The 57,671-nt window shown below is 42.9% G+C and carries 40 protein-coding genes (2 of these 40 cut by a window edge); 12 read left to right on the top strand and 28 right to left on the bottom strand.

The window, feature by feature from the left end; genetic code table 11:
• Positions 1-320, top strand: the final stretch of a protein-coding gene (locus tag AC1DV1_RS17585) for a sterol desaturase family protein (protein ID WP_477361525.1). The gene continues 370 nt to the left of window position 1, outside the view; the window shows 320 of its 690 coding nt (coding positions 371-690); its start codon lies beyond the left edge, outside the window; the stop codon is at positions 318-320.
• A 105-nt stretch (positions 321-425) separates the two neighbouring features.
• On the opposite strand, the gene AC1DV1_RS17580 is transcribed toward AC1DV1_RS17585, so the two are convergent.
• A complete protein-coding gene (locus AC1DV1_RS17580; RefSeq protein WP_477361523.1) occupies positions 426-3,746 on the bottom strand; it encodes a TonB-dependent receptor in 3,321 nt (1,106 codons plus the stop codon).
• Between the two features lie 368 nt (positions 3,747-4,114).
• On the opposite strand from AC1DV1_RS17580, the gene lpdA reads away from it, so the two are divergent.
• Both lpdA and AC1DV1_RS17570 read left to right on the top strand, forming a co-directional pair.
• Positions 4,115-5,506, top strand: a complete 1,392-nt coding sequence (lpdA, locus tag AC1DV1_RS17575) for a dihydrolipoyl dehydrogenase (RefSeq protein WP_477361521.1) — start codon at positions 4,115-4,117, stop codon at positions 5,504-5,506.
• A 188-nt stretch (positions 5,507-5,694) separates the two neighbouring features.
• Positions 5,695-6,534, top strand: coding sequence for an MBL fold metallo-hydrolase (locus tag AC1DV1_RS17570; protein WP_477361519.1), 840 nt, complete (start codon positions 5,695-5,697; stop codon positions 6,532-6,534).
• A 123-nt stretch (positions 6,535-6,657) separates the two neighbouring features.
• On the opposite strand, the gene AC1DV1_RS17565 is transcribed toward AC1DV1_RS17570, so the two are convergent.
• Positions 6,658-8,499, bottom strand: coding sequence for an ABC transporter ATP-binding protein (locus AC1DV1_RS17565; RefSeq protein ID WP_477361517.1), 1,842 nt, complete (start codon positions 8,497-8,499; stop codon positions 6,658-6,660).
• Positions 8,500-8,598: 99 nt separating this feature from the next.
• Positions 8,599-9,084, bottom strand: a complete 486-nt coding sequence (locus AC1DV1_RS17560; protein ID WP_477361515.1) for a hypothetical protein — start codon at positions 9,082-9,084, stop codon at positions 8,599-8,601.
• 77 nt (positions 9,085-9,161) lie between these two features.
• Between AC1DV1_RS17560 and AC1DV1_RS17555 the strand changes: the two genes are divergently transcribed.
• Positions 9,162-9,806 (top strand): HAD family hydrolase, encoded by a 645-nt coding sequence (locus tag AC1DV1_RS17555; RefSeq protein WP_477361513.1) that lies wholly within the window; start codon positions 9,162-9,164, stop codon positions 9,804-9,806.
• Here AC1DV1_RS17555 and accC read toward each other — a convergent pair whose 3' ends face one another.
• The 8 genes from accC to AC1DV1_RS17515 all read right to left on the bottom strand — a co-directional run bounded on the left by accC (position 9,807) and on the right by AC1DV1_RS17515 (position 18,613).
• On the bottom strand, positions 9,807-11,288 hold the full coding sequence (gene accC / locus AC1DV1_RS17550) for an acetyl-CoA carboxylase biotin carboxylase subunit (protein ID WP_477361511.1): 1,482 nt from the start codon (positions 11,286-11,288) through the stop codon (positions 9,807-9,809).
• A 238-nt stretch (positions 11,289-11,526) separates the two neighbouring features.
• Complete coding sequence (locus tag AC1DV1_RS17545; protein ID WP_477361509.1) at positions 11,527-11,751, bottom strand: hypothetical protein; 225 nt, start codon at positions 11,749-11,751, stop codon at positions 11,527-11,529.
• Between the two features lie 177 nt (positions 11,752-11,928).
• A complete protein-coding gene (locus AC1DV1_RS17540; RefSeq protein ID WP_477361507.1) occupies positions 11,929-12,465 on the bottom strand; it encodes a c-type cytochrome in 537 nt (178 codons plus the stop codon).
• 270 nt (positions 12,466-12,735) lie between these two features.
• Positions 12,736-13,566, bottom strand: a complete 831-nt coding sequence (locus AC1DV1_RS17535) for an SDR family NAD(P)-dependent oxidoreductase (protein ID WP_477361505.1) — start codon at positions 13,564-13,566, stop codon at positions 12,736-12,738.
• Between the two features lie 104 nt (positions 13,567-13,670).
• A complete protein-coding gene (locus tag AC1DV1_RS17530; protein WP_477361503.1) occupies positions 13,671-14,672 on the bottom strand; it encodes a Hint domain-containing protein in 1,002 nt (333 codons plus the stop codon).
• Between the two features lie 122 nt (positions 14,673-14,794).
• Positions 14,795-15,964, bottom strand: coding sequence for a pyridoxal phosphate-dependent aminotransferase (locus AC1DV1_RS17525; protein WP_477361501.1), 1,170 nt, complete (start codon positions 15,962-15,964; stop codon positions 14,795-14,797).
• A gap of 189 nt (positions 15,965-16,153) precedes the next feature.
• Positions 16,154-17,737, bottom strand: a complete 1,584-nt coding sequence (locus AC1DV1_RS17520) for a flavin monoamine oxidase family protein (RefSeq protein ID WP_477361499.1) — start codon at positions 17,735-17,737, stop codon at positions 16,154-16,156.
• Positions 17,738-17,938: 201 nt separating this feature from the next.
• The gene (locus AC1DV1_RS17515; protein WP_477361497.1) at positions 17,939-18,613 is read right to left on the bottom strand and encodes a hypothetical protein; all 675 of its coding nucleotides are present in this window, start codon (positions 18,611-18,613) and stop codon (positions 17,939-17,941) included.
• A gap of 73 nt (positions 18,614-18,686) precedes the next feature.
• On the opposite strand from AC1DV1_RS17515, the gene AC1DV1_RS17510 reads away from it, so the two are divergent.
• Positions 18,687-19,700, top strand: a complete 1,014-nt coding sequence (locus tag AC1DV1_RS17510) for a threonine aldolase family protein (RefSeq protein WP_477361495.1) — start codon at positions 18,687-18,689, stop codon at positions 19,698-19,700.
• A 79-nt stretch (positions 19,701-19,779) separates the two neighbouring features.
• On the opposite strand, the gene AC1DV1_RS17505 is transcribed toward AC1DV1_RS17510, so the two are convergent.
• On the bottom strand, positions 19,780-20,802 hold the full coding sequence (locus AC1DV1_RS17505; protein WP_477361493.1) for an aldo/keto reductase: 1,023 nt from the start codon (positions 20,800-20,802) through the stop codon (positions 19,780-19,782).
• 157 nt (positions 20,803-20,959) lie between these two features.
• Positions 20,960-23,302 carry a beta-galactosidase gene (locus AC1DV1_RS17500; RefSeq protein WP_477361491.1) on the bottom strand — a complete coding sequence of 781 codons (2,343 nt, stop codon included), beginning with the start codon at positions 23,300-23,302 and terminating at the stop codon, positions 20,960-20,962.
• A gap of 352 nt (positions 23,303-23,654) precedes the next feature.
• Between AC1DV1_RS17500 and AC1DV1_RS17495 the strand changes: the two genes are divergently transcribed.
• From AC1DV1_RS17495 to AC1DV1_RS17485, 3 genes are read left to right on the top strand one after another with little or no spacing between them, the layout of a single operon-like run.
• Positions 23,655-25,787, top strand: coding sequence for an alpha-N-acetylglucosaminidase (locus AC1DV1_RS17495; RefSeq protein WP_477361489.1), 2,133 nt, complete (start codon positions 23,655-23,657; stop codon positions 25,785-25,787).
• A 39-nt stretch (positions 25,788-25,826) separates the two neighbouring features.
• Complete coding sequence (locus AC1DV1_RS17490) at positions 25,827-27,197, top strand: alpha-L-fucosidase (RefSeq protein ID WP_477361487.1); 1,371 nt, start codon at positions 25,827-25,829, stop codon at positions 27,195-27,197.
• Between the two features lie 37 nt (positions 27,198-27,234).
• Positions 27,235-28,659 carry an alpha-L-fucosidase gene (locus tag AC1DV1_RS17485; RefSeq protein WP_477361485.1) on the top strand — a complete coding sequence of 475 codons (1,425 nt, stop codon included), beginning with the start codon at positions 27,235-27,237 and terminating at the stop codon, positions 28,657-28,659.
• Between the two features lie 282 nt (positions 28,660-28,941).
• On the opposite strand, the gene AC1DV1_RS17480 is transcribed toward AC1DV1_RS17485, so the two are convergent.
• The 7 genes from AC1DV1_RS17480 to AC1DV1_RS17450 form a co-directional block, all read right to left on the bottom strand.
• On the bottom strand, positions 28,942-29,973 hold the full coding sequence (locus AC1DV1_RS17480; protein WP_477361483.1) for a LacI family DNA-binding transcriptional regulator: 1,032 nt from the start codon (positions 29,971-29,973) through the stop codon (positions 28,942-28,944).
• Between the two features lie 144 nt (positions 29,974-30,117).
• Complete coding sequence (locus AC1DV1_RS17475) at positions 30,118-31,635, bottom strand: right-handed parallel beta-helix repeat-containing protein (RefSeq protein ID WP_477361481.1); 1,518 nt, start codon at positions 31,633-31,635, stop codon at positions 30,118-30,120.
• Between the two features lie 25 nt (positions 31,636-31,660).
• The gene (locus tag AC1DV1_RS17470) at positions 31,661-33,211 is read right to left on the bottom strand and encodes a right-handed parallel beta-helix repeat-containing protein (RefSeq protein WP_477361479.1); all 1,551 of its coding nucleotides are present in this window, start codon (positions 33,209-33,211) and stop codon (positions 31,661-31,663) included.
• 243 nt (positions 33,212-33,454) lie between these two features.
• Complete coding sequence (locus AC1DV1_RS17465) at positions 33,455-34,768, bottom strand: IPT/TIG domain-containing protein (RefSeq protein WP_477361477.1); 1,314 nt, start codon at positions 34,766-34,768, stop codon at positions 33,455-33,457.
• A 94-nt stretch (positions 34,769-34,862) separates the two neighbouring features.
• Positions 34,863-36,698 carry a RagB/SusD family nutrient uptake outer membrane protein gene (locus AC1DV1_RS17460; RefSeq protein ID WP_477361475.1) on the bottom strand — a complete coding sequence of 612 codons (1,836 nt, stop codon included), beginning with the start codon at positions 36,696-36,698 and terminating at the stop codon, positions 34,863-34,865.
• 46 nt (positions 36,699-36,744) lie between these two features.
• Positions 36,745-40,095, bottom strand: a complete 3,351-nt coding sequence (locus tag AC1DV1_RS17455) for a TonB-dependent receptor (protein WP_477361473.1) — start codon at positions 40,093-40,095, stop codon at positions 36,745-36,747.
• A gap of 196 nt (positions 40,096-40,291) precedes the next feature.
• Positions 40,292-41,473, bottom strand: a complete 1,182-nt coding sequence (locus AC1DV1_RS17450; RefSeq protein ID WP_477361471.1) for a FecR family protein — start codon at positions 41,471-41,473, stop codon at positions 40,292-40,294.
• Positions 41,474-41,684: 211 nt separating this feature from the next.
• Here AC1DV1_RS17450 and AC1DV1_RS17445 point away from each other — a divergent pair, with 211 nt between their 5' ends.
• Positions 41,685-42,725, top strand: coding sequence for a Fic family protein (locus AC1DV1_RS17445; RefSeq protein ID WP_477361469.1), 1,041 nt, complete (start codon positions 41,685-41,687; stop codon positions 42,723-42,725).
• Between the two features lie 137 nt (positions 42,726-42,862).
• Here the strand turns inward: AC1DV1_RS17445 and AC1DV1_RS17440 are convergent, their stop codons facing one another.
• The 7 genes from AC1DV1_RS17440 to AC1DV1_RS17410 all read right to left on the bottom strand — a co-directional run bounded on the left by AC1DV1_RS17440 (position 42,863) and on the right by AC1DV1_RS17410 (position 53,371).
• Positions 42,863-43,450, bottom strand: coding sequence for an RNA polymerase sigma-70 factor (locus AC1DV1_RS17440; protein WP_477361467.1), 588 nt, complete (start codon positions 43,448-43,450; stop codon positions 42,863-42,865).
• 300 nt (positions 43,451-43,750) lie between these two features.
• A complete protein-coding gene (locus AC1DV1_RS17435; protein WP_477361465.1) occupies positions 43,751-45,499 on the bottom strand; it encodes a DUF4091 domain-containing protein in 1,749 nt (582 codons plus the stop codon).
• The gene (locus tag AC1DV1_RS17430) at positions 45,462-46,190 is read right to left on the bottom strand and encodes a carbohydrate-binding family 9-like protein (protein ID WP_477361463.1); all 729 of its coding nucleotides are present in this window, start codon (positions 46,188-46,190) and stop codon (positions 45,462-45,464) included. Before AC1DV1_RS17430 ends, AC1DV1_RS17435 begins: the two co-directional genes overlap by 38 nt.
• Complete coding sequence (locus AC1DV1_RS17425; protein WP_477361461.1) at positions 46,187-47,314, bottom strand: phosphotransferase enzyme family protein; 1,128 nt, start codon at positions 47,312-47,314, stop codon at positions 46,187-46,189. The genes AC1DV1_RS17430 and AC1DV1_RS17425 overlap by 4 nt, the downstream gene beginning before the upstream one ends.
• Positions 47,315-47,883: 569 nt before the next feature.
• On the bottom strand, positions 47,884-48,969 hold the full coding sequence (locus AC1DV1_RS17420; protein ID WP_477361459.1) for a substrate-binding domain-containing protein: 1,086 nt from the start codon (positions 48,967-48,969) through the stop codon (positions 47,884-47,886).
• A gap of 499 nt (positions 48,970-49,468) precedes the next feature.
• Positions 49,469-51,232, bottom strand: a complete 1,764-nt coding sequence (locus AC1DV1_RS17415) for an SGNH/GDSL hydrolase family protein (RefSeq protein WP_477361457.1) — start codon at positions 51,230-51,232, stop codon at positions 49,469-49,471.
• 123 nt (positions 51,233-51,355) lie between these two features.
• Positions 51,356-53,371 (bottom strand): alpha-amylase family protein, encoded by a 2,016-nt coding sequence (locus AC1DV1_RS17410; RefSeq protein WP_477361455.1) that lies wholly within the window; start codon positions 53,369-53,371, stop codon positions 51,356-51,358.
• Positions 53,372-53,812: 441 nt separating this feature from the next.
• Here AC1DV1_RS17410 and AC1DV1_RS17405 point away from each other — a divergent pair, with 441 nt between their 5' ends.
• Entirely contained in the window at positions 53,813-55,447 is a 1,635-nt protein-coding gene (locus tag AC1DV1_RS17405) for an ABC-F family ATP-binding cassette domain-containing protein (protein WP_477361453.1), read from the top strand.
• A gap of 443 nt (positions 55,448-55,890) precedes the next feature.
• Positions 55,891-56,253, top strand: coding sequence for a BlaI/MecI/CopY family transcriptional regulator (locus tag AC1DV1_RS17400; RefSeq protein WP_477361451.1), 363 nt, complete (start codon positions 55,891-55,893; stop codon positions 56,251-56,253).
• A gap of 79 nt (positions 56,254-56,332) precedes the next feature.
• Here AC1DV1_RS17400 and AC1DV1_RS17395 read toward each other — a convergent pair whose 3' ends face one another.
• Entirely contained in the window at positions 56,333-56,626 is a 294-nt protein-coding gene (locus AC1DV1_RS17395) for a hypothetical protein (protein WP_477361449.1), read from the bottom strand.
• Between AC1DV1_RS17395 and AC1DV1_RS17390 the strand changes: the two genes are divergently transcribed.
• On the top strand, positions 56,625-57,671 hold the 5' portion of the coding sequence (locus tag AC1DV1_RS17390; protein ID WP_477361447.1) for a M56 family metallopeptidase. 843 nt of this gene lie beyond the right edge of the window; 1,047 of the gene's 1,890 nt are visible here — the first part of the coding sequence; its start codon is at positions 56,625-56,627; the stop codon falls past the right edge of the window. The genes AC1DV1_RS17395 and AC1DV1_RS17390 overlap by 2 nt on opposite strands.

Below are 57,671 nucleotides of genomic sequence, written 5' to 3'. Positions count from 1 at the left end.
ATTATGCCGATCCTATCCCTATTGATCTTTTTGTACTGCACCCGATAGAAACCGTTGGCTTTGGATCATTATGGCTTATCATAATCGCGGTGTTTAATTTTAATTTTTATGCGGTTATAATTTACCTCACCGTAAATGTGTTTTTTGGCATCATGGGGCATCTGGGTATCGAGCCTGTTCCGGCCCAAATCAGGAAAGCAGTTCCATTCAGGTACCTGGGCACATCATCTTTCCATTATGATCATCATTTAAACATTCATTATAATTATGGCTTTTACACTACTATTTGGGATAAGCTTTTCAAAACTTATAAAAATTAGCCAGAAATTAATCGCGTTATATCTATCGTTCACGAATTTTAAAGTCTATAAAACAGAAAACCCGGCCAAAATTGGCCGGGTTTTCTGTTTTATAGTTAGGTGATATTAGTTAAATATATAACGTAAACCTAACTGAGCCTGCCAGCGTGAAGCCTGGCTGATATCGGCTTTGTATGATGATTGCAATGGCACTAAGTTAGTTGCATCAAGGTACGGGAATGAATATGTAGCTTGTTTTTGACCTGCTGCATTGGTCACAGTACCTATGTATTTGGTAACAGTTGATGAACCATTGCTGAAACCGGTAAATGAGTTTTGATATACACCCCAGTTACGGTTAAGTAAGTTACCAATGTTGATGATATCTAAAGATATTTCAATAGTGTTTTTCACTTTACCCGCAGTTACAAAGAAATCCTGTGCAATGTGTAAATCGGCTCTTTTAAAGGTTGGCAATATAGCACCGTTCCTTTGAGCATATTCACCTCTGTGTTTGCTCAGGTATGGATCCTGGTTAATGAAGTTATTTAACTGGCTCCAAAGCTGATCTGCTGTACGTAAATCTTTAGCGTCATTTGGCACCAGGATAATGTCACCTTTGTTTTTAGGGATAAACATCAAATCGTTGGTAGCACCATCACCGTTTGGATCGCCCGAGGTAATGTATGATACGGCACCGTTGTTAGCGGCCTCAAATACTAAACCAATGGTTGTTGCAGCATGTTTAAAGTACTCATGTTTGTATGAGAATGAAGCAATTACCCTGTTTGGCTGTACATATGAACTGTTTGAAAGGTTATCAGCATTTGGATTACCTGCTACATAACGTGTGCTCCAGATAGTTGACGCGGTTGAACCACCATCGTTAACATCTTTTGAACCTGTATGGGTGTAAGCTACGTTAGCATATAAACCGTTGCTGAAGCTTTTTTGTAACTGGGCAGTAACAAAGTATGAATAACCTTTACTGGTGTTGGTCATGTAATACAAACCTGTAATAGCTGGGTTTGCAGCAGTTGCAGCAGCAGCGGCAGGAGTTGTATTTTTTGAATCGTAACGAATTTGGCCTTCAGGACCGGCTAATGTTGAATAACCATCAGATAGTACCAGGTTTTGGTGGTAAATAGCGTTAACATCTTTGGTATATGAACCTTCTATTGTAGCAATGATTCCACCTGGCAATCTTTGATCGATAGCTAAGTTAGACCTCCAGATTTTAGGATACTTCAATTTCGGGTTGGCTACATCTAACTCGTATGATGTGTTTGCAACTCCAGCACCGGCAGCCGGGCGGTAAGCATCAACATTAGGGTTAAATATCAAACGTGGATCGTTTGGAGTAGCGCTTTTGTTTACAGTATATGAACCAAATAATACACCATTGTTTGATGCCTGGTTAGATACCCATACAAATGGAACTGTACCGGCAAACAAGCCTGTACCACCACGTAGTTGTGTAGTACCATCGCCAAACACATCGTAGTTAAAGCCTAAACGTGGTGATAATTGCACCCTGTTTTTAGGTAATACCGATGGATCAACATGCGTACCGCCCTGGAATGTTAAAGGAGGTACATTTGCATTTTGCTGCAATGTTGTTGGGAATACGTCATAATCAGCACGTAAACCGTAAGTTACCCTTAAGTTATCAGTAACATGCCATTTATCCTGTATGTACGCGCTATAAATAGAAGCGTTGATTTTAGCATAAGGGAATGAACCATCTGGCAATGCAGAGTTACGTGTTGAATACTGAGTAGCCGGTAAGCCATTCAGGAAATCGTAAGCCGAGTTGTAAGTATATAAGCCATTATAGTTTGGCGCAAAACCGTTGGTGTAACGTTGTGCCTGGCCTGTGATACCCACAGTAACTTCGTGTTTACCTGCGTAATATGTTAAATCATCAGAAAACTGAAGAATGTTTGTACTTAGTAAGTTACCTGCGGTAAACAACTCATAACCAAAACTGGTTGTAACAGCCGACGCGGTAGTTTCTTTACCAGTAGATGGATCAAAAACGCCGTTGCCGATATCAACCATTGGTATCTTAGCGCCGCCCAATGATGCACGGTAATCGCGCAGGGCAGAGTAACCTGCAGTTAACCTGTTTGAGAACGAATTGCTGATACGGGTATCCAACTCGATAATACCGATGTTAAAGTTATTGTTGATACGGTAACCTGAACCATAGAAAGGTAGTGTTGTAACACCTGGCGCACGGGTAGTATTGCTGATACCTGTGATACCTGAGTTACTTGCAGGTTGGTCTTTGTATGATTTCAAATAAAAATATTTAGCACTTAAAGTGTTATTTTTATTGATATTCCAATCCAACTTAACGGTGATCTTATCGCTGTGTGTAGTATAGCTGTAGCCCTGGTAAGCACCCGGATTGTAGTTATATGGTGGCGCATTAAGGTATGCTGCAATAGCGTTCAATGTCGCGGCATCAGCTTGTGATACAGTAGCACCACTTACACCTGGGGTAGCAGCAACGTATGCAGTAGCCGGATTGCTGATGCGTTCCTGCTCGCCTGATAAAAAGAAGAATAATTTGTTTTTGATGATTGGACCGCCAATGCTTAAACCATCCTGGTGATAGTTAAAAGGCGTTTTGGCAATGTCGGTTACACCTGCATGGTAACCGGTAAGGCCGGTGCTGCGGATATAATCATAAACAGTACCTTTAAATTCGTTGGTACCCGATTTTACTACGGTGTTAACACCTGCACCTGTAAAGTTACCCTGGCGAACGTCATAAGGTGCAATATCAACCTGAATCTGGTCAATCGCATCTAACGAAATTGGTTGTGAGCTTGTTTGGCCACCCAAAGTACCTGATAAACCAAATGAGTTGTTAAACAACGCACCATCAACAGTGATGTTGTTGTAGCCGCTGCTACGGCCGCCAAAGCTTAAACCGTTTGCAGATGGAGTCAATTTAGTGAAGTCAGATAATGAACGGTTAATGGTAGGCAAGCTTTCAATTTGCTGGCGGCTGATAGTTTCGCGGGCGCCGGTACGTGAAGAGTTAATTACTTTACTTCCCGAGGCTGTTATTTTTACTTCGCCCAAAGTAGCTGTATTATCCTCAAGTGCGGCAGAAAGCTTTTGATCCTGGCCGATAGACAAGGTAATGTTATCCTGCTGATAAGTTTTGTAACCAATAAAGCTTACTTTAAAGGTGTACGGACCGCCAACCCTTAAATTGGGGATGTTAAACCGGCCGTCTGAACGGCTAACGGTTGCATACACTGTACCGGTTGGCACGTGTGTAATAGTTACCGTTGCACCCGGGATGGCACCTTTAGCATCGGTAACGATACCGTTAATGCTGGCGGTGGTAACCCCCTGGGCAGCCGCATTCCTGTTAATAAGGAATGTAAAACCGGTTAATAATAATAAAAGAAGTAAATGCTTCCTCATAAATTGCTTTTTTAATTATACTTTGAGTTAATTGGCAGCAAAGATAACTAATCCCCTCATTGTCAATGTTAAGTTTATGTTAACAATCTTTATATATTTTTCAACATAATGTCATAAAATCACGTAAAATGCATAGTAAAAAGGTAGATTTAATGTAATATTTGTAATTATTTTGTTACTTTATCCTACACAAACATTAGGCTGTAAAAATAATTTTTTATCGCCCTGGTAAAATGTTCGGTTTTCTCATTTCGCCCCTTTTTACTTAGCTTTGCGCCTTTAAAATGTAGCCTCCTGCGTTTATCACACATCCGGCTATAAATCCGTTCAAAACAAAAATTTAGTTATCAAAGTATATCATTAAAAATATGGACTACGATTTAATTGTTATAGGGTCGGGCCCGGGTGGCTACGTAGCAGCTATCCGCGCTTCTCAGCTCGGTTTAAAAACTGCCATTATCGAAAAAGAATCATTAGGCGGCATTTGCCTTAACTGGGGCTGTATCCCAACTAAAGCCTTATTAAAAAGCGCCCAGGTTTTTGAATACCTTAATCACTCGCAGGATTATGGTATCAAAATAAACGGCACAGGCGAAGTTGATTTTGGCGCGGTTATAAAACGCAGCCGCGGCGTAGCCGATGGCATGAGCAAAGGCGTACAGTTTTTAATGAAAAAAAACAAAATCGAAGTAATAAACGGTTTTGGTAAATTAAAATCAAAGGGTGTTATTGAAGTAAAATTAAATGATGGCAGCACTAAACAAATTACAGCCACCAGCATCATTCTTGCAACAGGTGGCCGCAGCCGCGAGTTACCAAATATAAAACAGGATGGCGTTAAAGTTATAGGTTACCGCCAGGCCATGATATTGCCAAAACAGCCAAAATCAATGGTTGTAGTAGGGTCGGGCGCTATCGGTATCGAGTTTGCTTATTTTTACAACTCAATAGGCACCAAAGTTACCGTTGTTGAGTATTTAGATAATATTGTACCGCTCGAGGACGAAGAAATTTCAAGAAACTTACAACGCATACTTAAAAAACAAGGCATCAACATCCTTACCAGCGCAAATGTGGAATCTGTTGACAGCACAGGCGAACTTTGCAAGGTAAACGTAAAAACGGCTACCGGTACCGAAGTTATCGAAGCCGAGATCGTTTTATCAGCTGTAGGTATATCTACCAACATTGAAGGCATCGGCCTGGAAGAAGTTGGTGTTAAAACCGAACGTGGCAAAGTATTGGTTGATGATTATTACAAAACGAATATTGAGGGCGTTTACGCCATTGGCGATATTGTAAAAGGCCAGGCCCTTGCCCACGTTGCATCTGCCGAAGGTATTATTTGCGTTGAAAAAATTGCCGGTCAAAACCCACATCCTTTAGATTATAACAACATTCCGGGTTGTACTTATTGCTCGCCCGAAGTTGCATCAGTAGGTTATACCGAAAAAGCAGCTAAAGAGGCAGGTTACGAAATTAAAGTTGGTAAATTCCCATTCTCGGCATCGGGTAAGGCAAGTGCTGCCGGCGCTAAAGATGGTTTCGTAAAACTGATATTTGATGCCAAATACGGCGAATTCCTGGGCGCGCACATGCTGGGCCTAAACGTTACCGAAATGATTGCCGAAGTAGTTACAGCCCGCAAGCTGGAAGCTACCGGTCATGAAATCATCAAGTCGGTTCACCCGCACCCAACCATGAGCGAAGCCGTAATGGAAGCTGCTGCTGCCGCTTATGACGAAGTAATACACTTGTAAGTCAAAAGTAAAATTCAAAAGTCAAAAATGCTTGTCCTTAGGGCATGGCGTATAAAAGTTAAAAGGTCGATAGTCATAAACTGTCGGCCTTTTAATTTTTTCTTTAATATTACGTCAGAAAGGCTTTTTTGATTTTTGAATTTCAATCTTGCTAATCGATTTTTGAATTTTGAATTTTGACTTACACTATGAAACTACACACCATCGATACCGGCTTTTTTAAATTAGATGGGGGCGCCATGTTTGGGGTGGTACCAAAAACCATTTGGAACAAAACCAACCCCGCCGATAGCAATAACCTATGCACCTGGGCTATGCGTTGCCTGTTGGTTGAAGATGGCAGCCGTTTAATATTGGTAGATACCGGTATTGGCAATAAGCAGGACGAAAAGTTTTTAAGCCACTATTATTTACACGGGGATGCTGCACTGGATGGTTCGCTTGCTGCGCTTGGTTTTCACCGCAATGATATTACTGATGTATTTTTAACCCACCTGCATTTTGACCACGTAGGCGGTGCAGTGGTGCGCAACGGCGAAAAGCTGCTACCCACCTTCAGAAACGCAACATACTGGAGTAACCCAAAACATTGGGATTGGGCAATAAACCCTAATGACCGGGAAAAGGCCTCTTTTTTAAAAGAAAATATATTACCTATACAGGAAAGCGGCCAGCTGAAATTTATAGATGCACAAGATGGGATCAACTTTGCCGATGGTTTTGATATCCGTTTTGTATCCGGCCATACCGAAGCGATGATGTTGCCCCTTATTAGCTACAAAGGCAAAAAAATACTTTACATGGCCGATCTGCTGCCATCGGTAGGCCACCTGCCGCTGCCCTACGTAATGGCATACGACATGTTCCCGCTCACCACACTTAAAGAGAAAAAAATATTCCTTACAGAGTCCCTGGAGCAGGATTACGTGCTTTACTTTGAGCACGACCCGATAAACGAGTGCTGCACACTGCAGCAAACAGAAAAAGGCGTCAGGGTAAAGGATACATTTAAATTGAGTGAGCTGTAACCATTCGTTCCTCTAAATAACACTTCTTTGGGTATACCCACTTAACGCCTCATTTAACATAATGCTACTCAGAACTCAGAACTCAGAACTCAGAACTCAGAACGCACAACGCACAACTCACAACTACCTATACCCCGCCGCCTGCAAGTCAAATAACTCGGCATAGCGGCCGCCTTTCAGAAGCAGCTCTTCGTGGCTGCCAATTTCAACAAGTTCGCCTTTTTCCAGTACCAGTATTCTATCGGCCATCCGCACGGTGCTAAACCTGTGCGAGATGAGTAGTACCGCCGACCGTCCTTTAGTAAGTTCGGCAAAACGTTCAAAAACATTGAATTCTGCGCGGGCGTCAAGGGCTGATGTTGGCTCGTCCAATATCAACAGCTGCGCATCGCGCATGTAGGCGCGGGCAAGGGCAACCTTTTGCCATTCGCCGCCCGACAGTTCAACGCCATCGGCAAAGCGCTTACCCAGCTGTTGGTCATACGCGCCGGGCAATTTGGCAGCCAATACATCGGCCAGGCTTTGGCGGGCCGAGTGTTCTATCAGTGGCCGGTTATCCTGTTCGCTTATTTTGCCAACGGCAATGTTTTGTGCAAAGCTCATTTGGTATCGCAAATAATCCTGGAAGATAATACCTACGTTAAGCCTCAAATCGGCCAGGTCATATTCTCGCAGGTCGATGCCATCTAATAATATGCGTCCCTCGGTTGGGTCATACAACCGGGACAGCAATTTAACCAGGGTGGTTTTGCCGGCCCCGTTCTCTCCTACCAGCGCCAGCTTTTCGCCGGGGTAAAGGGTAAAACTAAGATGCCTGTTGGCCCATTTGTCGGAGTTGAGGTACCTGAACCCAACATCCTCAAAAGTAAAGCCCTGTTGTATAGTTCCAGGGAATGGCAGGCCACTTACCGAAAGTTTAATTTTAGGTTCGATCTCAAAAAATTCAAAAAAATCGCGCAGGTAAATAGCACCTTGCGATACGGCTGTAAAGCGGGTGAGTATGCCCTCAAGCAAAGTCCTTAGCTGCCTGAACGAGCCTGCAAGAAAAGCCAATTCGCCTATAGTTACACTGCCTTTTACCGCGCGTACAATGATCACCACATAAGCCCCGTAGTAACCAAGGCTGCCCAGCATGGCAAAAAACGTACCCCATAAGGATCGGTTGATGGCCAGCCGTTTATTATCAGCATAAAATTTATTCGAAAGCTGCTTAAACCGGTTAATGATAAACCCCGAAAGATCAAAAATCTTCACCTCCTTAGCGGTCTCGTCGCTTGCGCCCAGGTAACGGATATAATCCAGTTCGCGCCGCTCGGGCGTTTGGCCGCGGGTAAGGGCGTAGCTTCGATCGTTAAAGTACGATTCGCCTAAAAAAGCCGGGATTATCGCTATCAGCAACAATATAATAAGCCATGGGTTAAAAGTCATGAGCCCCACGGCCAAAAAGCCCATGGTAATTAAATCCTGCACCTGGCTCATTACCTGCGACAGTAATATGGTACGGCCAACGGTTTGCTGCCGTGCACGCTCCAGCTTATCATAAAACACCGCATCTTCAAACTGGTCAAGATCAAGCGTGGCGGCATGCGCCATAATTTTTACAGATGTATGGTTGCTAAATAAATCGCCAAGCAGGCTATCCATCAGGGTAATGGCGCGGCTTAGCGCATCTGTTAATATCGCCAAGGCAAACTCAATGCCCACCAGTTCCCAAAGCTGGGCCATATCTTTTACCTGGCTGTGGCTTATGGTAACTACCTTATCAATAATAAGCTTGCCAACATACAGCAAGCCAAGCGGCATGGCCGACCGGGCAATGCGCAAAAGCGCGTTAACTACAGTCATCCAGCGGTTGGTTTGCCATACCAGGCTAAAAAAGGCAGGCAGGTTGCGCAACGCGTCAAAACGTTCTTTTAAGGTTATTTTGTTGTCGATGGTGTTTTTGGGCGGGCGGTTGGTATTCAATATAAAATCTTTCTTTGTTTAATGTATTTAAACAAATTTACTCAATTGGTAAGGGATTAGCATACAGCGCCGGTATTTGTGAGGGGTGGATGACAATAGCTACATTTTATGTAACAGTTTAAGCCGTTGTATCAATTTATAGGATGATACAGCCCTTTTTATTTTCATTTGCGTTTGCAGGCACTCCAATATAATGGATAAAATAAAAATGACTAAAGCTGAACTGAGGACTATCAGCGCGGCATAATGCGGAACATTATTGTCGGCCAACATGGTATTGGCAATAATACCGCCGGTAATCAGTATCAAAACAGCGGCAGAACGGTTACTTAAAGCAAACCGGCAAACGCAGTTGCCTTCCTTAGTCACGGTATTAAAAATCAGCTTAGGCATAAACCTATCAAACCGCGACATTAAACGGGTATAATTGATGTTGTTTTTAACTATCTGCTTCGCAAAAAATTGATTAGCCGTCTTGGGTTGAAACCCAACCAGACTTTGCCGTTCTTCAGAAAACTTAGCTAACGCAGCTTCCAGTATAGCTTTATCTTCTGCATTAAATGTAACTTTTTTAAAATAGACCATCTTTTTATAATCTAAATATAAAATAAATCGGCGCCATCTGCCACACAGAAAAATAAACCTCTATTTTTGCCGCCATCATGAGCACTTCACTACAAAACAAATTCGACAGTATAATTTTTGATTTGGATGGCACCCTTTGGGATAGCACCGCAAACGTGGCGCTGGCCTGGCAACACGCCATTAACCAGGTTGATTATTTGAACAAAGACATGACTGTTGACCGTGTAAGATCAATTACCGGCATGACCTATGATGCCATATTTGATAAGCTATTCCCCACCCTGAGCGATGAACAGCGTAAGGAAGTGCAAGCCCTGTGTGCTGTAAGCGAACTGGAAATATTGCATAAAAAAGGTGGCGAGCTTTACCCCAAGCTGGAAGAGACACTGAAATACCTGGGCACAAAATACAAGCTATACATTGTGAGTAACTGCCAAAGTGGATATATTGAGGTATTCCTGGATTTAAATAACATGCACCCTTATTTTCTGGCGCACCAGTGCTTTGGCACCAAAGGCAACCCCAAGGCAGATAATATTAAAGATATTGTGAACGATCATGGCCTTCAGGCACCTGTATATGTAGGCGATACCATGGGCGATTACACATCGGCAACAAAAGCCGGTGTACCATTCATTTTTGCAAGCTACGGTTTCGGGGTTGTGCCCGATGGTATGGTGGCTACAGTGGATAGTTTTGCTGAACTGACCGAGCTTTTGTAACTACAACCTGCTCCGGTTTTTTACCCAATTACTTGGTTCGGCAATAACATTAGCCGCCACAATAGCTTTCTTGTTGCCAAGCAATTGTTCCATCAATATTGCGGCAATCTTAGCTTCCTGTTCATTCCCGGTTTGTAAATCCTCGGGGCTAAAGTATTTTTTTACAAAATGGGTGTCAAAATTGCCCGATGTAAAAGCCTCGTGCTGCATTACAAATTTGCCAAAGCCCAATGTGGTGGTGATTCCGGTTATCTGGTATTCGTCAATTGCCCTTATCATGCGTTCTATGGCTTCGGCGCGGTCTTTGCCATAAGTTATCAGTTTAGCTATCATCGGGTCGTAATAAATGGGGATTTCCATGCCTTGCTCAAAGCCATCATCAACCCTTACTCCCGGCCCCTTTGGCGTTATATAAGTTTGCAGGGTGCCAATATCCGGCAGGAAATTATTGGCGGGGTCTTCGGCATACACCCTTAGTTCCATGGCATGGCCGCGTATTTGCAAATCCTCCTGTTTAAAACTGATAGGCAAGCCGCGGGCTATGTTAATTTGCTCCTTTACCAGGTCAATCCCGGTAATTAGTTCTGTAACCGGGTGCTCAACCTGCAGCCGGGTATTCATCTCCAGGAAATAAAAATTGAGCGCGTCATCCATAATAAACTCCACCGTACCGGCACCTGTGTACTTTACGGATCGGGCTACATCAACCGCGCATTTGCCCATTTGTTCCCTTATGGCCGGGGTAAGCACTTTTGAAGGTGCTTCTTCAATCACCTTTTGATGGCGGCGTTGTACCGAGCAATCGCGTTCAAACAGGTGCACAATATTACCATGAGTATCGCCCAGAACCTGGATCTCGATATGCCTTGGCGACGAAACATACCGCTCAATAAATACCGATCCATCGCCAAAGGCCGAAGTAGCTTCGGATACAGCTAACTGCATTTGCTCTTCAAAGTCACCGGGGCCGTCAACTATACGCATGCCTTTACCACCGCCACCGGCGGCGGCCTTTATTAATATAGGAAAACCAACTTCAACTGCCCGTTTTTTTGCCTCGGCTACATCGGTTATTGCCTCTTCGGTACCGGGCACCATGGGGATATTGTACTTAAGCGCCGCTGCCTTAGCCGATAGCTTATTGCCCATAATCTCCATGGCTTCGGGCGATGGTCCTATCAAGATAAGGCCTGCCTGGCGTACCAGTTTTGCAAAAGCTGCATTCTCGCTCAAAAAACCGTAACCGGGGTGTATGCCCTCGGCGCCGGTTTTTATACAGGCCGCTATAATCTTTTCGCCAACAAGATAAGATTGATTAGACGGGGCAGCGCCAATATGAACAGCTTCATCAGCATACCGCACATGCAATGCATCACGATCAGCATCCGAGTAAACCGCGACAGTTTTAATGCCCATTTCGCGTGCGGACCGCATTACCCTTAAGGCTATTTCACCCCGGTTGGCTACCAGTATTTTTTGCATAAAACAAATGTAACTGATTTAACGGCTAGCAGCCGGAAATTTTTAGGTATTGCTAATACTTATTAAGCACAAAAAAAAATGGCGTATAAATAATATCAGGTAAAGAATTTCCATACCTAAAAACCGGGGCTTTTGAGTTCATTCGACACTAAACAACCAGTGCCCGGTATTTAAACTGAGCCTATTTGTTTAACTTAAAAGTATGAAGAGACACTAACCGGACAATTCGCCTCAGTGGTTACCTGCCAGACCGATCAAGCCTGTAGCTTTTACGACTACAGCGATAGCAAACATAGTGTTTAAGCGGCAACCAAAAAAACAGCGTTTTAACCAACGCTCCTCTTTTTATACGGGATATACCTACATTTCCGCAGCTACGGCAACGCAAATCCTTTTGCGAAGCTAAAGGTTTTATTTTTACAATGTTGTCAATGCCGTTTTTTGCATCTAACTCGGCTGTCATATCGTTTATTTATTAAGGGGTACTTACAAGCCCTAAAATAAATAATTTTTATGAATTTTTTATGAATATTGAAAGGAGTATTAAAAAAGGGCTTTTTTAACTTATTGCGTACCTATTTTCAGCTTGTTGTTTAAATAATAAAAGCCTGTGATTGATGTCACAGGCCTTTTTATCAAATTATTCCTTTTTATCAGGCGCAGGTGTACCTGCCGGTGGCGGACCAGGCTGACCGCCTGGAGGAGGACCACCCGGACCAACACCCGGAGCGCCCGGAGGAGGACCGCCCGGACCACGGCCGGCCGGCAATGTTACTTCGGGATGCGCCGAGCCGCGGTGACAACTGTAGCAGTTGACACCTGACTTTAACGTTAAGCCTAATGAATCTTTTTTGGCATCAAAATATTTTTCGTTGATTTTGTTCATCATCTTGAACATATCGCGGGCCATTTTCTTCTCTGGCTTAGCATCACTTGCCCAGTCCATTTGTTTTGCAGCTTCATCACGTACGTGGCAAAAGTTGCAATGTACGCCCAAAGAGTGCTCCCACTCTTCCATTACACCGTGAAGTTGATCTTTAGTAATGTTTTTGGGCAATACCTTCAGGTTTTTCCAACCCGGCTCATCCGCCTTTTTGGGCGTCATCGATGTCATGGCACCTACTACCACTACCGACATTAAACCAAGGGTAACTAATATTTTTTTGTTTACCAGCATAATTGTCATATTTAAGTCATCTAATGTAGATATTAAGTTTGAATGTTACAACTTTTAAAATAACGATTAATTGGTAACTTTTTAGATACAGAGTGGTAGATGTGCAGATTTCAAATGTGCAGATATGCAAATGATGAATGATGGTTTACTCCATTACTCTAATTAACTTTTTATGCGATTAACTAATTCCCAAAATCTGTACATCTAAATCTTCCTTCAAAAATTTGCATCTGAAATCTGCATATCTGCACATTTAAAATCTGCACATCATCAAAGGCATAATTTCTCGCTGATAGTCCAAAGTTTGTCGCGGGCAGCGGTATCTGTGGCGATGGCAGATGTTTTGGCAATTTTTTTCTTTTTGAAATAGCCTCCGTTATATTTATCAAGGCGTGGTGCGGTTGCCAGGAAAACGGTAGTTGCGGCGCCTTGCTGCGCACTGACCATAAACGGACGGATGAGGGTGGTCATCAGTTTGCCCAGCCCTTTAAAATCATCCCAAAAATGGGTATTAACCACACCAGGGTGCAATGAAAAAGCGAGAATACCTTTATTTGCAAATTTTGACGCCAGCGATTGGGTAAAATAAATATTGAACAATTTATTCATCCCATAAACTTTCCAGGCATTGTATGAGCGCTCGCATTGCAAATCATCAAACTGCGGAGTACCGCGCTTATGCGCTTCTGAACTAACGTTGATAATACGCGCCTGCCCTTTTTGCAGCAGTGGCATTAACAGGTTAGTTAACAAAAAATGCCCGACGTGATTACTGGTGAAAGTTAATTCAAAGCCATCTTTACTTAGCGCGCGTTCGGCAAAAATACCTCCTGCATTGTTAATGAGCGTATTGATAGCAAATAACTTGCCGGATAATTCAGCTGCGGCATCGCGCACGGTTTGCAAATCGGCCAGGTCGCATTTAATAACGTGAATCTCCTTGTTCCCGGTTTCGTTAATTAAATAGGCTTTGAGTTCCCCGCCTTTTTGTGTGTTGCGTACCAACAGGTAAAGTGAATGTCCCTGTCGGGCCAATGAAAGTGCGGTTTCTTTCCCGATGCCTGATGTTGCGCCCGTAATAACAGTGGTTTTTATTGCCATTCCCCCCAGCCCCCTAAAGGGGGAGCTTTTGATCGGCAAGATAGAGGTTTTTCCTTAAAGAATGAGTTTTAAAACCCTCCCCTACGGGGAGGGTTGGGTGGGGTTTACTTTTGCATCACCATAACGCCGTTCATCAGCAGGGTGCTGCCGCCATCGGCTACTATGTTGTAAACTTTTTGGATACCGCCGCCATTTTCTGTTTTTTGAAGTACAGTAAAGGCCTCATATTTACCGGTTTGCTCGTTAAGGCAAAGCACTTCCTGGCCGGTAGTAATCTCGCCCATTTTCAGGTTGCCTTGTTTGGTAAGCATCGGATGGTTTGGCGTGGCCTGCAATACTTTGGTATTCAGGTTTACCAACCGGCCTGCTTTAGTATTTTTAACATCAGCAGCAACAAGCACCAGGCGTGTTAATGCGTAATTTTTTGCTTCATGGGTGGTTAACTCCTTTACCTTAACTACCGAACTTTTATTGGTAGCCGGGTCAATTGTAATTACTTCATCGCCACTTTTAATAGCGCTCAGCATTTTTTTGCCACCGTTGGCCATTGTTACCATTTCGTCACCAGGAAAACAGATATCGTTTCCGTAAGTGGCCGATTCTTCCTTCATATCCTTACCACCATTCAGCACTTTATATTGCTGAAAACTCAGCTCTTTCGACAGCACATAGGATAGCTTCAGGATAAAATTGGTTTCTACTTTATTAATATTATCAATATCTAAAAAGTACTTTTCCCATACTTTACCATCAGCGGTAAAATCGGGCACCAACGCTTTGTATAGTTTACCTTTCTCGTTAGTATAAAATACCATCAGCCCAATTTCCTGCATGCCTTCTTTAGCTACCAGTCTGTATATATCCACGCGTTTTTTTAGTCCGTCAGATCCGGTGATGAAATAAGGTTTCCGGTTTTCGTATCTGTCAAGAACATAAGCATTCTCGAACTTTACATAAGTATCCTTATCCAGATCGGCAATGGTAAAAGTTTGTGCTTTGTTGTACTCATCCATAGTAAGCGGACGAGGATTAACCGCCGCTGTTGTTTGCGCACGGCTTAAATAAATAGAACCGGTTAAAAGTATTGTTAATGTTAGTTTACGCATAAAGCCCCCTCTAAATCTCCCCCTGAAGGGGGAGACTTTAATTTTGTCAGTATTGTTATTAAAGTTCGATGAATTTAATTTTTAAAGCCCTCTCCCTTTAGGAGAGGGTTTGGGTGGGGCTGTTAACTTAGTTGTTTAAACGCCTCGGCAAAGGCTTCCATTTCGTCCATGCGGCCGATGCTTACACGGCACCACTCTTTGCCGTTAAACTGCCAGCTGCGTACACCTACGCCGCGTTTCATCATTTCGGTTACAAATTTTTTGCTGTCCATTTTTAAAGGGAACATCACAAAATTGGCTGATGACGGAATGTATTCGTAGCCTTCCTTTTTCAACACCGAGTATAAATACTCTTTTGATGCCAGCGTTTTTTCTAAAGCTTCTTTCAAAAATGCCTCCTCGCGATAACCGGCAATAGCGCCGGCAATGGTTGTAGCCGAAAGGGAGAAGCCTGTTGTATAATTAGATAAAGCTTTAACAGTATCTGGCTGGGCCACGATGTACCCGCAGCGCAAGCCAGCAAAACCATATAGTTTAGAGAATGTACGGGCAACTATAATATTGCTGCCAGCTTTCATGGTACTTATCATCGAGGAACCTTTTGGATCGGGCAGGTAATCGATGTAGGCTTCATCAACAAAAACAGTTACTTTTTTAGATACCCGTTCGCAAAATGCTTTTAATTTGGCGGTATCCAATATTGTAGCCGTTGGGTTATTAGGGTTACAGATATAAACCAGTCCTGTGTTGGCGTCAATTTTGGCCTCCATGGCGTCCAGGTCAAGTTTATAGTCGGCTGTCAATGGTACTTTAACCCATTTGCCTTCCAGTCTTTCGGCATGCGATGGCAGGTCGTCATAAGATGGATCGCCGGTGATGATACTTTTTCCCCCCTTGCTGTAATAGATGGCGGCAGCCAGTAATAACGGCGATGAGCCGGATTCCATCAGGATGTTACCGGAAGAAATTCCTTCGTAGCTGGCAATTTTATCATAAAGCATCCCCATTGATTGCATTGGGTATTGGTAACCCAGGTCGATAGCTTCCTGGATTGCTTTTTTTGCTGCGGGCGACGGGCCAAATGGATTTTCATTGGCCAGCAAGCGCGCTTTTAATACCGGTGGCGCATCTGCAATGGCATCCATATCGGTAAAGCGTTTAGCCATTGGGGCCAGTTTTTTAGCAACCGGCATAGCGGCCAGCTTGCTGATTGTCCCCGAAAAGAAGGCCAGTCCCCCGGCCATAAGTGCGCTGGACTTGATCCAGTTTCTGCGGTTAAGTGAGTTTGCCATGGTTTTAAATTAGAATCAAGAGTTAAGAATCAAGAGTCAAGACGAAGCTGCCTTTACTCTTTCTCCAATTATAGTTTATTCGTTATTATTAAATTATTCGTTCAGATATCGGTGCTGCAACATAATCTTTCGTCCTGCAATCAAAAAGTCTTAACTCTTGATTCTTGACTCTTGATTCTACCCTCCCCCCTATTTTACTGCCGGATAGCTTACCCTTCCCTCGGTTACCCTGGCATGCAGGGCAGCAACCGTGCTGCGGGCCGATTCAAATGCGCCGGCCATCCATGCGTTAAGATAGGTTAGGTGTTCGCCGGCAAAGTATACCTGCTTATCGGGCTTTAATAGTACCGGGTATTGTGTTTTGCGCGTTTCGGTGCTGTAAACAGCCCATCCGCCTAAATTGTACTTTGTTTTGTGCCAGCTAACTGAAAACGACCCTTCAAATTCCTTATCATATTGGGGGTGGATAAGCCTGCCTTTTTCCAGCGCAAACTTCTCACGATCCGCATAACCTAAGGCGCCGATTTTCTGGGCTTTTTCGTTAAAATTGTAATATCCAATTAAGATACCCTTTTTTCCTAAATAATCATAAGATGGGTAAAAAATTTGTGTTAAATCGTTGTTGGTGTGGGTAATACCACCATAAATATGCTCATCTTCTTCCCAAAACCTGCGTTTAAACTGCAAACCTATTTTACCGGTTTGTATATAGCCGATATAATCGATAGCCCGGCTAACATCACCTGAAAAATTGTTGTTTACGTTGCTTAAAACCGGTAGCGGCAACGTGCAAATACACATATCGCCGGTTAACTCATGAACGCCTGTGGCATCTTTATAAGTGATTTTTACCCCTTCGGCCAGGTTATTGATCGAAGTAACCTCGGCACCCATTTTTACGGATGGCGCCACCTTTTTTTCAAGGGCTTTGGCAATCTGATCCATTCCGCCTACAGCCTGGAACATGGTCATCTGCAGTTCGTAGGTGTATTCGGCCACATTGTAAAAATCAGGATCCATAAGCCCCGAGTGCAGGATATCGGCCAGTTTGTGCGGCTCGGCAATTTTGCCCGGCCGATCTCCCGCCCCCGGCGATTCGGCATACCCCCTCCTGGCTGATGCCTTGTACAGTTTGTCTATATCAAGGCCTCCTTCGGCTTGCAGGTAGGCGATAATCTTTTCGCCATCCTCTTTGGTCATCGTGCTATCCAGGCCTCCATGATCGATGCTTTTGGCCAGCATTTCGGTCATATAACCGCGGATATCGTTATGAATTTCGCGTACACGGACTTTTTTGTTAGAGAGCGGACCTTTGCCTTCGGCAAAGTAATAAGCACCTTCATTAACGTTGTTGTATACCTGTATGGGTACCCCCAGCTCTTTACAGTAATGTAGCGTTAACTCATGATGATGCGGAATACGCGAAGGGCCGGCGTTAAAGTAAAGGCCATCATCAAATTTGGCAGTAACGCCGGGTTTGTCAATCTCCTGGTTGGTTGCGCCATTGCGGATACTCCAGCAACGGCCACCGGTACGCTGGCGGGCTTCCAATATGGTGCATTGATAGCCTAATTTATTAAGCTCATAAGCGCAGGTCATGCCGGCAAGGCCTGCCCCTAATATAATAATATGTTTGCCCTTGCCATCACCCTCCAAATTAAAGGCGTGCGCGGGAGCGGGTTTTAGCATGCCCAGTGCCAACATAGCGGGATAAGCCCCACCGGCCAGCATAGCACCCTTACCCAGAAAATCTCTGCGGGTAATTGTTTTCAATAAGATCAGCTTTTATGTTTTACAATTATGTAAGGCTTAAAGATAGTTTTTTAAATGATTTAATAAAAGATAAGCCATAATTTTTTAATTATGATAATATCTACGGGCTTAGTATGGATTATTTGAAAAACAAAGAGATCAATAAAAAAGGCCGCTCCTTTTTGGGACCGGCCTGTAATTTCAAACGACTTATTAGCGGGCTTACTGCGTAGGTTGCCCTTTATGTGCAGCTACCGATTTGTTGTAATAGTCAAGCAGCTTATCTATATTTTTGAGGTTATACTTGTGCTGTTTAATGCTTTCAACCACCTGCTCCTCATCGCCCAATATCTCTACCATAATATCTTCAAAGTTAGCATCGGTTATGCGCTGCATATCGGCGGTACTTTCGCCAAAATAGTAGGTAGTTTTTGAGCTTTTGCCACCGCCGCCATTACCACCGCCGCCGCCAAGCGAAACACCTACCCCGCCGCCAAGGCCGCCACCGTAACCGCCACTGCCGTAGCCCATGGCTACACCCGGCGAAAAATGGACACCGCCACCACCGCCGGTTGCGCCTTTGGCCGCATATAGTTTAAGCGGTTCGTCAAGCACTACCTGTACAAAATCGGTTTCCTCTTTGCTCCATTCTTCGTTGCGCGGGGCATGGGCAACCACAAAGCTATCCTTGCCTGCCACAAACGAGCGGATATCACTGGCGCTGAGTTTATAGGGGTTTGTTTTTTCGTCGTCTTTAAACTCAATAAAGCCTTCATCCTTGACAGGGCCTTTGCCGCCCGGATTTAGGCGGATAAAGCCGGTTGTGCGGTTACCTTTTACATCGGTAAAAACACCAGGCTGCCATTTTTGCGATTTTGCTGATACAAAACACAGCATAAAAAATAAAATGATTAAAATTGAGCGCATAACAAGTGTAAAATACAAAGAACGTAATTTTTAGATATTTAATATGATGACTGTTGATTTACGCAGCGACACCGTTACCAAACCAACTCCCGGCATGCTGGAAGCCATGTGGAGTGCCAAAGTTGGCGATGATGTTTTTGGCGAAGATGAAACCATAAACCAACTGGAAGAAAAAGCCGCCGCCATGTTTGGCATGGAAGCGGGCATTTTTTGCCCATCGGGTACCATGACCAACCAGATAGCCATTAAATGCTTTACCCAACCGTTGGATGAGTTGATTGCCGACCAAACTGCCCACGTGTACCGTTATGAAGGCGGCGGTATTGCCTTTAACTCCGGCGTATCTACCCGTTTACTGAATGGCTATCGCGGTATTATCACTGCCGAAATGATTGAGCCGGAAATTAATGCCGAAAATATTCATTATCCCCACACCAGTTTGGTGGTGTTAGAAAACACGGTGAACAAAGGCGGCGGCAGCTGCTATACTTTAAATGATATTACGCCAATAGCTCAGCTTTGCCAGGGCAGGGATTTAAAACTCCATTTGGATGGTGCCCGTATTTTTAACGCCCTTGCCCATACCGGCGATAAGGCTGTTGATTACGGAACTTATTTTGATGGCATTTCTGTTTGCTTATCTAAGGGGCTTGGCGCTCCGGTTGGCTCGGTTTTACTGGCTGATAGGGCAACTATAAAATACGCCCGCCGCATTCGTAAAGTGATGGGTGGCGGCATGCGCCAGGCTGGTTTCCTGGCCGCAGCAGCTATATACGCTTTGGACCACCATGTAGAACGCCTGAAGATAGACCATGCCCATGCCCGTATTTTGGGCGAAGAACTGGCTAATTTAAGCTGGGTAACTCATGTAATGCCCGTAGAAACCAATATTGTACTATTTGATACCGTAGAACCCACCAAAGCCGTACTGGCCAAACTGGCCGACAAAGGCATCAAAGCCAGCGATACCGATAAACACCGCATCCGTTTTGTAACACACCTTGATGTGCATGCCGACCAGGTTGAATATTTGGTTGGGGTGCTGAAGGGGCTGTAGAGGTTTATGGTTATACGTTTTAAGTTGTACGTAATACGTTGAAAAAAGCTCCAAAAACGTACAACTTAAAACGTACAACTTATTTCGGTACCCTATCAGCCGATTGGCGTTCAACCATCCAGCCGGGATATTCTTTCGGCAGGGCGCTCACTTCGTCGATGCGTTTTAGTTCATCGGCAGATAATTCTACTTCAATTGATTTCAGGTTATCATTCAGCTGATCGATGTTTTTGGCTCCGATAATGGTGCTGGTGATACCGTTTTGCAGGCGAACCCATGCCAGGGCGATTTGGGCAGCAGATACATTTTTCTGTTTGCCTATCTCGCTTATCACATCCACAATATTATAAGCTTTATCCTTATTTATTGGCGGGAAATCAAACGTATCCCTGCGCGATCCTTCTGATTTTTGATTACCGCGGGTAAACTTGCCCGAAATAAAGCCACCTGCCAAAGGGCTCCAGGGCATCACAGCCAGGTTTTGGTCTTTAGCTACGGGCAGCAATTCTCTTTCAATATCCCGCCCCGCTAACGAGTAAAAATATTGCAGCCCTACAAATTTATGCCAGCCATTCTTTTCGGTTATACCGGCGGCTTTCATCACCATCCAGGCAGGCCAGTTGCAACAGGCAATGTAACGCACTTTGCCCGTAAGCACAACATCGTTTAATGCCCGCATAATTTCTTCAACCGGGATTGCCAAATCCACACCGTGAACGTACAGTACATCAATATGATCAACCTGTAAGCGTTTCAAACTATCATCAACCGAATTAAATATATGGTAACGGGAAAGGCCGGTATTATTGGGGCCCTCGCCCATCCGGCCACGTACTTTTGTAGCAATGATAAGTTCCTGGCGGTTTAACCCAAGATCGATAATTGATTGGCCAAGCAATGTTTCCGATTCGCCAAAGGAATATAAGTTGGCCGTATCGATGAAGTTGATGCCCGACTCAACAACGGTTTTCATCAGTTCATTAACCCCCTCCTGTTTTATTTGCCCTATGGCTTCCCAATAGCCTTTGCCACCAAAAGTCATGGTGCCAAAGCAAATTTCGGACACCAACAGGCCGGTGTTACCTAAAAAATTGTATTTCATAAGTTTGATGTTTTGTTGATGGTGAAGTTAGGGAAATGGAAAACAATCAGGAAAGCGGAATCAAGATTTAATGTTTTTTAGGCAGAGAAACATATACATTGTGATATAAATAAAAAAGGCCCCAAAGGGCCTTGTGATTATATCTTAAAACCACTTTTCATAACAAACCATTAAAAAGTTTATCGGCCAGGTAAAGTTTAAAGTCCTTAATTCTTCCGGTTTCCATATCCTGGCGGGGCAACATTTTAATGCCACTTATGGTTGTCTTACTTCCCAGGTCAATAACAATCTGGTGCGGGTGTTTGGTGGCATTATCCTTCCATTGGGTATGCCAGATGCTGGTATACTGCAGGTCGAACACGTTTTCTGATTTGCCGTCTTCGCCTTTCAGTTCCTCGCTATCGGCATACACCACTTTCCACAAGCCGCGGGGTATTTGCTTTCCATTCTCATCCAGTAATTCCAGTTCGGCCAATGAGGTAAACTGGTCGCCCACAAAGTTATTTAATGCTTCCAGGGCAATATAACGACCGCTTTTTATGGGAAAGGCAAAGGTTTGCCATTTAGTAGAATTTTCCATTACGCCCGAATATAACAGGCTATTCAAATTATTTCCAAATTGTTGCCCGGCTTTACGATGGTTGCTACTCACAGCTTTTATTTCTGTAAGGCTATCCAATATCGGTTTATCCAAACCTTGCAGGCGGGCGGCATATGGCTGGTGCATATCCAATACAACCACCTCATTTTTTCCCGGGTTTAGCCAAACTCCGGGTACATACATGGTTTGGGTTGGCCCAATGTTCCAATAACGGCCCAGGCAATGCCCGTTTATCCAGGTAACGCCTTTTTTAAACCAGCGCATATCCAAATAAAAATCATCCTTCCTTTTTACATTAAAGTAGCCTTTGTAAAACGCGGGCTCATTCAACTTAGCTACGGCATTAATTGATTTATATTTATATACCGGGTTGCCTTCGCCCAACGGAATGGAATAATGTTTCCAGCCCTTTAACATTACCTTTTGCCCACCTGTAACCTTATAAACCTCGCCTTGCAGACCCTTACGATCGCATAAGTAATAACCGTAGTTAACCCTGCCCATGGCTTCAACAAAAACCCTGAGCCTGGTACGCTTAGTAATTGCCGGAATTTCAATAACATGGTCATTTTTTACCCGGTTTAGTATACCAATAAGTTTATCATCAATAAAAACTTCTGCATAGTCATGTACCTCGGTAAAATCCAGCTGTTTTTTTGCGCCGGCCGGCAATGTTGTTTCGTAAACCATCATTCCGTAACCCTGGTTCAAATCTTCCATAAAAAGCGTGGTATCACTTAATACCGGTTTTCCCAATTGACTCATTATAGGGGCTACCATGGTAAGATTAAAAGGCTTTATTTTTTGTACCGGTAACGCGGCAGGCATGTTTGTCAATACCTCGCCTGGCTGAAGATACTTTTTAAGCGTACTACGTAATTCATCGTATTTTGCCGTTGCAGAACCATTTTCGCTTATAGGCGCATCATAATCATAGCTTGATGTTTCGGGGGCGTAAGGTTGACAGTTTGCGCCTGCCCATAAGCCGAATGATGTGCCGCCATGTATCATATAAATGCTAAAAGAAGCCTTATGATCAAGCATCCAGCCAATTTCTTTGATGAGATGATCATTTGAGCCCGTATGGTGCGGCGCACCCCAGCTGTCAAACCAGCCCGGGTAATACTCGCCACACATTAGCGGCCCGGTTGGCTGTACCTGGCGCAAGGCCCTAAAGCCGRCTTCGGGATCATTGCCAAAATTCACCACGGCAAAAATATCCTTTTGAACATCGTTTTTTAGCTGAACAGTACCATCGCAGGTAAACAACGGAACTGTAAAGCCTGCCTCCTTTAAATAATCGCGTATTTTTAAAATGTATTCTTTATCCGCGCCGTAGCTGCCATATTCATTTTCAACCTGTACCATTAGTATGGGCCCGCCCTTTGTTATTTGCAAAGGGCTTAACACCCGGCCAACTTCTTTTAAATATTGGTGGCAACGCTGCATGTAGTAAGCGTCCCGGGTGCGTAATTGAATGTCTTTCTTTTTTAACAGCCACCAGGGCAGGCCACCAAACTCCCATTCGGCACATGAATATGGGCCGGGGCGCAGCAAAACATATAACCCCTCTTCCTGAGCTATTTTACAAAACTCGGCTGCATCTGCCTGCCCTTCCCAGGTAAATTTCCCCGACTCTGTTTCCTGGAAGTTCCAAAACAGGTAAGCGCATACCGTGTTTAAGCCAACGGCTTTCGCCATTTTTAGCCTGTGCCTCCAATACGCCCTGGGTATACGCGCGTAATGCATCTCGCCACAACGAATAACAAAGGGCTTCCCGTTCAATATAAATGATTCTGTGCCAATTTTAAACGGTTCGTTAATTTCCTGCTGACCAAAGGCAGGTTTGGAAGTTAGCACGCATATTAAAAGGAGCAGTTTAATAATACTTTTTTTCATTAAAAATCAATTTTGGGCTGTGTTACTAAATCATTATCAAAACCGGCTAATCTTTTTTTAGCTGGAATGTTATCACAAATGGCTGGGTAAACTTTGCATCCTCTAAATGCAGGTAATATTTGTTTTATCGTTTTTGCGGGAAGCTTTCAAAAAGCATAGATTTCCCCTTTGAATTACAATTGTAACAAAATTATAATCCAAAAAAATAGCTAAAAATTACGCAACCGTTTGCGCATGCCGCAACAAACGTTTGCGTAATTTTTATACCGCCACAACGCCGGGCTGCACCTTATTTTCTATTTTAATTTTAGTTAGTTTCGAGGATGTTAACCCTCAAAATCAATATTTTCATATGCGAAAACTAACTTTTCTGCTTGTTTTATTTTTGCCAATACATCTTTTTGCCCAACAATTTGAACCGGTAAAAGCACTGGTTAAAAGGCGTGCTCCCTGGTTAAGTGATCATATTATTTTCAAGGCCTTAAAATCTCCGGGCTCCGAAATAGCCCAGCTTCAAACGGTAAAAAACAAACTGGTGATCGGCGCATCGGGGCCTAACGCGGCGGCAGTTGGTGTAAACTGGTATTTAAAATATTATTGCAATAGGTCGATGTCGCATATGGGCGATAACCTGGCACCTGTGTTTCCGATTCCGGTTGTTGGCAAAAAAGAGACTGTAAAAGCAGAGGCTAAGTATCGTTATGCATTAAATTATTGTACCTATAACTATACCATGAGTTTTTATAGCTGGGCCGATTGGGAACGGGAGCTTGACTGGATGGCGCTAAATGGTGTTAATACCATGCTTACCGTTGAAGGTATGGAAGCGGTATGGCAAAATACACTGAGGAAGATAAGCTATAACGATAGTGAAATTAACAACTTTATAGTTGGCCCTGCTTATACCGCATGGTGGCTGATGGGCAATATTGAAGGCTGGGGCGGGCCGATGCCGCAAAGCCAGATTGACAACCGGAAGTTGATTCAGCAAAAAATGATAAAGCGAATGCGGGAATTAGGGATTGAGCCTGTTTTGCAGGGCTTTTACGGAATGGTACCAAGCACCTTGAAAAATAAAAGCAAGGCACACATTATAGACCAGGGCACCTGGGGCGCATTTAAAAGGCCCGACATACTTGACCCTACTGATCCGGAATTTAGTCGCATAGCGGGGATATATTACAGCGAAATACAGGCCTTATATGGTAAAAATATCCATTTTTTTGCAGGCGATCCTTTTCATGAGGGAGGTAAAACCGATGGGATAGATTTGAAAAAGGCAGGGGCAAGCATACAGGCATCAATGCAAAGTTATTACCCGGGCTCGTCATGGGTATTGCAGGGCTGGCAGGATAACCCCAAACAAGCCATGCTTGACGGTCTCGATAAATCAAAAGTATTGGTACAGGAGCTTTTTGGCGAGTTTACGAACAACTGGGAAAAGCGTAAAGCCTACGATAATACGCCGTTTATATGGTGCAGTGTTAACAATTTTGGCGAACGCCCCGGTGTATATGGCAAATTACAGCGCTTTGCCGATGAAATTTACAGGGCCAGGGAAAGCACTTACAGCAATTATCTTAAGGGTGTTGGCATAATGCCCGAAGGCATCAACAACAATCCGCCAGACTATGATTTGATGCTTGAACTGGGCTGGCGCAAAGAACATGTTGATACCCGGACCTGGATTAATGATTACGCCAAATACCGTTATGGCGTAAACAATACGCATACAAGTAATGCATGGCAGGGCTTTTTACAAACCATTTACCAAAGTCTTCCCGGTTACCAGGAAGGCGCAGGTGAGTCTATTTTCTGTGCAAGGCCGGCGCTTAAAGTTAAATCAATCTCCAGCTGGGGCACGCTTACCCGAAATTACGATACTGTACAATTTGAAAAAGCGGTAAAAGAGTTTGCCAGGGCTACGCCTGATCTTATAAATTCAGCTACTTATAAAATAGACCTCATCAATATGGTTAGGCAGGTGTTGTCAAATAAAGGAACCCTTGTTTTTAATGACCTGGTAACCGCATACAACAATAAGGATTTACCGGCTTTTAACAAGGCAAGCGAAAAGTTTCTGCACATGATAAAATTGACAGACGACTTACTGAATACAGATGGTTACTTCAGGCTTAACACCTATCTGAAACAAGCTATAGCCAACGGAAACACTGCCGAAGAGAAAGCAAATAACCTAAAAAATGCCTTAATGCAGATTACCTATTGGGGAGAAAACATACGTACCGAAGATAACCTGCATGAATATGCCTATAAAGAATGGGCCGGCCTGGTAGATGGTTACTACCTGCCCCGCTGGGAAATTTATTTTGATTACCTGCGTGGTAACCTGCAGGGCAAAAACGTTACCGAGCCCGATTACTTTTCCTGGGAACGCAAATGGGTGGATGAAAACCAAAAGCTAAATCCCGAAAAACCACACAGACCTTTACAGGAAGTGGTTAAGGAAATTTTATCGATGTAAACTTAGCACACCCATTTTAATTCAAACTAACAGGCCGCTATGCGTCAATTCAAAAAAACAGTCTTAATTACGTTATTAATCTCCCTGGTATTTTCCTCTTCGTATGCGCAAAAGAAAATAGGAACAGAAACACCCGAACAAAAAGCTAAACGCATGGCCTGGTGGACCAACGATCGGTTTGGTATGTTTATTCATTGGGGGCTTTACTCACAAGCCGCGAGGCACGAATGGGTAAAAAGGTGGGAGCGCATGACCAACGAACAATACCAGCCTTACTTTGATGAGTTTAACCCGGATTTATTTAACCCCAAAGAATGGGCGAAGAAAGCCAAAGCAGCCGGAATGAAATATGCCGTGCTTACTACCAAACACCACGAAGGGTTTTGCCTGTTTGATTCAAAATACACTGATTATAAGGCCACCAATACCGCTGCTAAAAGAGACCTTGTAAGAGAATTTGTAAATGCATTTAGAGCCGAAGGCATAAAAATAGGTTTCTATTATTCCTTGTTAGACTGGCACCATCCGGATTTTACGGTTGATGTTTTACACCCATTGCAACCGGCAAGCGAAAAGGATGAGGATTATGATAAGTTGAATAAAGGCCGCGATATGGCCAGGTACCGCACCTACATGCACAACCAGATTAAAGAACTGCTTACCAACTACGGTAAAATTGACATGCTTTGGCTCGATTTTTCGTACCCCGACAATGGCAAGCATGGTAAAGGCAGCAAAGACTGGGGATCTGTTGAATTGGTTAAAGAAATAAGAAAACTACAGCCCAATATTATAATTGATAATCGCCTTGATATAAACGAATACCAGGACGGATGGGACTACCTGACACCTGAACAGGTAAATTTAACAGAATGGACCAAAAAAAACGACTACAAAACTTATTGGGAAACCTGCCAAACGTTTTCTGGCTCCTGGGGATATTTCCGCGATGAAAACAGCTGGAAAAGCATCAAACAGTTAGTTACGATGCTGATAGAAGCCGTAAGCAAGCGCGGCAATCTGCTGTTGAATGTGGGCCCTACTGCACGTGGTTTATTTGATAAACGCGCTAACGAAAGGCTGGACGGAATAGCAGCCTGGATGAAATACAACAGCCGCGCTATTTACGGATGCACCGAAGCCCCGGAAACATTTAAAGCGCCTGAACATACTATGCTTACCTATAATGCCAGCGCCAGGCGTTTGTATGTGCATTTGTTAGAGTATCCGGGCAAAACAATCACTTTACAAGGATATAAGGACAAAGTAAAATATATACAGTTTTTGCACGATGCCTCAGAAATTCAAACGGATAACAAATCAAAAGATACAGGAAACGACCTTGTATTAAACCTACCCGAGACCAAACCTGATACCGAGATACCGGTAATTGAATTGGTACTGAACTAATGCTATATACCCGGCTTTAAAAATTAATCCATTTATCATGATCCAAAAATTCATACTTGGCCTTTGTTTGTTAAGCTGTGGCCAGGCAGCACTCGCGCAAAACGAGCACGAAATGTCCACCACGTACCAGGTTCCTAAAGACTCGCTGGTGCGGCAAAAGCTTGCCCAATGGCAGGACCAAAAATTTGGTTTGTTTATGCACTGGGGCACCTACAGCCAATGGGGCGTAGCAGAAAGCTGGACTATTTGCCCCGATGACTGGGTTACCCGTACCGGCCCCTATAGTGCTGATTATTTCACCTATAAAAAAGCCTACGAAAACCTGCAAACCACGTTTAACCCTGTAAACTTTAACCCCGAAAAATGGGCAAAAGCCGCAAAAGCCGCGGGCATGAATTATATGGTGTTTACCACCAAACACCATGATGGCTTTAGCATGTTTGACACCAAACAAACGGATTATAAAATTACGGATGTTAAAACGCCTTTCTCAAAAAATCCACGTAGCAATGTAACCAAAGAAATATTTGACGCCTTTCGTAAAGATAATTTCATGATTGGGGCATATTTCTCTAAACCCGACTGGCACAACCAAAACTATTGGTGGTCGTACTTTCCCCCTAAAGACCACAATGTTAATTACGACCCGCAACGCTACCCCGAACGCTGGCAAAAATTTAAAGATTTTACCTATAACCAGATTGAAGAGTTGATGACCGACTATGGCAAAGTAGATATTTTATGGCTAGATGGTGGTTGGGTGCGGCCCTCAGCAACAAAGGGAAACGATCCGCAGCACTATAACCAGGATCTTGATATGGCCAAAATAGCCAAAATGGGGCGCAGCCATCAGCCAGGCCTTATTATGGTAGACCGTACCGTTGCCGGCGAATTTGAAAACTATACCACGCCAGAGCAGGAGGTACCAGACAAGCCTTTATCATACCCATGGGAAACCTGTATGACCATTGGTAAATATTGGAGCTACGTGCCGGACGACGAATTTAAACCCAGCCGGCAACTGGTGCAAACGCTTATAAAAATAGTGTCGCGCGGCGGTAACCTGCTGCTTAATATTGCCCCGGGGCCCGATGGCGACTGGAACCCCATTGCCTATCAAAGATTGCAGGATATTGCCGCCTGGATGAAAATTAACGGGAAGGGTATTTATGGGTCGGAGCCTGCAACCCCCTACTCCGCCGGCAACATCTATTTTACTAAATCTAAAACCACGAAAACGTTATATGCTTTTTGGCTATCTGAAAAAGATATGGTAAACCTGCCGGCCGACGTAAGTTTCCCGGTTGATAATATCAAGCAAATTAAAAAAGTAAGCTTGCTGGGCAGTATTAAAAAGCTGAAATGGGATTATAAAAACGGTTTGTTAAGCATCAAGATACCTGACGATTTACAAAAAAGTGCCGCTTTAAAGTACAGCGGCACTTTTGTACTGGAGTATTAAAAACGGCGTTTAGGCCAAAAACTACCCGAATGAGACAGGGCAAACGCATCTTATTGGGTTAACATAACTTAACACATTTCAAATAAAATATTTATAAATACTTAATAATCAATATTTTACATTTTATCATGGTTAACACTAAACTGAGCGCGAAATTTAGGCGCATCCAAATATTTGTGCCTGTTGTTGGCCAATCCAGGTCCCTTTGGTAGCCGGATCATTTAGCCATGATCAGCCGATAAAAACAAGGGGGGGGCTTATATCACTCATTCTATTAGCTATTTAGATGCGTTTGCCATGATGAGACACCATGCTGGAATCAAATATCACCTGGTTAAAAACAGGAGCCGACGATGTTTCTTCGGTACGGCCGGCAATTAATTCGAAAAGAATTTCTGCTGCCTTTACGCCTTGTTTTTGTGGAAACTGTTCGATAGATGCCATTGGCGAATTATCCATAAAGCTCCAGATAGGCGAATTGGCAAAACTAATAAAGCTTATATCGCGGTTAACTACCAGGTTGTTTTTTTCCATCAGCGACATAGCATCACGTGCTACATAATCATTAAAAGCGATGATAGCCGTTGGTCTTTCTTTTAATGATAATAGCTGCCGCATAGCCCGGTAATTTTGATCGGTTGAAAGATCGGATGAAACAATCAGTTGTGTATTTATAGCTATATTATGACTATTAAGCCCTTTTTTATATGCAGCCAGGCGCTCTTTACTTGCCCCCAGGTGCAATGGGCCATTAATTAACCCGATATTACGATGGCCTTTTTCTACCAAACAATCAACTGCCTGTAACATTCCCGACTGGAGGTTACAGGCAGAATAGTGGATATCCTCCATGTCGGGTATGCGGTCGAAAAACACTACCGGAATGTTATATTTTTTCAATTGGTTAAACACTTCATAATCCGTGGTATTTTTACTTATAGATATGATAATGCCATCCAGCCGGTGATTTTTCATGGTATCCAGGATGCTCTTTTCCTTATCAGGATTTTCTAATGACTGCCCTACAAAAACGTTATAATTCTTTTTACTGGCGTAATCTTCTATACCGCTAAGCGCCGAAGAAAAAAAAGCATCAGAAAAATCGGGGAGTACAACGCCGATAGTAAATGTTTTTCGCTGTTTAAAAAATATAGCGGTTTGATTGCGCTCGTAATTTAATTCGTTTGCCACTTTATTAACCCGCATAGTAGTTACGAGGCCAATACTGGGATGCCCGTGAAGAGCCCGGGATACCGTTGAAGCATTTACTTTTAAGCGTTTAGCTATCTCTTTAATTGTGGGGATCTTTTCCATTTGGTAAGCAAGATTAAAACAATGAATATTTATTATCTGTTAGTCCAAAAAATCGTTGGTGTCAAAATAATTAAAGGGTTAACGTCACCCGTACGATGTGCCATAATTGCAAAGCCGTGCGTACCTGCATATACGGCTTAATGGTTATTGATAAGCACCTTTATTTATTTGCTGATTAACGATACGCGTGTTGCCATCAAAGTCTGTACTGCCATTAACAATATCAGATATTACCTGCCCGCTATTTTTTGCTGCAGAAGATGTTTGCAAATGAAGATTGGGGCCGGATGTATTTATGAATAAAGGATCGGCACCATTTGTAGAATTAGCATCACTGCCACTGGCGGCTTTCCAGGCATTGTAATCGGTGTACGATGTACCGTTCCAGGTCCACTGTGCAGCACCTGTGGTATAATACAGGTTGTAATCAATAACATTTCCAGATCCTTTAGCCGTGTACTTATGAATAAACATATCTGATGCACCGCCATAAATAACATTGTTCTTAATCACATTATTGGTGCAATCCTCCCTGATACTGATTTCTCCTTCTATTTCGCCAAAGGCGCCTAATGCCTGATTATTGTTGTATAAAGTATTATTTACTACGTATGAGTTACTTGTGCCCGCGCCGGTATAATTCAAATATCCTCCCATATAAATACCTGAGCACCAACAATTATACACCAGGTTGTTCCTGATGATAACATGATCAGTAGGAAATCCATTGGTTTCGCTTACGGCGCCAATACCCCTGTCTGTAACCGATACCCTGTTCTTTTCTACCACAACGTTTCTGCCGCCATCTACATAAATACCTATAGCGCCATGTCCGCCAAGCGGCCCTCTTTTGCTTTCAATATTATATAGGGTATTACCGCTGATGACCCCGTTTCGTGCATAATTAAGTGCAGGATCGGCATTAGCCGCGTAGCCGCCGGCAGCATCAATACCAATATTTTGCGCGTTATAGATGGTATTGTTGGTAATGGAGAATCCGTCAACATACCCATTGACAGTCAGGTTTTCGCCATAGCCGGTTTTACAATCGTGTATGGTATTCCCGCTAACAGTAATATTAGTTACCGGATCAGACGTGTTCCCGATAATTAAAATGGCATTACCTCCCCCATTAAGCGGCAACTGTGTATAATCGATACCGTATACGGTGTTGTTTTTTATGGTAATATAATCAGAGCCACCTTCAACCATAATAGCTTTAGGATCGCCGGTAGATGTTTTAAAATTGCGTATTTCAAAACCGTCAACCACTATAAACTTGGCTTTATCAATAGTTACCAGCGCCTCGCGGCCATTAACGCTGAAAGCGCTGCCATCAATAACCGGCTTCTCGCCACGGTAGGCTTTCAATGTAATATACTTATCCATTACCCCCGACTTTGGGAAAACCACTTTTTCGCTATATATGCCAGCCCGTACCATTACAGTATCGCCGGGGATAGTATGGTTTAGCGCATTATTAATGGTTTGGAAGGGCGCGTCAATCGTTCCCTTATTAGATTCTAACCCGTTAGCAGATACATAATAGATATGAGCGCCGGCAGGAGGTGTTATAACCCCGGCGCCATTTTTTTTACTGCAACCAAATACCTGCGCCACAAAACCAAGCATTAAAAAAATATTAATATTACGTTTCATCATCTGTAGTTTTTAAATTAAAGATCCCCTATTGTTGTGCGCCCTTACTGATCTTATTGCCCACAACACGTACATTTCCATCAATATCTGTTGCCCCGTTTATATCTGCCGAAATTACCTGCCCGGAATTTTTTGCAGGAGACGATGATTGTATATGAAGATCTGGCAGCGAGGTGCTTTTTAGTAAGGGATCTGCACCATATAACGAGCTAGCATCGTTAGCGCTGGCTGTTTTCCATGCACTTAATTTGGTATATGGAGTACCATTGGTGCTGTTCCATATCCATTGCGGAGTACCAGTTGTAAAGTATAAATTGTTATCAATTACGTTATTGCTCCCGGTTGAAGTATACTTGTGAATAAACACATCAACCGGCCTTGCGTATACAATATTGTTTTTTATTACGTTGTTTATGCAATTTTCAGTAAGCCTTATTTCACCTTCAATCTCACCAAATGCACCTATTACACGATCATTTTGATAAAGGGTATTATTCACCACATAACAGTCTTTAGTTCCGCCGGATGTATAGTTTAAATAATCGCCCATGTATATGCCTGTACGGTAGCAGTTGTACACAAAGTTGTTTCGCACAATGGTGGTTCGGGTAGCATACACGTTACTTTCGCTCACCAACCCTATCCCACGGTCGCTGTTATATACTTTGTTCCGTTCAATAATGGTGTTAGCGCCGCCACACACGTAAATAGAAATGGCGCCATACCTGTCGGGTCCCCAAATTTCCGGTGTTTTGGTCATCGAGTTATCGTGAAACTCGTTATCGCTGATTACTCCATTACGGGCGTAATTGGTGGCAACTGCGCCGGTTTTATTGAGGTTATCGCCACCGGCTACAATTATCCCGATGTTTTCCGTATCGTATACTTTATTATGGCTAAAAATAAAGCCGTCTATATTACCCGCCAACGTTACGTTTTCGCTTGTACCGGTTTGTGTATCATGTACTGTACATCCGGTAATAACCAGGTTGGTAATAGCTGTGGTTCCGTTGCCTATAACCAGTATAGCATGGCCGCTACGCCAATCAGCTAATGAAGCATTGCTTTTAATATTATAAATATTACAGTTTTTAATCGTGATATCGTGCGAGTCGCCGTTAATTGCTATACCCTCGGGATCGGTATTAAAAGCAGCACTTGTAAAATTGCAGATATCAAAACCGTCAAGCGTTATATACCTTACGTTACTTAGAGTGACTAACGACATCCATCCTGAAATAATTATTTTACTTCCGTCTATTACAGGCTTTTCTCCGGGAAATGCTTTTACGGTAATCAATTTATTCATTATTCCCGATTTTGGGAACACCACTTTTTCGTAGTAAGCGCCTCCCCTAACCAGAACGGTATCGCCGGGTGTGGCATGAGTTAACGCGGTATTGATGGTTTGGAAGGGCGCGCCGATTGTGCCTGCATTAGCATCAGACCCGTTTGCTGCCACGTAATAAACATGGATAGCTGCTATGGGCACCACATTATTACCAGCTGTTTTTTTGCTGCAGGCCAGCGTTTGTAAAGCGCAAACACACACTAACAAAATATTGATATAAAATTTCATTGCGTTTTTTTAATTAAGAAATACTTGCTGCCTTGCCTTGCAGTTATTAAATGTTACCTGCGTTTAGCGGCGCAAAGTATAGCCCTCGTAGCAAATTATACGTGCTAMGAGGTACCATACAAATCAAACAACATAAACTATCACTCAAACAGCTTCCCAAACAATGAAAGAGATATTTGTTGGGGCGGGTACTCAAAGATTACCACCATCGATCCTGGGAAGCTATTCAGCGCACATATTGCATTATTCGGAAACTATTTTCCGTATCCGGTTATTATTTTTGTCCAACACGTAAACAGTTCCGTTTTTATCTACAGCAACACCGGTTGGCGCGCTAAAAAGTGCAAACCCTCCTATTGCATCGGTGTATCCGGCTGTACTACTTCCGGCAAAAGTGCTTACTTCAAATGTGCTGGCCTGTATAAAGCGGATACTTTGATCGGGGTGGCCGGTATCGCCATAAACGGTTCCGTTACCTGCCACATATATATTGTTGCTGTTATCTACCGCGATGCCCCATGGCAACGAAAATTTTGATACTGCGGGCCCTCCGTTCACATAACCGGCACTCCCCTGCTGCCCGGCAATGATACTACCCTGCCAGGTTCCGGCAGTATATTTTTTAATAACATGATCTCCGTTCATTGATACGTATAGATTCCCGGTTTTATCAAACTTGATGCCTGCGGGATAATTAAGGCCGGATACAACTTCTTTAGCAGTCCACTGTGCTGATACCTGGTAAATACTTCCCGGAATGGAGCAGCTTGAGTAATAAACGTAGCCCGAAGTTTTATCAACAGCTACACTCCAGGGCGACTGGTTTCCCCAGGCCCAGGTAGTGGCCGTACCATCAGGGCTTATCTTTCGGATATCCCAGTTGCCCGGGTCGGCAGAGTATACATTGCCTTGGGCATCAACAGCCACATCATAAGGCAAAGAAAAAGTTGCAGCTGTGCCTTTCCCATCAGAATAACCAGAAACCCCCGGATTACCGGCCAGCGTTGTAACGTTTCCGCCGGTATCAATTTTCCGGATACAGTGATTCCCCGGATCGGCAACATAAACATTCAGGTTATCATCAACAGCTACACCGCAGCTCCTGTACCAGCCCTGACCATTAAAATCAAACTGGGCATCCGCTCCCTGGCCATTGGCAAAACCGGCTTTACCCGACCCGGCCAGCGTAGTAACCGTCCTGGTATACTGGTAAGTAAAATTAGTTGTGCTTGTCGCCGTTCCCTTACCTATAGTTACCATAATCGGCCCGGTTCCGGCTTTTTTGGGTATCACTACCATCATTTGCGTGGTATTGGCACCGATGATTTTGAGCTTTACCCCATTAAGGGTAACCGCAATTTGCGAAGTATCTGTTGAAAAATTACTGCCGTTTATAAGCACTTCTGTTCCGCCGCCACCCTGTGCCGGAATAAAGCTGTTAATGTTAATTGGCGAGTTGCTATTATGTGTGGGAGTTTTGTCTTTTTTACAACTTATAAAAGCTATCATTATAAAAACCCCGCCGGCAAATAAGCATTGATTTATGCTTTTTGACATTATGTTTATGAATGTTTTCATTTGAATAATTACACTTTAATTATTAGTTTTTTATACCTCTTTTATTGCCTTTGGGCAAATAAAAAACACGCATCTACCAACCGGGATTTTGAACCAATGCCCTGTCACGGTCTAATTGATATTGGGAAATTGGGAACAAATACATTTTATTGTTCCATACCCTTTTTTGGAAAAGTGTTTTATTATAAAGAGCTCCAAACGAAAACCCCTGTCCCTGATCGTCGGTATTTACATTTAATCCGTAAATGGTTTGGTTTTCATCGGCACCTAACAATAACCTTCTAATGAGGGTATAGTATCTGTCGCTTTCAAAACAAAGCTCTACTTGCCTTTCTTTCAAAATGTATTTGCGCATCAGGTCCTTGTTTCCAACTGCACCGGAGTAAACAGTTTCTATGCCCGGCAAACCGGCCCTGCTCCTGATCTGGTCAAGGTAAAGCACAATATTTTGGTTAGATGGATCGTACTCATTTAAAGCTTCTACATAATCAAGCAAAATTTCGGCATACCTTATCAATATAAAAGGCCTGTAGTTGGCAGTCCATTGCCTTATATTATCGGCAGGACTTACATTTTTCAGCACATCATAGCCTGTAATGTTATTGCTGGCCCCGCTTGCTTTTGCTCCGGCTTTGCCATTATAATAAAACTCGGCCCGACCTGTTCCGTCAATATTTTCGGTTGATGAATAATAGTTTTTATCATCAACAGTTGGTGCGGGTAATACCGGCCGGCCATTATATTGGATGTAAGCATAAAACCTTGGTTCGCGGTTTGCGTACATGTTCCATTGCCCCTTTTTGTGTTCCCAGTACTTGCCGCCATTGCTTTGCGCAAAATTGCTTGCAGTGTACCCGGATGATGGATCGTCAATGGTTTTGCCATTATTCATGTAAAATGCATCTACAACGTTTTGGGTAGCATTATACATACTATACCCGCCGGCGCCAGGCGTTACACACTTGGTATAACCTGTGTAATTCCATGAATTTCTTGAAAAAATAATCTCGCTGTTCCAGTTGGTAATGAAAAGATCCCTTACAGACAGGTAAGGATCAAACACCGTCCCGCCATTGTCAAGATTGGTAAATAACTTATATGAGCCAAGGTCAATTACTGCTTTGGCGGCATCGGCTGCTATTTTCCATTTATTGGCATCATATACCGTTGGTGCCAGTTGTGTACCATCCTGGTTTTTAAAAGAGGCAAACGAAGAGTTACCATTCCATAGCGGGCTGGCTGCCAGTAAGGCAATTTGTGCTTTTACAGCAAAGCAGCTACCTTTTGTTGGCCGGCCGTAATTGCTGGTTGTAGCCCATTCGGCAGGTAAACCGGCCGCTGCCTGGTCCATTAGCGTGTTAACATAGTCTTTACACTCGTCAAAAGATGATCTTGGGAACTTGTTGAAATCGGCATTTAAACTTAATGCTTCCGTTACTTTTACAACCGGACCATATTGTTTTATCAACTGCCAGTAAAACCATCCCCTTAAAAACCGCGATTCTGCTTTATATTGATTTTTTAAGGTTACACTTAACTGGCTGGCCGGAACCCTATCAATATTAGCTTCAAAAATAAATGACGATCTGATTCCTCTATAATAGTTATCCCAATTGTCAAAATAAGCATTTACAGGACTCCAGTTGCCTGCAACCATTTGCCTTACATTGGTACCTGGGATAGATACAGATGATTCATCACTTGCGCCCATAGCACTAAAATCGCCGCCGTCGGTTTCAACAATATATCCATATATATTGTACAGGTATGATTCGGCATTGGCCCTGGTGCTCCAAATCAAATCAGATGTTAACAGGTTATCGGGCTTTTTATTAAGATAATTACAGGAAGATAAACTGGCACTCAGGAACCATGCCCCAACAGCCATAATTAGTATATTTTTTTTCATTGGAAAAACTTTAAATACTTTTAAAATTGATTTAAATCCATTATTGCTAAAATGCAGCCCGCAACCCAAAAGCAAATATTCTTACCGGTGGGTAGCCTGCGCCATTAGAGCCGAGTTCGGGATCCCAAAGTTTGAATTTGGAGAACGTTAGCAGATTTTGGCCCGTTAAATAAAGGTAAACCGAGCTGATGCCCGCTTTTGTAAGAAACAAAGGCTTAAGTGTATACCCTAATGTTGCCTGTTTTAAACGGACAAAACTTGCATCTTTAGACCACCATGTACTTGGCTGATAATTGTTACTGTTTTGGTTGGCAATGCCTAACCGTGGGTAATCTACATTTTGGCTGGGGTTTTCAACCGTCCACCGGCTTTCCAGGTTGGCCAGCATACCGGATGGATAAGTACCCATACCGGTAAACGGTACAATACCCGCACCTGTAGCACCTGCGCCGGTGATGGATGATCCATTCGCCATTATGATGACATTGGAAGTCCCCTGAAAAAATAGCGAGAGATCGAATTTCTTATAACCAACGGTAAACCCTGCACCATATAAAATAGTAGGTATGTCTGATTTACCGGTGTATACCCTATCAAAGCTGTTTATTACGCCATCGTTGTTTACATCTTTGTACTTAATATCGCCGGGCCTTAATATCGCGCCAAACTGAGAGGGGCTTTTATCAACATCTTCCTGCGATGTAAACAGCCCTTCGGCAACATACATCAAATTATCGCCATACTTACGACCGGTAGCTTGCTGGTAAGCGTACAGTTGTTTTGGCTCGTCCTTTTGTACAATTTTATTATTATTGTAAGTAAAGTTTCCATAAAGGCGAAGTGCCACTTTGCCAAAATTTTCATTGTATTCAACATTGCCTTCAATGCCATGGTTGTTCATTTCGCCCAAATTGGCAAATACAGCCCCGCTTACCCCCAGTATTCCCGACAATGAACCGCGCTGAACTAAAATGCTGGTTCTTCTTTCTTTATAAGCGTCAATGGTGATGTTCAATTTATTGAATAGCCCTATTTCCAGCCCGATATTATCTTTGGTTGCCTTTTCCCAGGTAAGGTTCTCTACTCCAATTACGGTTTCGGTAGTGCCGCCATACACCGTTCCGTTAAGACCTAAACCTACAGATCCGCCACCGCCATACTGGTTGATATAAGGAAACCGGGTGATACCGTAATTAGACCCAATCTGGTCGTTACCCACAAGGCCGTGAGATCCCCTTATTTTAAGCAGGTTAAATGTTTTTGAAAGCCCTGTAAAAAATGGTTCTCTTGAAATTACCCAGCCCCCGGAAACTGAGGGAAAAAAACCGAATTTTTTACCCGGCTCAAAATTTTCTGAACCTGTATAACCGGCATCAAACTCAAGCAAATACCTGTCGGCGTAGGCATAAGTAGCCCTGGCGGCTAAACCCTGGTTATTATAGGGAATAGAGCTAATAACGCTCCCGGCCGAACTCTGTACTCTCGACCGCATGTTATATAACAGCAGTCCGCCTACATGGTGTTTGCCAAAAGCCTGGTCGTAATTTACGTTTGTTTCCAGGTACATGGTTTTTTCGGCAGAGGATGACTGCGTGTAGCCTAAAAACTGGCTTCCATACCTCGACTGGCCAAATACCAAATTACCCTGTGGGTCTCTTGATGTTGCTAAAAAAAGATCATTGGTACCCGTTCTGCCGTTGTCGTTTTCGCTATAAGAATCGAACGAAAACCTGGCCATAGCGCTTAAGCCTTCAGTAATAGCATCCAGTTTTTGGTTGATAGAGAAAACCGACTGAACAGTTGGGCGAAACTCACTGTTATAACCAGAATTTTGAATATCGTTCACCGGGTTGGATCCCCCGTTGTTAAACGGACCGGCCCATTTACCTCCCGGGTATTGTATCGGGAATGCATTGGGTGGGGTTAAATACGATTCGTACCAGATACTACCGGCAGACAGGCCGGGATAACGGCTGCTCACCAGCATAGCATCCAGGTTCATGGATAATAAAGTGGTTTTGCTTAAATCTATATCCAGGTTCGACCTGAAATCATACCTTTTGAAGTTTAGGTTGGGATTGTATCCATTTTGTTTGGTTACCTTATAGCTTCCATCCTGATCATAAAAAGATGCCGAAACATAGTACCTTACCGTTGATGCACCGCCGCTAACATTTAGGTTGGTGTTGTATCCCGGTGCCCAATCCTTGTAAACAGATTTTATCCAGTTAACATTAGGATACAGATATTGATCTAAACCGCTGGCTGTTTTTTGAATAGTTTCTTCGGAATAGGCCGCTGCGTTACCGTCATTTGTAGTTGCTTCGTTATGTAATCTCATCCATGATACCGCATCCAGCATTTTTGGTGTTTTGGTAAGGCCTGACATTGAAGCTTCTGTTTTTAATGAAATTTTAGGTTTGCCTGCAACACCTCTTTTGGTAGTTATAATTAAAACCCCATTTGCACCTTTGGCACCATATACGGCGGTTGACGAAGCATCTTTTAACAACGAAATACTTTGAATATCCTCCGGATCGATGTTGTTGTAAGCCCCGCCATAAGTGCTGTTTACATCATCCCGCTGTACCCCGTCAATAATAATAAGCGGGTTTGCATTACCTGTAAAAGTACCAATGCCACGAATGGTAAATGATGCATTATCATAGCCAGGTTCTCCGCTTCTTTGCATTGATATTACACCGGCTACTTTGCCCGCCAGGGCATTAGATAATGAGCGGTTGGGCGTTGTTATATCGGCCACGTTTACAGTAGTAACAGCGCCGGTTATCGTCAGCTTTTTTTGCTTTCCATAACCTACCACTACTACTTCATTTATTCCTTTGGTATCATCCAATAATTGAACAGTAAGCGAGGATGTTGCTTCGGTAACTGTAATTTCTTTGGCAACAAAACCGGCAAATGAAACAACAAGAATGCTGTTAACATCGGCTTCAATGGTAAAGCGCCCCTGTATATCAGTTACCACGCCTTTATTGGTGCCTTTAATACGCACACTGGCGCCAGGTAACGTAAGACCCTTTGAATCAGTAACAATACCCGAAACCTTTATAACGGGTATTGGCTGAGACGGTGAAGCTAAAGGTTTAGGTTTAATAATAATTGTTTTCTCGCTTATACTATAAATAAACGGCTGCCCTTTAAATGTCAGTTTTAATACTTCTTCTAATTCGGTATTCAGAACATCAATACTTACCGGGTTAGCCTGCTTAATTACCTTTGAATTATAGAAGAAATCATATCCGCATTGTTCCCTAATTTCTTTAAGAACTTTTTCTAATGGAGCATTTTTTTCTGATAATGTAATTTTTTGTGCGTAACCTGAAGCACTTGCCTGAAGTATGGTTGCTACCAACAATATGATGGATAGTTTCATAATCAACAAAGCTTTATTTTTTATACAGGGGACCCTGTACAAACTTATTTCATAACATTTCATACATTTGAACTTGTTTGGGTTTAAGGTGTAATTGGACTACGAATTTAGTTTCATGGTAAGCCCTAACGTTTTAGTCGGGAGTGTTCGAGCACTTCCGGCTTATTTTTCAGGATACCTTAGTGCGGAGTAATTATCAAGGCATAATGATGACTCTCCTTCCTTCAATTTTAGTTTTAACGTTTCCTGTTTGTTCTATGATCTTCAGTGCCTGGGCTAAGTCTCTTGAACGCGATACCATTCCGCCAAATCTTAAATTATCCACATTACCGGCGTATTCTACGTCAACATTGTACCAGCGCGCAAACTTGCTCATAATGCTTTTCAAGTCTTCGTCAACAAACAGGAAATAGCCATTTTTCCAGGCAATTACCTCTTCGGTATTAACTGTTTGTACATTAAATGAGTTGCTTAAATAATTGATGTTTGATTGCTCGCCCGGTTTAAGCAATTTTGATTGATTAGATTTGGTAGACAGCACTTTAACAGAACCTTCCAATAAAGTAGTTTTAACCGAAGTATCATCAATGTAAGAGCTGATATTAAAATGCGTACCTAAAACTTCAACCACCTGGCTGTTACTCACAACCCTGAATGGCTTTTTAGCATTTTTAGCAACTTCAAAATAAGCCTCGCCCGCTAACCGAACGCTGCGTTCATTACCATTGAAATTGGTTGGATAACGAAGCGAAGAGCCCGCATTTAACCAAACTTTTGATCCATCGGGCAAATCAACCTGGTACTGCCCGCCTTTTGGCGTCTCGATGGTATTATATGTCACCTGGGCTGAAGCACCTGAATTAGAGGATGCATCTTCGACTGTATAAACCAACTGACCATTGGCAGCTTTGGTAACCTTTACACCAGATTGTTTGGCCAATTCGCCGGTCGCGGCATCATCTAAAACAATTTTTGAACCGTTGGCTAGGGTTAATAATGCTTTATTCCCCCCTGGGGCGATGGTATTCCCGGTTGCCGATTGCGGTTTGTTTTTAGTTAATAAACCAGAAGCGCCGGGCTTGAGGTAAAAAACCAATAATGAGGAGGCGACAAGGAATAAGGTAATTGATGCAGCTACAAACCACCGCCTCAAAAAAACAATTCTTTTAGGTGCAGATTCGCGAGCTTTTATCTCCAGCAATACCTTATCGTAAAGCTCGGCCCCGGCTGTATTTTCATCGCCCATGGCAAGCTCGTCCCATTTCAATTCGTTTTTCTGGAGCGTGTTGTAATAGTTTAATAAAAGTTCTTCCTCCTCGGCAGTGGCCTGGTTTGAAAGGTATTTGTTTATTAAGATCAGAAGTGTTTCTTTTTTCATTGGGAGGTTATTGTATGTAAGTAACCCAACACAGGGGGTACCCCCAAAGAAATTTTAAATATTTCTATATTATTAACAAATCTGTCAGAATTCATTTTTAAATCATATAGATTTAACCAGCCCACTTCCAATATGGCTCATTTATATACAAAATACGGCTCAAAATTTACAACAAATAAGCTATATTTGAATATTGATTGAGCTATAAAACATGAAAGAGAACATTTCTGATCTGATCATTGGTTATTTGACCGAAAATCCCGCGACATCATCAAGTAAAATGTACGCGGAATTAGCTATTGGGGTAAGCTTTGCAACTTTCAAACGCCAACTCAGTAAATTGGTTGAAACAGATTTGGTCATCACCCTGGGCAGGCAAAAATCTGTTAAATATTTGTTAAGCCCGGCCTATGAAGTGCTTCATCCTGTAAATGTAAGCAGGTATTTTGAAAAAGAGATTGACGAAAGAACGATAAAAAGCACTTTCAATTTCAACTTGATGCCGCATATACTTAGTCAGATCACCTTATTTACAACTAAGGAACTGGATCAATTGAGTGCGCTTCAAAATGAATTCAAGGAAAATATTTCGAACCTGTCTTCATCGCTTTATAGCAAAGAAATGGAGCGGCTTGCTATCGACCTGAGCTGGAAATCTTCGCAGATCGAAGGTAACACTTATTCCCTACTGGAAACCGAACGTTTGTTAAAAGAAAAGGAAACTGCTGCAGGCAAACCAAAAGATGATGCGGTGATGTTGCTTAACCATAAAGAAGCGATTGACTTTATAGTCGCTCACCCCGATTATGTAGTGCCGTTAACGATGAGGTCTTTAGAAGACATGCACAGTATCTTAGTAAAGGAACTGGACGTAGACCGGAATATCAGGCAACGACGGGTCGGTATATCAGGCACTAATTATATTCCGCTTGATAATGAACATCAAATACGAGAGGCACTGACGGGGATGTGCGAACTGATCAACGCAAAGGAAAATGTCTTTGAAAAGGCGTTGCTGGCCTTAGTATTGTTGTCCTACATCCAGGCTTTTACAGATGGAAATAAACGAACTGCGCGAATTGTTAGCAATGCGATATTGATTGCATACCAACATTGCCCATTATCTTTCCGAACGGTAGATTCCGTGGATTATAAAAAGGCGATGTTGATCTTTTACGAACAAAATAACATCAACGCTTTTAAAGAGATTTTTAAAACGCAATTTGAATTTGCTGTAAAGACCTATTTTTAATTTCAAAAAAACTTCGCCTTGTTTTTTGCCCTGTTCGGTGTGGGATTACCTATGAATAATAACAAATCATGAAGTTTTAGCAATTAATAAGAGAAGGAATTTTGAGAAAAAAGCCTGACTAAAATTCAGTAAAACACTCAAAACCACCGTCCGCATAGCATAATGGCAGCTAAGCAAACAAAATCGCCCAGTGTTTTACGCAAGCGGTTCAAGGCTACAGTTAATTGATTTTCAACTGTTTTAGGGGCAATCCCCAGCCGTTCGGCAATTTCTTTGGTGGTTAGGTGTTCTTTTCGGCTCATGATAAATATTTGCCTGCACTTTTCGGGCAGTTCGGCTACCCCCTGCTCCAGCAAACGGTTAATATCTTTTTGGGATAGGATATCTTCGCCCCCGTTATTGCTAAAAAGTTCTTCCAGGTGATTAAAAAGATCTGCCCTTACTTTACCGGAGCGGATAACATTAAACACCTTGTAGCGCACGGCTGTATATAAATAAGCATTTAAAGAAGTTAGTTGAAGATTAGCACGTTTCATCCATAGGTTTACCAACACCTCCTGGGTAACGTCTTCAGATACCTGGCGGTCCCGGAGGATATTGTATGCTGAAAGATAAAGTTTTGACCAATATTTATTATAGATACGTTCAAATGCCGCAAGATTATTCTCCTGGATCAACGCTATAAGCCGCTCATCTGTCAATAGCTGAACTTCCAGGTTATTCATTCGGCATTATGAAATTTAAAATTGGCAACTTCAAATAAAGTGTTTTTTATTGTTTTAAAATATTACAATTACTACCATTTAGGTAGCCATTCAGTACTCCCGCCGAAGCCCTTGTTTTCCCTGCGGCTCCTGCTAAGTAATTTGCGGCATCTATCGTGTGGCAATTTACCCTGCATTTTCCCCGAGACTTCAATTTTGTTATTTAAGCTACTTCTGATAGTAAATAAAGTCAAAAAAATGCAAAAAGTAAAAGAAAATATTCAATAAAAGTTAACAAAAACTACATTTTATTACAATAATTTACAAGTTATTTAAATCGTTCTGCGAAGCGTGAAGAACGTCACCTGCACTTTTATTTTTTGCCTCGCTGATATCAAAACCACTTAATATTTTTTGAAGCTGATGTAGTTTATCTCGCCTGTTTTCTTTCATAAACTGGCTCTTTAGTACGTTAATTTTTTCATAATCCTGGATACCTTCAATCAGCCGTTCAAAACGGATAGAGGTACGCAAACCGGGATAAACCAGGTAGGCATCCCCGGATGACCATGATCTGAACCGGGTGTCGCGTAAGGCATCTTTTGTCCAGCAGTTGTATGCCCAGCGCAGGTAACCATCATACCCCTTGTAAGCGGCATACCATCCCAACCAGGCAGACTCGGCAGGTGCAGAAAATGAAAAAGTGTTGGGATGCCCCTCTGTACAACAGGTATAATAGGTGGTGTTAAATCCTGCTTTTTTACGTGCAAGCATGGTTGCGCTATCTATCACCTGGTTTGAGGCCACGCTGTAATCCACTAAATCTTTTTCAATTTCGGGGTGATAATTACCGGCCAATGAAATTTTAAAATCTTTATCGGCGCTTTTAATTAACGCAATTGCCTTTTGCATGTCGGCCATCGATCGTTCGTCCATGGCGATAGTAGTTTTAGCAAACCATCCCTTTTGTTTAAGATGCCGGGCAAAGCTGGTAAGCATAGGGCGCCAATGGGCATCGTATGCTAATGTACCTGGTTTGGCTATTATGGCGGTATCTTTTCCAAGGGTCTCGTCGTGGTAATAAAATTTCAAATTCCAGGGAATCATGCTATAGCAGTTAATAAACTTATCAATGCCTAACGACATCATAAAAGTTACCCACTTGTCAAAAACGGTGTAATCATACGCCCAGGAGCCGTTCCTGTTTTTAGTCCATTTTACCATTGAGCCATACACGTCATACGTTTGGCTGTTCCAGGGGTCGTGTATCAGGGTGGTGGTAATTGATTTCTGACCGGCATCAGCAAGCATTTTCATATACGGGCGCATAATGGCGAAATGCTGACCGGACCATGGTTTTACCCTATACCAGCGTGCAACGGAATAGGGGTTTTGCCACAAATCCAAATGGAATTTCCACTGTGCCGGTTCAGGCAACTTGTGATTAAGTACCTGTACTGTATAATGCAGCATTGCAGCATACTTATTTTTGCCTTCCTTAACTTTCACATAACCGCTGTACACACCCTGGGTAGCGCTGCCCGGCACGTTAATGCTTAGCCAAACAGGCCGGGTAGTATTTTTAGTTAAGGCAAGGGATTTTACCTGGTCAATTACATCTTCAACCAGCGACGAGTCATGGCCGGGCTGAATACCGCAGCCGCCCCCTTCATTATTAAGCCCATCGGCCATCACATAACGTACAAAATTGGCGCTGATGTTTTTTGCAGCAATTTCATGGCCCTTACCATCATCAAGTTTACTCCACTCAAAACTAATTTGCTGCAGGTTACGGGTTGCCCACACCAGGAATTGCGTATGCACCTTTTCGCCTTTCCAGGCTTTGGTTTGCCACTGGGTTTGTAACGGAAATATAGCGGGTGCATTATGCTTATCATACCGGATATCAGCCGATGCAAAACTCACGTATGTGCCTGGTTTTAAAAGATTCCAGCTTCCCTGGTCAACAGGTTTTGGATCCCCAAGCTCCTGGTAAAAATCGCCGCTTTTTGATTGCGCCCAAACACCTGCGCTATACAGCAACAGGATTACGGTAAATTTTAATCTCATGAGTTTGTTGCTTTTGTTTTACAGGGGCTAAGTGTTTATTGGGGCTTTCGAATTTCATTTTCCCAAAAAAACCGGGCAAATGAAAGTTGGGTTCGGCAGATTTAATATCATTCCACGCCAAAAAATGCGGATCGGGCAGTTCATCGCCGCATTTATAAAAATTGGCCCGGCATTGCCTGCCATTTAATTTTGTAAACGAATGGTAGTAAAATGCATCCAACGGAATCATCAGGGTTAGTTCCCAGGCTATATTCCCCTCGCCTTTATTGTTTACCGCTTTTATTTGCGCCTGGTGCCTTATCATTCCGATAACAGGTTCGGGTAATAACCGTCGATTTTCCCTGTGTGCTCCAAACCCCGCCAGGCAAGCACCGCCACAGTTAAATTCAAAATTGTAATATTCATTTTCGTTATCAAAACAAACAAAAAACTCCACGCAACTATCTTTATGAACGGGCTCATTAGGCTGGCTGTAAATTGCCCTTACACACTTTTCGCTAACATAGTATTTTATAAAAACACAATCGTTACCATAGGCCATTGTAAAATTAGCATCGGGCTTATAACCGTAGTCGGGCCAGGGAACCATGCCGATAGCGTTAGCTTCGTAACTATCCAACAAAAAAGAAACATGAGCTATGGGGCTAATTTTTGTTACCCCCTTCAAAAATGGTACGGTTAGTTCTTTCATTTAATTTCGGATGATAATTGCGTGCATGATTTTGCCGCGTTTTTAATTATTTGGTCTAAAACGTCGTATTCTTCCTCAAGCTTTCTGAGCAACTGGAACTGCGCCCTGGTTCGCTGCAGGTTGTGTTGGGCAAAGCGTGTTTTATAATAAACATCGCCGGCAATGTAATCTGTCAGGAACCGAACGCCTTGCATATAAGGTATCAGCAAAACACCCATTGAAAGGGATTGAACTTCCGTATCTGTTAAAAAGCTGCCGGCACTTTTAAAATAGCCTTCGGTATAGGCCTTAAACAATGGGATGCTAAGCCCTATCTTTGTAAGGTCTTCCTCATCCTCGGGCGCTATATTGATAATGGTGCGGATGGCATCGCCAAAATCATAAGCTACATAGCCGGGCATAACGGTATCCAAATCAATTACACACTGCCCGCAATCACTGGCATCCAGTAATATGTTGTTAAATTTAGTATCGTTGTGTATAATACGCTGCGGCAATTTGCCTTCTTTTCCCAAATTCAAAATGGTAACCATGCTTTCTGCCCTTTCAACTACAAAAGTTAATTCGGGCAAAACATCTTTAACCCGGTTTTCCGGATCGGCCAGTACCACCTTATTTAGGTTGTCGAGCCGAATGCTGATGTCATGAAAACCGGGGATAGTTTCGCAAATCAGGCCGGCATCCAAATCGGCCAGCAGCAATTGAAATTTGCCAAAGGTTTTTCCCCCTTCATAAGCTTGTTGTTCGGTTAATACCAGGTCATAACTTTTGGTATCCTTCAAAAAACAATACATTCTCCAGTAATTGCCTTCAGCATCACAAAAAAAACTTCGCCCGTCTTTCGTCCAAACCATAGTGAGCACTTCTTTATCGGGGTTTGAGCCTGGTATCTGCGCCAGCTTTTTTTTGAGATGACTGGTTACCCGGTGTATGTTTTCCATAAGCGCGGGCACATTTTCAAACACATGATGATTGATGCGCTGTAGCAGGTACCCGGGCAACGCAGCGTCCTTGTTCGTTACGTGAAAAGTATCATTGATATGGCCCGAACCATAAGGAATAACAGCAGCTATATCTCCCCCGACGGAAAAGTTGGATACTATTTCATAAATCTTGTTGGTCATTTTTTCTTTTTGATCATTTTAAATTCTACGGCTCATCACTGCCCGGTGTACAAAATGCGAAAAGCTACAGGTATCAGTATGCGCACACACTTATATGGTACAAATAGCTACAAACAAATATAAAAATATTTGCGTGCTCGCACACACTTTAATAAAAAATTATTAAATAATTCTTTTATGTAAACAAACGCGCACTATGTAAATAAAGCTTTTTTTTGACAGAGAACCATCGACTGCAACAGCAGGATTAAATGAACTACAGAAATGGGCGGTATAGCAAAACTCCTGCTAAAAGAATCAGCTACTACTTTGGATAAGCATAGGTGTACTGTATTGCCGCCACGGAAATCAGGTTTTAAATTTGAGGTAGCAAGGAACCCGGGGAACAGGGAAATCGATTTTAAAAGTCGATCTTGATCCTAAGGAGCAAAAAAGGTTGAACTATTCGTCTTTCTACGAACATGTAGCCTTACGGGGCAGCTTAAAAGTGTATTATTTTGTAAAGGTCAACCATTTGTAGCTGAAAAAGTTTAAAAGTGATTTCCCTGCGCCGGGAAATAAGCGAACAATCAGATATCTAAGTAAACAGTATCTTCATCATCTGTATAATAATTCATATTTTCCCTGGTCACGATATCCAACGGAAGGTATTTAATAATGGGGACTTCCTTTTTGAACACGAGGTAATCGGTTAGCTGATAAATACCCCAATACCCCTGCCCCTTGGGGTTTTGGTTAATCAGGAAACTAATTGCCCCTTTATTCAGGAAATATAAATTAGCGGGCAGTAAATCGTACCCAATTATTTTGATGTGTTTTATATGACGCTGCTCCAGGTGTTTTGCAATTTCATGTGCCTTGGATGTTGTTACAAAAACACTGGTAATATCGGGCGTGCTATCAATAATATCATCCAGCTGTGTGATGAACAAGACCGGGTTTGACCTATTCAATTCAATCCTTAAAATATTGTACTGATGCTCCAGGTTATTTTGGGCAAAATAATTGCGGAACCCTTGCTCTTTTTTCAAAAGGTGGGCCGCGTTACTTATCTCTTCGTCGATATGTGCGATTAAAACAGAGCAAGGATCGGGCTGGCCGTAATGAATTAGTTTGCCGGCCAAAAAACCGCTTTGATAAGAGTCCTGTCCAATATAACTTAAAGGCTCGCACTCGGCAATTTGGGTGTTAAACAATACAAATGGAATTTCGGCCGCTTTCCACTTCTCAAAAAACGGCAAAGTTTCCCGGTAAAATATCGGGGACAAAATTATACCGTCGGGATTATCTTTGGTTAATTGATTGCCTTGAGTTATAAACGACTCAACATCATAGGGATTAAATACATATTGCTGAACGACGATGCCAAATTGTTTCAAATCCTTCTCGGCTTTTTCAATTCCGGCTTTGGGGGCGTACCAATATGAATCGCTTTTATGATCGGGTATTAAGGCAGCAATCTGATATATTTTGTTTGAGCCTAAGGCCCTCGCCATCAAATTTGGCTCATAATCCATCTCTTCAATGATCTTGAGTATCTTCTCCTCTACTTTTTTTGATACCCGCCCCCGTTTGTGTAATACCCTGTCAACTGTACCTGTAGAAACTTTCGCTTTTTCGGCAATATCTTTAATGCGTACAATTTTATTCTTCATGTTAACCTTTCGTGTAAAAAAGATAGCAAAGGTAATTTAATATAGTTTTTGTCGCATTATCCAGCTATAATTTTGCCGGGGAAATGTATTGAGCATGGCGGCGGCGACATTAAAAAGTAGTGGAAATGTGCGATTCCCGTCTTGAGAGCTACCGTGTGTACACATCTTTAAAACAAAAGAAAATGTCATTTCGAACGAGGTACGAGGAGAAATCCTATACGACATGCATTCAACCATGCAAATTTGCAAGCATGTCGCAGAAGATTTCTCCTCACCCCTCCTCTCAAATCCACCTCTGATTCGTTCGAAATGACATTTTTCTATTTATTGATAAGTTTCCAAAAGATGTGTACACACAGTAGCTCTTGAGAGGGGTGGAGGGGTGTGTTTATGCGCGCGCGATTAAACGCGGAAAGACACACCCCTGCCACCGCGCTTCCCATCCCGCCCCCTCTCGAGAGGGGAGCAAACTACAGCCCTATTTATTCCCCCGCATCCCCTATTTTTTTAGATAAGGCACCAAAGCAACTGCCAGCTTCTGATACCCCTCCTCATTCGGATGCAGGCCATCGCCAAACAAAGATTCATCAATGTTACCGGCATTATTAAGCAATAATATGCCCGGATTAACAAAACGAACACCAGTTTGGGCAGCCAATTTGGCTATTCCTTTATTGAGTAATTGTACCCTTTTTTCCTGCGCCCGCCTTGGCAACAAGCCGGATAACAAAATTCCGGTTTGGGGCTGCCGGGCTTTTACAGCCTGCACCAGCAATTTTAACCCCGCAATTATTTCATCATCAGTATTGGCAGACAGGTTATTGGTGCCTATCATAATCATAACTTTATCGGCCTTAAAGCCATCAAGTTCCTCATGATACACGCGCCATAGCACATTCTCAACCTGGTCCCAACCAAAACCAAAGTTTTTTACCCCTAATGGTTCCAGGTATTTATCCCACGATGCGGTGCCTCTTGCCAAAGGTGCTTTTGGCGTTCCACCCCAGTAATTCAGGATAGAATTACCCAGGAACACAATTTTGGGCTCATCGGTTTTAATGAGCGTCAATATTTCATTATGCCTGTTTCGCCAATCGTAATAGCCATCACGACTTTGTACAACAGGCGCTGTAGTTGAATATATACCCGTTGGCTCGTTAATAATTGCCCGGATGGCTTTTTCATAAGCCCTGGCATATTGCTGCATCCCGGCATCATTGGGGTGTACGCCGTCGACTGTCGAATTAATATCAAACCCTATTTCTTTATTGCTTAACAGGTAAACATTTTTTGCTCCCGCTGCAATCAGCTTTGAATAGGTTTGGTTCAGCACTTTATTTACCCGGTTATAGTCAGTATTCCTGCCGGTATCTAACAAGCCATCTACATTACCCCCGGCATGCTCCACAAGTAGTATTGGTACCAGCGGATGTTTCTGTTTTAAGCCCTGTATTGATGCCAGTAAACGCGTTTCAATTTCCGCGTCAGCAAAACTGGTTAAATTGGGCATACAATCAAGCACGTAAATTTTTGCATCAACCTCGGCCACCAGGTCGATAACCGATTTTTCCAGTCGCCCGGAACCGGAAAAGCCCAGGTTTACCAGCGGGCGGTCAAGCGCACGTTGTAAAATTGCTGTCCATGCCAAACCAGGCCGCGATGCGCAGGCACCCTGCGCTATAGATGTACCATACACAAGCACCGGTTTCTCTTTAGATAAAGGCATAAAACTAAAACTATTACCCGCCGGAACACCTATTTGAAGCCAGGATACGGAATTATATAGTGGCAAAAAAAGCCTGTATTCATAGCTTCGGCCCGGAAAACTGGTGCTCACCTTTATATTGGAGTACCGGTAGATAATGGTATCCATAAAAGTAAAGCTTCCGGGAGCCAGGCACCATTTTCCGTCGGGATCCAGCGCGTAAAGGTCCAAACCGCTTACGCCGGTGGCCGGCATGTGCGACATGGCCAAATCTCCTTTTACCTTATAACGGATAACCAGGTTTGGCGCATCTGTTTTAAACTTAATGTATAAACCGGCACTACTGTGCGATATGTTCCACACATTAGGGTTAAGGCTGCTTTGCGCACGTGCAGGGAACCTGTCATAAGTACCCACCGTTTCTGTTGGCCAGGCCTGCCCCTCTATCACCGCAAAACCGGCTTTAGCCGGATCTTCCCACTTATAGGCTGCTATAGTTTGTGAAAAGGATACGGTATTAAAAAAACAAAAGATCAATAAAGTTACTATCCGGTTCATTAAGGGTGTATGTAAAGGCGATTTAAGGATAAACCCAGGGCTATCGCAGGGCTCATTTGCGCACATATAACTAAACTTTTTATGCCCGACCGACAATATCGATTTGTATAAAAAAACAATTTATTATAGGGCGGGGCTGGCATTTAACACCAACACTTCAAATGGTTTAAGCGTTACGGTATAGGTATCTCCTTTAAACAGCGCCTTCGCTTGCTTGCCGTTAAGTTTAGCGTTGTAAAAAAGGTAGATGTGTTTGCTGTTTACAGGTAATTCAAAAACCTTGGGCACATCAACCTCAAATGTTTTTGCTGTATCCGTGGGATTTCTTAAAGTGAGAATAGCTTTTTTTGGCGACCAGGCTGCAAAACCGTAAACCTCACCTTTTGCCGGATCACCACCTATCCAATGCACATCGGGCATAATATCTGCATTTTGCCGCGACCATTTTATTGCGCTGGCCAGGCAATCCCAATTAGCGGTGTTTAATTTATGGGGATTAATATACAGCTCCTGCAAACTTGTCCCCGATCCAAAAAACGACCAGATTTCGTCAGCGATATCCTTATCGTTCATATCAAATTTGGCGGGCGGGCCATTGTCGGCAACACAAACGCCATGGTACATTAAAGCGCTTATAGGATAGAGCGGGGCACGCTGTACAATATTTTTATACACTTCACCATCGCGATAATTGAGCCACTGCTGCCTGGTATCCCCCTGCCCCTGTGTATTGGTATCCCAGCCGTTTCTCCAAATCACATCGCCATATTTAAGCCAGAAAGGCGATGGCCAGGTGCCTATTGTCATGCTAAAATAAAGGTCTGGTTTCACGGTGCGCAACGATGCCACCAGCTTTAACAGCGATTCCATATCAGTTTGATATTCGGGAGTAGCGCCGGTTGATTGATCTCCGGCCCCTACGCCATCAAATTTAAACATCGAGACGCCATATTTGGTAACAAAGTTAGCCGCTGTTTCTTTAAACCTGCCGGAATAAACAGGCCCGGTGAGGGAGAAACCATGCGAATTAGTTTCAAAAGGGGGATTTTGTTTCCGGCCATACTGCAGCCTCTGCTCCTTTGCCTGCTCGTATCCACCCCATGGCGACATCCAAACCCCAAGCGATGCATGGTATTTATTGGCCAGCGCTTTCATATTATCAAACCCCATCGGGAAATTTGCTTTGCTAATTTGCCATAGTGTTTGATTATCGTCCCAGCCATCATCAAATAAAAAGGCGTTTAAGTTAAGGTGCCGCTTTATGGTAAGGCTATCGCCAAAGGTTTTAATACGATCAAGACAGCCTGCTTCTGTCAGTTTACGATCGGCCCATGATATATCATACCAGGAGTTATAATGAAGCATTTGCCGGTAAGGCACCGCCCTTTCGCGTTGCAGATAATACAGAAATCCCCTGCGCAGCTGGCCTTCGGGAGCAATGCCCCAAACCGTAGAGCCATTTAAATCTAACGTTGGCTCCGGGTGTTCAATATAGCTGCTAACCCAGCCGTTATCGGTGTTGTATTTACTTATAGGAGTTTCAGCTGCAAAAAAGTAATTACCCGATACTATCGGCGAGCCATCTACAACACCCGATGGCTTGATGCCTGTTTCCATTGGAAATTTGATGAGTTTTAATTTGCTTACCTTCAGGGAATCTTTGAGGCTATGAAAACTGAAGGCTTGCCTGATATAGTTGGAATTATCTTTTAAAATAGCTTCCCACGTTACCCGGATACCATGTTTTATGTTGAAAAGTTCTGCAAAAACCTCCACCCCATTTTCTTTTTCTGAAAGTTTAACCGCTTTTGAATTGCCCTTTATGCCAATAATTTTTGGCGGCTCGCTTATTTGAAAATCGGCAGAGTTAATTACTGTGCCACCCTTCAGTTCCACCTCAAACATGGGTGAACCTTTTAAAGCCACCTGCTTGTTGTTTTGGGCAACAAATTCGTTTACCGCAATCGTCTTTTTATCGGCAAGCCATTTTACCGACAAGCAATTGTTTTTTAGAATCAGCGATCCCTTGCCCGACAACGCAACAGCCTTTCCCGGCTTTATACCCGACAGAAAAACATTTTGAGCATTACAAAAACCCGGCAGGGCAATACAAATTAAAAGCAATAGTTTTTTTAGCATGTTTGATAAATTACAGGGAAAATCACAAATAATAATTTTGCGTGTGCGCACACAAATATAGATAGTAATTACTCTATTAAAAACAGGCCACGAGATATCAACCCCATCGAACCATCCAAAAAGATGCAGATAATGCGTTGCCAGCCAAAACAATCGGTTGCGCCATTTTTTGGGATGGGCGGAGCGTCGGCCTGTTTTCAATTAAATCATTTTAAACGGGAAAAAGCTACATACCGCAAATGAAAGATTTAAAACATAGTCCGCTGAATCAAGGGAAACGATCTGGCATAGTCGGGCCAGGAGACGTAGGCGACTTAATCGTCCATCCCCTTTCGATGTAGTTGAAAGCAAACTGGGTTGGCTTTAATAATGTAAGGGGATATTGATTCCGGAAACCTATGACTTTCGTTATCTTTGCCGGCAATTTAATATTTTCATACTGTGATCAATGTAAATAACATTTCCGTTTCATTTGGCGGAACCACCTTGTTTAGCGATGTAACCTTCTCCATAAACGAGAACGACAAGATAGCCCTGATGGGTAAAAATGGTGCGGGCAAATCTACCATCCTCAAGATCATTGCCGATGTAGCCAAACCTACTACCGGTAGTGTAACCGGCCCTAAGGACGCAGTAATAGCTTATTTGCCGCAGCATTTACTTACCCAGGATAAGGTGAGTGTTTTTGAAGAAACCATGAAAGCCTTTGCAGAGGCCAATGAAATGGAAAAGGAACTGGAGGAGTTAAATGTGCAGCTTAATATTCGTACCGATTACGAGAGTGACGACTACATGAAGCTGATTGAAAGAGTATCGGAACTGAGTGAAAAAGTTTATACGGTTGAAGGCACTAACTACGATGCAGAGGTAGAAAAGGTGCTCAAAGGCCTGGGATTTGAACGTAAAGATTTTGCAAGGCAGACCTCTGAATTTTCGGGCGGCTGGCGCATGCGTATCGAGCTGGCCAAAATTTTGCTAAAAAAACCCGATCTTATTTTATTGGATGAGCCAACCAACCACATGGATATCGAAAGTATACAGTGGCTGGAAGATTTCCTGATCAATTCGGCCAAGGCGGTAATGGTGATCTCGCACGACCGTGCTTTTGTGGATAATATTACCAACCGCACCATCGAGGTAACCATGGGCCGGATATATGACTATAAAGCCAAATACAGCCATTACCTACAGTTACGTGCCGACCGTCGTGTACATCAATTGAAAGCTTACGAGGAGCAGCAGCGTTTCATTGCCGATAACCAGGAATTTATTGACCGCTTTAGGGGCACCTACTCTAAAACGTTGCAAGTGCAATCGCGGGTAAAAATGCTTGAAAAACTTGAAGTTATTGAGATAGATGAAGTAGACACATCAGCCTTGCGGTTGAAATTCCCGCCTTCGCCACGTTCCGGTCAATACCCGGTAATGGTAGAAGACCTGACCAAAACCTACGGCGATCATGTGGTATTCAAAAACGCATCGATGGTAATAGAGCGCGGAGAAAAAGTAGCTTTTGTTGGTAAAAACGGCGAAGGTAAATCTACCATGATCAAAGCCATCATGAACGAGATTGATTTTGAAGGAAGTTTAAAGGTAGGCCATAATGCCAGGATCGGGTACTTTGCCCAAAATCAGGCCGCATTGCTTGATGAAAAATTAACGGTATTTGAAACAATTGATCAAATCCCGTTAAGCGATAACAGCCTTAAAATCAAAGATCTTTTAGGTGCGTTCATGTTCAGCGGTGATGATACCACTAAAAAAGTCAAGGTACTTTCCGGGGGCGAAAAAACCCGTTTAGCAATGATTAAATTACTGTTAGAACCCGTGAATTTGTTAATACTGGATGAGCCCACCAACCACCTGGATATGAAGACAAAAGACATTATTAAAGATGCACTCCGGGATTTTGACGGCACCTTGATCCTGGTATCTCACGATCGGGATTTCTTAGACGGACTGGTGAAAAAAGTATTTGAGTTTGGCCATAAGCGGGTACGCGAGCACTTTGAAGATATCAAAGGATTTTTAGCCTACAAAAAGATGGATAGTTTAAAAGAGATAGAACAGCGCTAAAAAACCATTTTTTCGGATTAAACAGGCATCATCCTGCCTGTTTAATCCGCTTTCTTCCATCCCTTAACGCCTTTACGAATCTCCGTAACAGTACTTTAACTGCTGTAAAGCACAACCCAAAGTTTTCGGGCCGCCGTGTGTTTCAATCACCATAAAACTTAGTGCTTTTGCTTGCTTTCGCGTTCATCGGCGTTACTGGCAAATATTGTCTGCACCTACTTATTCCAAAAGGCCCCCACACGCCATTTCAGGTAACCCGGCCGGTAACGGTTCCCTTCAAAAAAGCCCGCGAAACCTGTTCATAAAGGGCATTGATTGCGTGCGAAACAATAACATACAACACTAACCGCGCAACATCAAATACTAACAAATTAGTTACATTACTAATTTATTAGTTGTAATACTAATAAATTAGTATTACATTTGTTTATAACAGTAAATCGATGCAAAAATTAGCTAAACGGGAAGAACAAATCATGCAGGCCGTATGGAACCTGGATAAAGCATTCATTAAAGAGATTATACAGGAGCTGCCCGAGCCAAAGCCCCACTATAACTCGGTAGCTACCATAGTAAAAATACTGGAAGAAAAAGGCTTTTTAGCACATGATAGCGTAGGCAATATTTTTCAGTATTACCCGGCAATTGCCAAAGAAGAATATCAAAAACACGCCATGAAAGATGTGGTAAGCCAGTATTTTGATAATTCCTATTCGCGCATGCTGGCTTTTTTTGCCAAAGAGCAAAAACTTACCGAGGAAGAATTGAACGACATTATAGAAATCATTAAATCGAATAAAAAATGATACCCTACCTGTTGCATGTAGCATTGCTCATAACAATTTGCCTGTTGTTTTATAAGCTGTTTTTACAACGGGAAACTTTTTATAACCTTAACCGATGGGTACTGCTCATCTGCTTACCGCTCTCCTTTTTGCTCCCGCTTATACACGTTCCGCAGCAATGGTCGGCAAGGGCGGCTGAACCGCAAAATATTGTCAGTACTGATGAATTACCGAGGGTTGATTTGCCGGCAAAAGCCTTTCCGTCCGTTAAAGCAATAATACCCAGGCTGTCAAAACCCGGTTCGAAACCGGCGACTATACCAAAGCCGGCCGTGGCACCCCTGGCAAAACCGTTAACTACAATCGCATTGCATTTTACCTTGGCTGATATCATGCACTGGCTATTTATTATTTATGTAGCCGGTGTGGCGGTATTTACTTTAAACCTGCTTGTTCAGCTTATTTACACGCTTTACATGGCCTATGCCCGCCCGGTAATTATTGACGGTCCTTATCGTATTGTTGAACTTGCCGGCGATAAGGTACCCTGCTCCTTCCTGAATAACATATTTATCAATCCCGAAAAGTACGATTGGGACACCTATAACCAAATTTTAGTTCATGAAAAAGTGCATGCCCGCCAACTGCATAGCATTGATATTTTATTGGCCGAATTGGTTATCGTACTACAGTGGTTTAACCCTTTTGCCTGGTGGTACCGTACAGAAATGGAAAATAACCTGGAGTATCTTACCGATGAAGCGGTTACCAGCAAACACAATATTGATCGCTCGTTATACCAATTAAGTCTGCTTAAGGTATCGGCCCCTCACCTATCGCTCAGGATTGCTACCAATTACAACCAGTCGATACTCAAAAAACGCATCATGATGATGAGTATTAAAAAATCAAACCTGCATACGCTGTGGAAGTATTTTTTACTGGTGCCTTTATTCGCCGGGCTAACTTGTATCCTTAACCAGCCTGCTACTGGAAAAAACAGGTTGCTGAGTAAAGGGATGGGTACCGGTATTATTCCCGATTCCTTATACAAGGGCGATATCGTGGGTTTTTGGTATGCCAACAAAGAGGGTAATGTACTCAACATGGATATGAAGATAGTGATCAAAAAGCAGGATTGGAGCTATAACGGCTTCGTTTTCCCGGTGAGCGCGTTTTCATCACTACCGCTGAAAAAGCAAAGCGATTTTTATGTAAAACGCGATGCGGGTACTATATTGTTTAATGGCAAGTTTGAGGGCGACCAGGGACTTGGCCGGTTTAAAATGACGTTTAATAAAACTTACCTTGAGCATTTACAAAAAGCCGGTGTAAAAAACACCAATGAGGATGCCCTTATTGGCCTGGTGGTAAACGATGTAAAAGAGGATTATATCAACTTACTGATAGATAACGGATTTAAGGACTTAACCGCCGAA

The sequence above is a fragment of the Mucilaginibacter sp. P4_D1 genome (genome assembly GCF_056401935.1).
The sequence above is the reverse complement of the archived record's forward strand: the minus strand, read 5'-3'. Positions and strand labels throughout refer to the sequence as shown.

Bases quoted from the DNA above. Each gene is read 5' to 3' on its own strand.
- AC1DV1_RS17580 (WP_477361523.1), bottom strand. From the start codon at position 3,746: ATGAGGAAGCATTTACTTCTTTTATTATTATTAACCGGTTTTACATTC.
- lpdA (WP_477361521.1), top strand. From the start codon at position 4,115: ATGGACTACGATTTAATTGTTATAGGGTCGGGCCCGGGTGGCTACGTA.
- AC1DV1_RS17570 (WP_477361519.1), top strand. From the start codon at position 5,695: ATGAAACTACACACCATCGATACCGGCTTTTTTAAATTAGATGGGGGC.
- AC1DV1_RS17560 (WP_477361515.1), bottom strand. From the start codon at position 9,084: ATGGTCTATTTTAAAAAAGTTACATTTAATGCAGAAGATAAAGCTATA.
- AC1DV1_RS17555 (WP_477361513.1), top strand. From the start codon at position 9,162: ATGAGCACTTCACTACAAAACAAATTCGACAGTATAATTTTTGATTTG.
- accC (WP_477361511.1), bottom strand. From the start codon at position 11,288: ATGCAAAAAATACTGGTAGCCAACCGGGGTGAAATAGCCTTAAGGGTA.
- AC1DV1_RS17545 (WP_477361509.1), bottom strand. From the start codon at position 11,751: ATGACAGCCGAGTTAGATGCAAAAAACGGCATTGACAACATTGTAAAA.
- AC1DV1_RS17540 (WP_477361507.1), bottom strand. From the start codon at position 12,465: ATGCTGGTAAACAAAAAAATATTAGTTACCCTTGGTTTAATGTCGGTA.
- AC1DV1_RS17535 (WP_477361505.1), bottom strand. From the start codon at position 13,566: ATGGCAATAAAAACCACTGTTATTACGGGCGCAACATCAGGCATCGGG.
- AC1DV1_RS17530 (WP_477361503.1), bottom strand. From the start codon at position 14,672: ATGCGTAAACTAACATTAACAATACTTTTAACCGGTTCTATTTATTTA.
- AC1DV1_RS17525 (WP_477361501.1), bottom strand. From the start codon at position 15,964: ATGGCAAACTCACTTAACCGCAGAAACTGGATCAAGTCCAGCGCACTT.
- AC1DV1_RS17515 (WP_477361497.1), bottom strand. From the start codon at position 18,613: ATGCTGTGTTTTGTATCAGCAAAATCGCAAAAATGGCAGCCTGGTGTT.
- AC1DV1_RS17510 (WP_477361495.1), top strand. From the start codon at position 18,687: ATGATGACTGTTGATTTACGCAGCGACACCGTTACCAAACCAACTCCC.
- AC1DV1_RS17505 (WP_477361493.1), bottom strand. From the start codon at position 20,802: ATGAAATACAATTTTTTAGGTAACACCGGCCTGTTGGTGTCCGAAATT.
- AC1DV1_RS17495 (WP_477361489.1), top strand. From the start codon at position 23,655: ATGCGAAAACTAACTTTTCTGCTTGTTTTATTTTTGCCAATACATCTT.
- AC1DV1_RS17490 (WP_477361487.1), top strand. From the start codon at position 25,827: ATGCGTCAATTCAAAAAAACAGTCTTAATTACGTTATTAATCTCCCTG.
- AC1DV1_RS17485 (WP_477361485.1), top strand. From the start codon at position 27,235: ATGATCCAAAAATTCATACTTGGCCTTTGTTTGTTAAGCTGTGGCCAG.
- AC1DV1_RS17480 (WP_477361483.1), bottom strand. From the start codon at position 29,973: ATGGAAAAGATCCCCACAATTAAAGAGATAGCTAAACGCTTAAAAGTA.
- AC1DV1_RS17475 (WP_477361481.1), bottom strand. From the start codon at position 31,635: ATGATGAAACGTAATATTAATATTTTTTTAATGCTTGGTTTTGTGGCG.
- AC1DV1_RS17470 (WP_477361479.1), bottom strand. From the start codon at position 33,211: ATGAAATTTTATATCAATATTTTGTTAGTGTGTGTTTGCGCTTTACAA.
- AC1DV1_RS17465 (WP_477361477.1), bottom strand. From the start codon at position 34,768: ATGTCAAAAAGCATAAATCAATGCTTATTTGCCGGCGGGGTTTTTATA.
- AC1DV1_RS17460 (WP_477361475.1), bottom strand. From the start codon at position 36,698: ATGAAAAAAAATATACTAATTATGGCTGTTGGGGCATGGTTCCTGAGT.
- AC1DV1_RS17455 (WP_477361473.1), bottom strand. From the start codon at position 40,095: ATGAAACTATCCATCATATTGTTGGTAGCAACCATACTTCAGGCAAGT.
- AC1DV1_RS17450 (WP_477361471.1), bottom strand. From the start codon at position 41,473: ATGAAAAAAGAAACACTTCTGATCTTAATAAACAAATACCTTTCAAAC.
- AC1DV1_RS17445 (WP_477361469.1), top strand. From the start codon at position 41,685: ATGAAAGAGAACATTTCTGATCTGATCATTGGTTATTTGACCGAAAAT.
- AC1DV1_RS17440 (WP_477361467.1), bottom strand. From the start codon at position 43,450: ATGAATAACCTGGAAGTTCAGCTATTGACAGATGAGCGGCTTATAGCG.
- AC1DV1_RS17435 (WP_477361465.1), bottom strand. From the start codon at position 45,499: ATGAGATTAAAATTTACCGTAATCCTGTTGCTGTATAGCGCAGGTGTT.
- AC1DV1_RS17430 (WP_477361463.1), bottom strand. From the start codon at position 46,190: ATGAAAGAACTAACCGTACCATTTTTGAAGGGGGTAACAAAAATTAGC.
- AC1DV1_RS17425 (WP_477361461.1), bottom strand. From the start codon at position 47,314: ATGACCAACAAGATTTATGAAATAGTATCCAACTTTTCCGTCGGGGGA.
- AC1DV1_RS17420 (WP_477361459.1), bottom strand. From the start codon at position 48,969: ATGAAGAATAAAATTGTACGCATTAAAGATATTGCCGAAAAAGCGAAA.
- AC1DV1_RS17415 (WP_477361457.1), bottom strand. From the start codon at position 51,232: ATGAACCGGATAGTAACTTTATTGATCTTTTGTTTTTTTAATACCGTA.
- AC1DV1_RS17410 (WP_477361455.1), bottom strand. From the start codon at position 53,371: ATGCTAAAAAAACTATTGCTTTTAATTTGTATTGCCCTGCCGGGTTTT.
- AC1DV1_RS17400 (WP_477361451.1), top strand. From the start codon at position 55,891: ATGCAAAAATTAGCTAAACGGGAAGAACAAATCATGCAGGCCGTATGG.
- AC1DV1_RS17395 (WP_477361449.1), bottom strand. From the start codon at position 56,626: ATGATATCAGCCAAGGTAAAATGCAATGCGATTGTAGTTAACGGTTTT.